At 56.2% G+C, this 57,671-nt stretch carries 49 protein-coding genes (2 of these 49 cut by a window edge); 11 read left to right on the forward strand and 38 right to left on the reverse strand.

Translation table 11 applies throughout. The annotated features are described in order from the left end of the window. The 6 genes from KW829_RS05525 to KW829_RS05550 form a co-directional block, all read right to left on the reverse strand. A protein-coding gene (locus KW829_RS05525; protein WP_010433895.1) for an ABC transporter permease crosses the window boundary here: on the reverse strand, positions 1 to 658 show its 5' portion. 371 nt of this gene lie to the left of the window's left edge; the window shows 658 of its 1,029 coding nt (coding positions 1-658); its start codon is at positions 656 to 658; its stop codon lies off the left edge, out of view. Between the two features lie 11 nt (positions 659 to 669). Then, positions 670 to 2,217, reverse strand: coding sequence for a sugar ABC transporter ATP-binding protein (locus tag KW829_RS05530; protein ID WP_010433898.1), 1,548 nt, complete (start codon positions 2,215 to 2,217; stop codon positions 670 to 672). Between the two features lie 48 nt (positions 2,218 to 2,265). Then, positions 2,266 to 3,195: a sugar ABC transporter substrate-binding protein gene (locus KW829_RS05535; protein WP_023333011.1), complete on the reverse strand. Its 930-nt coding sequence runs from the start codon at positions 3,193 to 3,195 to the stop codon at positions 2,266 to 2,268. Positions 3,196 to 3,226: 31 nt separating this feature from the next. Then, positions 3,227 to 4,213 carry an inositol 2-dehydrogenase gene (gene iolG / locus KW829_RS05540; protein WP_218307762.1) on the reverse strand — a complete coding sequence of 329 codons (987 nt, stop codon included), beginning with the start codon at positions 4,211 to 4,213 and terminating at the stop codon, positions 3,227 to 3,229. A gap of 302 nt (positions 4,214 to 4,515) precedes the next feature. Continuing rightward, a complete protein-coding gene (gene iolD, locus KW829_RS05545; protein ID WP_218307763.1) occupies positions 4,516 to 6,441 on the reverse strand; it encodes a 3D-(3,5/4)-trihydroxycyclohexane-1,2-dione acylhydrolase (decyclizing) in 1,926 nt (641 codons plus the stop codon). Positions 6,442 to 6,452: 11 nt separating this feature from the next. Further along, positions 6,453 to 7,958 carry a CoA-acylating methylmalonate-semialdehyde dehydrogenase gene (locus tag KW829_RS05550; protein ID WP_218307764.1) on the reverse strand — a complete coding sequence of 502 codons (1,506 nt, stop codon included), beginning with the start codon at positions 7,956 to 7,958 and terminating at the stop codon, positions 6,453 to 6,455. Positions 7,959 to 8,249: 291 nt separating this feature from the next. On the opposite strand from KW829_RS05550, the gene KW829_RS05555 reads away from it, so the two are divergent. Then, the gene (locus KW829_RS05555; RefSeq protein ID WP_218307765.1) at positions 8,250 to 9,077 is read left to right on the forward strand and encodes a MurR/RpiR family transcriptional regulator; all 828 of its coding nucleotides are present in this window, start codon (positions 8,250 to 8,252) and stop codon (positions 9,075 to 9,077) included. A gap of 182 nt (positions 9,078 to 9,259) precedes the next feature. On the opposite strand, the gene KW829_RS05560 is transcribed toward KW829_RS05555, so the two are convergent. The 4 genes from KW829_RS05560 to guaB all read right to left on the reverse strand — a co-directional run bounded on the left by KW829_RS05560 (position 9,260) and on the right by guaB (position 15,615). Beyond that, positions 9,260 to 10,369: a hypothetical protein gene (locus KW829_RS05560; RefSeq protein ID WP_218307766.1), complete on the reverse strand. Its 1,110-nt coding sequence runs from the start codon at positions 10,367 to 10,369 to the stop codon at positions 9,260 to 9,262. Further along, positions 10,362 to 12,320, reverse strand: coding sequence for an AAA family ATPase (locus tag KW829_RS05565; protein WP_218307767.1), 1,959 nt, complete (start codon positions 12,318 to 12,320; stop codon positions 10,362 to 10,364). The genes KW829_RS05560 and KW829_RS05565 overlap by 8 nt, the downstream gene beginning before the upstream one ends. Before the next feature lie 183 nt (positions 12,321 to 12,503). Beyond that, positions 12,504 to 14,081, reverse strand: coding sequence for a glutamine-hydrolyzing GMP synthase (gene guaA, locus KW829_RS05570; RefSeq protein WP_218307768.1), 1,578 nt, complete (start codon positions 14,079 to 14,081; stop codon positions 12,504 to 12,506). 67 nt (positions 14,082 to 14,148) lie between these two features. Further along, complete coding sequence (guaB, locus tag KW829_RS05575) at positions 14,149 to 15,615, reverse strand: IMP dehydrogenase (RefSeq protein WP_010433923.1); 1,467 nt, start codon at positions 15,613 to 15,615, stop codon at positions 14,149 to 14,151. Between the two features lie 159 nt (positions 15,616 to 15,774). Here guaB and xseA point away from each other — a divergent pair, with 159 nt between their 5' ends. From xseA to KW829_RS05590, 3 genes are read left to right on the forward strand one after another with little or no spacing between them, the layout of a single operon-like run. After that, positions 15,775 to 17,148, forward strand: coding sequence for an exodeoxyribonuclease VII large subunit (gene xseA, locus KW829_RS05580; protein WP_218307769.1), 1,374 nt, complete (start codon positions 15,775 to 15,777; stop codon positions 17,146 to 17,148). A gap of 58 nt (positions 17,149 to 17,206) precedes the next feature. Beyond that, positions 17,207 to 18,226 (forward strand): M4 family metallopeptidase, encoded by a 1,020-nt coding sequence (locus tag KW829_RS05585; RefSeq protein WP_089597816.1) that lies wholly within the window; start codon positions 17,207 to 17,209, stop codon positions 18,224 to 18,226. Further along, complete coding sequence (locus tag KW829_RS05590) at positions 18,227 to 18,577, forward strand: protealysin inhibitor emfourin (RefSeq protein ID WP_006811517.1); 351 nt, start codon at positions 18,227 to 18,229, stop codon at positions 18,575 to 18,577. Here the strand turns inward: KW829_RS05590 and KW829_RS05595 are convergent. From KW829_RS05595 to KW829_RS05655, 13 genes are all read right to left on the reverse strand, one after another. Then, entirely contained in the window at positions 18,574 to 18,795 is a 222-nt protein-coding gene (locus tag KW829_RS05595; RefSeq protein WP_218307770.1) for a zinc ribbon domain-containing protein, read from the reverse strand. The genes KW829_RS05590 and KW829_RS05595 overlap by 4 nt on opposite strands. Before the next feature lie 50 nt (positions 18,796 to 18,845). Then, positions 18,846 to 19,880, reverse strand: a complete 1,035-nt coding sequence (locus KW829_RS05600) for an oxidoreductase (protein WP_218307771.1) — start codon at positions 19,878 to 19,880, stop codon at positions 18,846 to 18,848. A 58-nt stretch (positions 19,881 to 19,938) separates the two neighbouring features. Then, positions 19,939 to 21,483, reverse strand: coding sequence for a peptide MFS transporter (locus KW829_RS05605; protein ID WP_089597813.1), 1,545 nt, complete (start codon positions 21,481 to 21,483; stop codon positions 19,939 to 19,941). A 298-nt stretch (positions 21,484 to 21,781) separates the two neighbouring features. After that, on the reverse strand, positions 21,782 to 23,254 hold the full coding sequence (der, locus tag KW829_RS05610; RefSeq protein ID WP_108416722.1) for a ribosome biogenesis GTPase Der: 1,473 nt from the start codon (positions 23,252 to 23,254) through the stop codon (positions 21,782 to 21,784). A 112-nt stretch (positions 23,255 to 23,366) separates the two neighbouring features. After that, a complete protein-coding gene (bamB, locus tag KW829_RS05615; protein WP_010433943.1) occupies positions 23,367 to 24,545 on the reverse strand; it encodes an outer membrane protein assembly factor BamB in 1,179 nt (392 codons plus the stop codon). 10 nt (positions 24,546 to 24,555) lie between these two features. After that, positions 24,556 to 25,176 (reverse strand): YfgM family protein, encoded by a 621-nt coding sequence (locus KW829_RS05620; protein ID WP_042718337.1) that lies wholly within the window; start codon positions 25,174 to 25,176, stop codon positions 24,556 to 24,558. A gap of 13 nt (positions 25,177 to 25,189) precedes the next feature. Further along, a complete protein-coding gene (gene hisS / locus KW829_RS05625; RefSeq protein WP_089597811.1) occupies positions 25,190 to 26,464 on the reverse strand; it encodes a histidine--tRNA ligase in 1,275 nt (424 codons plus the stop codon). 80 nt (positions 26,465 to 26,544) lie between these two features. Then, the gene (ispG, locus tag KW829_RS05630) at positions 26,545 to 27,663 is read right to left on the reverse strand and encodes a flavodoxin-dependent (E)-4-hydroxy-3-methylbut-2-enyl-diphosphate synthase (RefSeq protein WP_008502138.1); all 1,119 of its coding nucleotides are present in this window, start codon (positions 27,661 to 27,663) and stop codon (positions 26,545 to 26,547) included. A 26-nt stretch (positions 27,664 to 27,689) separates the two neighbouring features. Beyond that, complete coding sequence (gene rodZ / locus KW829_RS05635) at positions 27,690 to 28,679, reverse strand: cytoskeleton protein RodZ (RefSeq protein ID WP_218307772.1); 990 nt, start codon at positions 28,677 to 28,679, stop codon at positions 27,690 to 27,692. A gap of 293 nt (positions 28,680 to 28,972) precedes the next feature. Further along, a complete protein-coding gene (locus KW829_RS05640) occupies positions 28,973 to 30,139 on the reverse strand; it encodes a bifunctional tRNA (adenosine(37)-C2)-methyltransferase TrmG/ribosomal RNA large subunit methyltransferase RlmN (protein ID WP_089597809.1) in 1,167 nt (388 codons plus the stop codon). Between the two features lie 147 nt (positions 30,140 to 30,286). Beyond that, positions 30,287 to 30,718: a nucleoside-diphosphate kinase gene (gene ndk / locus KW829_RS05645; RefSeq protein WP_010433958.1), complete on the reverse strand. Its 432-nt coding sequence runs from the start codon at positions 30,716 to 30,718 to the stop codon at positions 30,287 to 30,289. 156 nt (positions 30,719 to 30,874) lie between these two features. Next, positions 30,875 to 33,199: a peptidoglycan glycosyltransferase PbpC gene (gene pbpC, locus KW829_RS05650; RefSeq protein ID WP_218307773.1), complete on the reverse strand. Its 2,325-nt coding sequence runs from the start codon at positions 33,197 to 33,199 to the stop codon at positions 30,875 to 30,877. 1 nt (position 33,200) lies between these two features. Beyond that, complete coding sequence (locus KW829_RS05655; protein ID WP_218307774.1) at positions 33,201 to 38,153, reverse strand: alpha-2-macroglobulin; 4,953 nt, start codon at positions 38,151 to 38,153, stop codon at positions 33,201 to 33,203. Positions 38,154 to 38,439: 286 nt separating this feature from the next. On the opposite strand from KW829_RS05655, the gene KW829_RS05660 reads away from it, so the two are divergent. The 4 genes from KW829_RS05660 (at position 38,440) to KW829_RS05675 (ending at position 43,070) form a co-directional block, all read left to right on the forward strand. Continuing rightward, a complete protein-coding gene (locus tag KW829_RS05660; RefSeq protein ID WP_218307775.1) occupies positions 38,440 to 39,984 on the forward strand; it encodes a PTS transporter subunit EIIC in 1,545 nt (514 codons plus the stop codon). 12 nt (positions 39,985 to 39,996) lie between these two features. Next, positions 39,997 to 41,364, forward strand: coding sequence for a 6-phospho-alpha-glucosidase (locus KW829_RS05665; RefSeq protein WP_218307776.1), 1,368 nt, complete (start codon positions 39,997 to 39,999; stop codon positions 41,362 to 41,364). A gap of 90 nt (positions 41,365 to 41,454) precedes the next feature. Beyond that, positions 41,455 to 42,300 (forward strand): 3-mercaptopyruvate sulfurtransferase, encoded by an 846-nt coding sequence (gene sseA / locus KW829_RS05670; RefSeq protein ID WP_059312119.1) that lies wholly within the window; start codon positions 41,455 to 41,457, stop codon positions 42,298 to 42,300. Continuing rightward, positions 42,300 to 43,070, forward strand: a complete 771-nt coding sequence (locus KW829_RS05675) for a MurR/RpiR family transcriptional regulator (RefSeq protein ID WP_218307777.1) — start codon at positions 42,300 to 42,302, stop codon at positions 43,068 to 43,070. The genes sseA and KW829_RS05675 overlap by 1 nt, the downstream gene beginning before the upstream one ends. Positions 43,071 to 43,087: 17 nt before the next feature. On the opposite strand, the gene sseB is transcribed toward KW829_RS05675, so the two are convergent. The 11 genes from sseB to trmJ all read right to left on the reverse strand — a co-directional run bounded on the left by sseB (position 43,088) and on the right by trmJ (position 51,838). Then, positions 43,088 to 43,864: an enhanced serine sensitivity protein SseB gene (gene sseB / locus KW829_RS05680; protein ID WP_042718123.1), complete on the reverse strand. Its 777-nt coding sequence runs from the start codon at positions 43,862 to 43,864 to the stop codon at positions 43,088 to 43,090. A gap of 111 nt (positions 43,865 to 43,975) precedes the next feature. Beyond that, positions 43,976 to 45,262 (reverse strand): aminopeptidase PepB, encoded by a 1,287-nt coding sequence (pepB, locus tag KW829_RS05685; protein WP_003860647.1) that lies wholly within the window; start codon positions 45,260 to 45,262, stop codon positions 43,976 to 43,978. A 60-nt stretch (positions 45,263 to 45,322) separates the two neighbouring features. After that, a complete protein-coding gene (gene iscX / locus KW829_RS05690) occupies positions 45,323 to 45,523 on the reverse strand; it encodes a Fe-S cluster assembly protein IscX (RefSeq protein ID WP_003860650.1) in 201 nt (66 codons plus the stop codon). A 1-nt stretch (position 45,524) separates the two neighbouring features. Then, the gene (fdx, locus tag KW829_RS05695) at positions 45,525 to 45,860 is read right to left on the reverse strand and encodes an ISC system 2Fe-2S type ferredoxin (RefSeq protein WP_003860652.1); all 336 of its coding nucleotides are present in this window, start codon (positions 45,858 to 45,860) and stop codon (positions 45,525 to 45,527) included. A gap of 1 nt (position 45,861) precedes the next feature. Further along, entirely contained in the window at positions 45,862 to 47,712 is a 1,851-nt protein-coding gene (gene hscA / locus KW829_RS05700; protein ID WP_218307778.1) for a Fe-S protein assembly chaperone HscA, read from the reverse strand. 14 nt (positions 47,713 to 47,726) lie between these two features. Continuing rightward, on the reverse strand, positions 47,727 to 48,242 hold the full coding sequence (gene hscB / locus KW829_RS05705) for a co-chaperone HscB (RefSeq protein WP_218307779.1): 516 nt from the start codon (positions 48,240 to 48,242) through the stop codon (positions 47,727 to 47,729). 79 nt (positions 48,243 to 48,321) lie between these two features. Next, positions 48,322 to 48,645: an iron-sulfur cluster assembly protein IscA gene (iscA, locus tag KW829_RS05710; protein WP_003860659.1), complete on the reverse strand. Its 324-nt coding sequence runs from the start codon at positions 48,643 to 48,645 to the stop codon at positions 48,322 to 48,324. A gap of 13 nt (positions 48,646 to 48,658) precedes the next feature. Next, positions 48,659 to 49,045: a Fe-S cluster assembly scaffold IscU gene (iscU, locus tag KW829_RS05715; RefSeq protein WP_003860661.1), complete on the reverse strand. Its 387-nt coding sequence runs from the start codon at positions 49,043 to 49,045 to the stop codon at positions 48,659 to 48,661. 24 nt (positions 49,046 to 49,069) lie between these two features. Next, positions 49,070 to 50,284 carry a cysteine desulfurase gene (gene iscS, locus KW829_RS05720; RefSeq protein ID WP_020883022.1) on the reverse strand — a complete coding sequence of 405 codons (1,215 nt, stop codon included), beginning with the start codon at positions 50,282 to 50,284 and terminating at the stop codon, positions 49,070 to 49,072. A gap of 117 nt (positions 50,285 to 50,401) precedes the next feature. Beyond that, positions 50,402 to 50,893 carry a Fe-S cluster assembly transcriptional regulator IscR gene (iscR, locus tag KW829_RS05725; RefSeq protein ID WP_089597799.1) on the reverse strand — a complete coding sequence of 164 codons (492 nt, stop codon included), beginning with the start codon at positions 50,891 to 50,893 and terminating at the stop codon, positions 50,402 to 50,404. A gap of 216 nt (positions 50,894 to 51,109) precedes the next feature. After that, on the reverse strand, positions 51,110 to 51,838 hold the full coding sequence (trmJ, locus tag KW829_RS05730; RefSeq protein ID WP_010434012.1) for a tRNA (cytosine(32)/uridine(32)-2'-O)-methyltransferase TrmJ: 729 nt from the start codon (positions 51,836 to 51,838) through the stop codon (positions 51,110 to 51,112). 131 nt (positions 51,839 to 51,969) lie between these two features. Here trmJ and suhB point away from each other — a divergent pair, with 131 nt between their 5' ends. After that, on the forward strand, positions 51,970 to 52,773 hold the full coding sequence (suhB, locus tag KW829_RS05735; RefSeq protein WP_010434013.1) for an inositol-1-monophosphatase: 804 nt from the start codon (positions 51,970 to 51,972) through the stop codon (positions 52,771 to 52,773). 40 nt (positions 52,774 to 52,813) lie between these two features. Here the strand turns inward: suhB and KW829_RS05740 are convergent, their stop codons facing one another. Continuing rightward, positions 52,814 to 53,794, reverse strand: coding sequence for a nickel/cobalt transporter (locus KW829_RS05740; RefSeq protein ID WP_218307780.1), 981 nt, complete (start codon positions 53,792 to 53,794; stop codon positions 52,814 to 52,816). Next, a complete protein-coding gene (locus tag KW829_RS05745; protein ID WP_089597798.1) occupies positions 53,785 to 54,423 on the reverse strand; it encodes a DUF1007 family protein in 639 nt (212 codons plus the stop codon). Before KW829_RS05745 ends, KW829_RS05740 begins: the two co-directional genes overlap by 10 nt. Before the next feature lie 125 nt (positions 54,424 to 54,548). Here KW829_RS05745 and csiE point away from each other — a divergent pair, with 125 nt between their 5' ends. Further along, positions 54,549 to 55,826, forward strand: coding sequence for a stationary phase inducible protein CsiE (csiE, locus tag KW829_RS05750; protein ID WP_218307781.1), 1,278 nt, complete (start codon positions 54,549 to 54,551; stop codon positions 55,824 to 55,826). Here the strand turns inward: csiE and KW829_RS05755 are convergent, their stop codons facing one another. After that, positions 55,827 to 56,966: a 3-phenylpropionate MFS transporter gene (locus KW829_RS05755; RefSeq protein ID WP_218307782.1), complete on the reverse strand. Its 1,140-nt coding sequence runs from the start codon at positions 56,964 to 56,966 to the stop codon at positions 55,827 to 55,829. Between the two features lie 172 nt (positions 56,967 to 57,138). Between KW829_RS05755 and KW829_RS05760 the strand changes: the two genes are divergently transcribed. Continuing rightward, the gene (locus tag KW829_RS05760; RefSeq protein WP_032653045.1) at positions 57,139 to 57,561 is read left to right on the forward strand and encodes a DoxX family protein; all 423 of its coding nucleotides are present in this window, start codon (positions 57,139 to 57,141) and stop codon (positions 57,559 to 57,561) included. A 54-nt stretch (positions 57,562 to 57,615) separates the two neighbouring features. Here the strand turns inward: KW829_RS05760 and glyA are convergent, their stop codons facing one another. After that, positions 57,616 to 57,671: the final stretch of a serine hydroxymethyltransferase gene (gene glyA / locus KW829_RS05765; RefSeq protein ID WP_046888197.1), read on the reverse strand. 1,198 nt of this gene lie beyond the right edge of the window; 56 of the gene's 1,254 nt are visible here — the last part of the coding sequence; its start codon lies beyond the right edge, outside the window; the stop codon is at positions 57,616 to 57,618.

Below are 57,671 nucleotides of genomic sequence, written 5' to 3' on the forward strand. Positions count from 1 at the left end.
TGCCGCCGATGGCGTAGACGAAGCGGCCCCAGCGTGTTTTATGCAGCGCCAGATAACCGCCAATGGCGACGATGGCGAAGATCCAGATCGGAATAGAGATGCCGAGCAGCTCCCCGCGTCCCCACCAGCGGTAGCCAGGGTCGAAACCGGCGATCGGCGCACCGTCGTTAATCACCAGCGTCAGGCCGCGCCAGATGGTCATCCCACCAAGGGTGACGATAAACGGCGGCAGGCGCAGGCGGGTGACGCCCAGGCCGTGCAGGAAGCCAATCGCCGTGCCCATGGCCAGACAAATCCCCAGCCCGATTAGCCAGCTCATGCCGCCCCAGGCGTTCGGGTCGACGGTGGTGAAGTTGTCGCCCTTAATCACGTACGCCGCGGTCATGGCGCACACCGCCAGAATGGAGCCCACGGAGAGGTCGATCCCGGCGGTCAGAATAACGAAGGTCATCCCCACGGCCATGATCCCGTAGATGGACACTTCGGTCAGGATGTTGAAAATATTGCGTTCAGAGAAAAAGTTGCTGTTCTGCGACTGGAAGAAGATCAGCAGCAGGATCATGAAAATCAGCACCCCGAATCGCTCGAAGAAGGCGATGGGATCGATGCGTCCGGCGCGTTTGACCGGGGCCTGCGTTTTAGAAATCATCTGCGTCATGAGAAACTCCGTTATGCCGCGTTCAGGGCGTTGTGGTTGATGGCCATCATCGTCATCAGCCGTTCTTCGTTAGCGTCGTCACCGTGGATCACGCCGGTCACCCGGCCTTCGCTGAGGGTGATGATCCGGTCAGACACCGCCATCACTTCAGGCAGATCGGAGGAGATCACGATCACCGCTACGCCCTTTTTCGCCATGTCAAACAGCACCTGGTGCACTTCCGATTTGGTCCCCACGTCGATGCCGCGCGTCGGCTCATCGACGATCAGCACCCGTGGATTGAGCGCCATACAGCGCGCGAGGATCACTTTTTGCTGGTTGCCGCCGGAGAGCTTGCGCACCTCCTGCGCGCTGTTGACCATTTTGATCTGCAGCGCCTGGCGGTAGGACTCAATCAGATCGTCCTCTTTGCGGGTGTTCACAAACCAGCGCCACTGCAGCAGCGAGGAGAGGCAGGAGAGCGACAGGTTGTCGCGAATCGACAGCCCCAGCACCGCCCCCTCTTTTTTACGATCTTCCGGCACCAGCGCCACACCGTGGTCGAGGGCATACAGCGGATCGCGCGGCTGGTACGGCACGCCGTCCAGCTCAAAGCTCCCCGAGGTAAACGCATCAGCGCCAAACAGGCAGCGGGCCACTTCGGTACGTCCCGCGCCCACCAGCCCGGCAATGCCCAGGACCTCCCCGGCGTGGACGTGGAAACTGATGTCGTGCAGGGCGATGCCGTGCGGATCCAGCGGCGGCTTTTCGCGACTCAGTCCCTTCACCGCCAGGCGGACGGGTTTGTCTTCATGATGCGTTTCGCTGGCGGGACGACGGTTAAAGGCCACGTCGCGTCCGACCATCAGGCGGATCAGCTGTTCTACGTTGGTCTCCGCCACCGCGCCGGTGCCGGTGAAACGGCCGTCCTGGAAAACGGTGAAGCGATCGCAGAGCTGGAAAACTTCGTGCAGACGGTGGGTAACGTAAATAATGCTCACGCCGCGGTTTTTAAGCTCCCGCACCACGCGGTGCAGGCTTTCCACCTCGCTGTCGCTCAGCGCGGCGGACGGTTCGTCCATAATGATTAACCGGGCGTTGAGGGTCAGCGCCCGGGCGATCTCCACCATCTGCTGCTGGGCGACGCTCAGGCGGGCGACAGGCGTGGTCGGCGCAACGTTCAGCTGCAGGTAATCGAGGATGACCTGCGCCTCCTGGTTTACCGCCTTTTCGTCGACGATCAGGTTACGTTTACGCGGCTCGCGCCCGAGAAACATGTTTTCCGCGACGGTCATGTTGGGCAGAAGGTTGAATTCCTGATAGATGGTAATAATGCCCTTGTTCTGGCGCTCCACCGGGGAGTCGTCCACCGGCAGCGTTTCGCCGTTGAACCAGATATCCCCGCGCGTTTGCGGCTGCGCGCCCGCGAGCGCCTTCAGCAGCGTAGATTTCCCCGCCCCGTTTTCCCCCAGCAGGGCGTGAATTTCTCCGCTGCCGACGGTCAGCTGAGCGCTGCTCAGCGCCCAGACGCCGGAAAAGCTTTTTGCCAGGTCGGTCACTTTCAGTAAGGGTTGCGACATCAGTCTGCTCCTCCTCATGATGAGCCGCCAAAGGCGGCTCGGGACATATTAGTTACCGGCCTCACCGATACGCTCAGCCTGCTGCAGGTTCTCTTTGGTGATAAGCGTTGGCGGATAGTCGGCCCCGGTGATGGCTTTTTTCTCGCGCACGTTGGCCACCAGCTGGCTCATCGCCGTCTGCACCGCAAAGCCCGGGCGCTGATCCGCCGTTACCGCCAGCCAGCCGTCGCGCACGCGGGCCAACGCTTCCGGCACCGCATCGAAGCCGGTCACGAGGATCTCGCCCGGCTTCACGCCCTGGCTCTGCAGCGCTTCAATCGCGCCCAGCGCCATATCGTCGTTGGCGGAGAGGATCACCTGCGGGCGCTTCGGCAGCGAAGGCAGCACGCTTTCAACAATGCGCATCCCTTCCGAACGCATCCAGTTCCCGGTCTGATCGGCGACGATCTTGTACTTATCCCCGCCCGCCTTCAGGCTGTCGCGGATCCCTTTGGTGCGTTCAATATTGGAGGAAGAACCCGGCTGGCCGGTGAGGAGAATGATGTCCGCGCCGTTGGGGAATTTGGTTTTAACGAAGTCGCCAACCGCCTGGCCGCCCTTGTAGTTGTTGGCGCCGAAGTGCGGCACTTTCTTCTGGCTATCGACGGAGCGGTCGAGGGTGACGATCGGCAGTTTCGCATCCTGAATTTCATCCACCGCGCTGGAGACCGCGTTCACGTCGTTCGGGGAGACGATAAAGCCCTGCGCCCCGCGGGTGATGGCGTTTTCCAGGTCAGCCACCTGCTTCGGTGAACTGCCCTGCCCGTCCAGCACCTGAAGCTTCACGCCCATCTCTTTTGCGGCTTTCACCGCCGTGCGCTGCATGTGAACTTCAAACGGCATGGCCAGGTTTGGCGTACTGAAAACAATTTGCTCGTTTTCGGCGAGGGCGGCCCCGGACGTCATGGCGATGAGGGCGGCTACGATCAGTTTTTTCATTATTATGTCTCTCTGTGTAGGGTTGTTGTGTTTAGAGGACGATCTCGCGCTGGCTGCGCAGCGACTCCAGCGCTTTATCCGCGAGGTACAGCGCACGTTCACCATCATCGCCGCTGCAGTCAGGCACCGCTTCGCCGCGCAGGACCGCAACAAAGTGTTCCCATTCCGCGGCGTAAGCGGATTTGTAGCGCTGCAGGAAGAAGTGTTCCGGCAGCGCGCTGGTGCAGCCCTGTTTGCCGTAGTGCTGCACCTGGTTTTCAAGAATGTTGCCCGCGCACAGCAGCCCTTCGGAGCCGTGCAGCTCCAGGCGCTGGTCGTAGCCGTAAGATGAACGGCGGCTGTTAACGATGGTCGCCATCGCGCCGGAGGCATATTTCAGAACGATAAACGCGGTATCGATATCCCCCGCCTCGCCAATCGCCGGATCCACCAGATTACTGCCCTGGGCATACACCGACACCGGCTCTTCGCCCATGATGAAGCGTGCCATGTCAAAGTCATGAATGGTCATATCGCGGAACATGCCGCCGGAAACGCGCACGTACTCAGCAGGCGGCGGGGACGGGTCGCGGGAGATGATCAGCAGCGATTCCGGCTTGCCGATGCGCCCGGCCTGCGCGTCGGTTTTCACGCGGCGGAACTGCGGGTCAAAGCGGCGGTTAAAGCCAATGAAAAGCGGCACGTCGTACTCTTTAACCACTTTCAGGCAGTCGCGCACGCGGGCGAGGTCGAGGTGTACCGGCTTTTCACAGAAGATGGCCTTGCCGTGGCGGGCGGACATTTCAATGAGGTCCGCGTGGGTATCGGTCGCGGAGGCGATCAGCACGGCGTGAACGTTAGGGTCGGTCATCGCCTCATCCAGGCACTGCTGGCGGGCCTGATACTGCGCGGCGAGACGGGTGGCAAATTCCTGATTGGGGTCAACCACGGACCAGAGCGTGGTCGCGCCGTGGCTGGCGATGTTAGCTGCATGTACCTGGCCAATTCGGCCAGCGCCCAGTAAAGCAATGTTAAACATAACGGCTCCCGGTGTTGGTGAATGCTGTGAACTAACGACCCTATAAATAAAACATTTATTTCATTTTTATAAATAGTGAAAATTATGTTTTTGAGTGTGGGTTAACACTTTTGAGATGAATGAGATAAATTTTGTTATCAATCTCACAACATTGCGGGAGATGTGCCCCTCACCCTAACCCTCTCCCCAAAGGGGAGAGGGGACGGTACGGCGCGGTCTTTTCTCCCTCTCCCCTTTGGGGAGAGGGCTGGGGTGAGGGGAAAAATAAAAATGAAATGAAAATTTCGTTACGGCAGGAAAACTCAATACTGGCGGGCTTTTTTCACCTGCGCCTGGGTTTGCTCAGCGGCCTCACGCACGGCAGACGACGCCGCCACCTGCGCATCACCGGTTCGCCACCAGGAGGCGTAATCGTGGGTCATGGTCTTCGGCAGCACCTTGATGTCCAGCAGCGTCGGGCCCGGATGCGCGCGTGACGCCTCCAGCGCCGCCAGCAGGCTTTGCTCATCGTTCACCCGCCACGCGCGGCAGCCGTAGCTTTCCGCGTTTTGCGCAAAGTCGACCTTCACCAGCGGCCCGTCAAGCCGCCCGGTTTCCGGGTTGCGCCGACGGTTTTCCGTGCCAAAGCTGCCCATGCCGTGCCCCATCTGCAGGTTGTTAATGCAGCCGAAGCTTGCGTTATCAAACAGCAGAACGGTGACCTTAATCCCCTCCTGCACCGCGGTTTGCAGCTCGGAGTGCAGCATCATGTAGGAGCCATCCCCCACCATGGCGTACACCGGCAGTCCGGGTCGGGCGAGCTTCGCGCCGATGGCCGCCGCAATCTCGTAGCCCATGCAGGAGTAGCCGTACTCCAGGTGATAGCTGTCCGGCGTTTTGACCTGCCAGAGGCGCTGTAAATCCCCTGGCAGCGAACCGGCCGCGCCCACCACGATGGCGTTATCTTCAACATGCTGGTTGATCAGCCCCAGTACCCGCGTCTGGGTCAGGCGGGTGTTGAGCGTCTCGCCGTATTCCGCTAACTGCGCATCCAGATGCCCCGCCACTTCGGGCGCGTCGTCAGGACGCCACTGGCGATCCCACAGGCGACGGCACTCGTCGCGCCAGGCGGATTTCGCATTAGCGACCGCCTCTCCCCAGCCGCTGCGATACTCCTTGAGCAAGTGGGTCAATGCCTGGAGCCCGGTTTGGGCATCGGCAATTAGAGCTGTGGCGTCCAGCTTCAGGGCGTCGAACTCGGCCACGTTCAGCAGCAGGAATTCGACGTCCGGGTGGGAAAAGAGCGCCTTGGAGCCGGTGGTAAAGTCGGTCAGGCGCGTGCCGACGCCAATCACTAAATCCGCCTGTGGCGCGAGCTGGTTGGCGGCCATTCCCCCCGTCACCCCTACGCCGCCCAGGTTAAGTGGGTGGTCACTTACCAGCGCCCCCTTTCCGGCCTGGGTTTCTGCAAACGGCAGCCGCAGCGTCTCGACGAATTCGCGAAACGCCTCATGCGCGCCGGAATAGCGCACGCCGCCGCCGCACACCACCAGTGGACGACGCTTGCGGGCGATTAGCGCCCGCGCCTGCGCCAGACGCTGCGGGTCAGGCGGACGGCGCTCGATGTGGTGCACGCGACGCGCGAAGAAGCTCAGCGGGTAGTCCCAGGCTTCCCCCTGCACGTCCTGCGGCAGGCAGATGGTCACCGCGCCGGTATTGGCGGGGTCAGTAAGCGTTCGCATCGCGCTTAGCATGGCGCTCATCAGTTGCTCGGGGCGGTTGATGCGGTCCCAGTAGCGGGAGACCGGACGGAAGCAGTCGTTGGTGCTGATGCTGAGGTCGTGATACTGCTCGATCTGCTGCAGCACCGGGTCCGGCTGGCGGCTGGCGTAGATATCGCCCGGCAACAGCAGCAGCGGGATGCGGTTCGCCGTGGCGGTGGCCGCGGCGGTCACCATATTGGCGGCACCCGGCCCGACGGAGGAGGTGACGGCAAAAATGCGCTGACGGCGGTGCTGTTTGGCGAATCCCGTCGCCATATGGGCAATACCCTCCTCGTTGCAGCCCTGCATCACCTGCAGATGGCCCGGATCCTGCTCCAGCGCCTGGCCGATACCCAGCACGTTGCCGTGCCCAAAGATGGTGGCGACGCCCTCCACGAAGGGCGTTTCGTTGCCATCTACGCTGACGTACTGTTGATTCAGGAACCGGACCAGCGCCTGGGCCATGGTCATACGTTCGGTTTGCATAAAACCTCCTGTCAGCCCAGCGTCGGCATGGAGAACGCAGCGCCTGTCTCCTGCTGCATTTCCGGCCAGCGCGCGGTGATGGTTTTCATTCGGGTGTAGAAGCGCACGCCGTCGTTGCCGTGGACGTTGAGCGCGCCAAAGATAGAACGCTTCCAGCCGCCGAAGCTGTGGAATGCCATCGGCACCGGGATCGGCACGTTGACCCCCACCATGCCCGCCTGCACTTCTTCACAGAAGCGGCGCGCGCAGCCGCCGTCGCGGGTGAAGATCGCCGAGCCATTACCATATTCATGGCGGTTAATCATATCCACCGCGCTGGCGTAATCTGCTACGCGCACCACAGAAAGCACCGGGCCGAAAATTTCTTCTTTATAGATGGTCATCTCCGGGGTGACGTTATCGAACAGCGTCGGCCCGACGAAGTAGCCCTGCTCGTGCCCCTTCACGCTGAAGCCGCGACCGTCCACGCGAAGTTTCGCCCCTTGCGCTTCCCCACTGTCGATATAGCCCAGCACCTTATTGCGGTGTGCGGAAGAGATGAGCGGTCCCATTTCGTTTTCCGGCGACTGGTCCAGACCCGGCCCGACGCGCAGCGCGGCAATCTGTTTCTCCAGCCGGGCGCAGAGGTCATCGGCGGTGTTATCCCCCACCGCCAGCACCACCGAGAGCGCCATGCAGCGCTCGCCCGCCGCGCCGTAGGCCGCGCCCATGATGGCGTTGGTCGCCATTTCCATGTCGGCATCCGGCATTAAAATACAGTGGTTTTTCGCGCCGCCCAGCGCCTGACAGCGCTTACCGTGGGCGGAAGCGGTCTGGTAAATGTATTCCGCAATCGGCGTTGAGCCGACAAAGCTCACCGCCTGCACGCGCGGGTCGGTCAGGAGCACGTCAACGGACTCTTTATCGCCCTGCACCACGTTGAACACGCCGTCGGGCAGGCCAGCCTCTTTCAGCAGCTGCGCCAGCGCCAGCGCCAGCGAAGGATCTTTTTCCGACGGTTTCAGCACGAAGGTGTTGCCGGTAGCCAACGCAATCGGGAACATCCACATCGGCACCATCGCCGGGAAGTTAAACGGCGTGATCCCGACGCAAACCCCAATCGGCTGCATCAGCGAGTGGCTGTCGACGCCGGTACCGACGTTCGCCGAGTGTTCGCCCTTTTGCAGATGCGGGATGCCGCAGGCAAACTCCACCACTTCCAGGCCGCGGGTCAGTTCGCCCACCGCGTCGGAGAAGACTTTGCCGTGCTCTTCGCTGATGATGCGGGCCAGTCGCTCCATGTTCTCTTCCAGCAGCGCCTTGAAGCGGAACATCACGCGCGCGCGCTTAAGCGGAGCATGGCGCGCCCACGCCGGAAACGCCTGCTGCGCGGCGGCAATGGCCTGTTCGGTTTCCTGCGCCGTACTCATCACCACCTGGCGGATCTGCTCGCCGGTGGCCGGGTTGAAGATCGCCTGAACGCGCTGGCCTGAACCGGTTACACATTCGCCGTGAATAAAATTCGCTACCGTCTCCATCCTTAACCTCTCGCTGTTGATACGTGACTGTGACTGAACACTGTGTACAGAACACTATATATGAAACAAATATTCCATTTTAAGTTGAAATAAAATAAATGATGATTATTGTGATCAAGGATGGATTTTTATGTTAACAGCCAACAACACTGACACCGCGTGCGCTATTAAGGAATTTCGGGCGAGGAAATGACTGAAGTTTCTGTTTCATTTTTGCTGCCAGATGGATGGCCGACATTTAAAAGACGCGGTTTTGCGTTTAGAATCATAAGACTGTATTTGGGGGATAAGATGACGACAGCAACCAGCCTGAACGAACTGCAGCAGCAAATCCGCGATCGCTACGATAGCCTGAGCAAGAGGCTGCAGCAGGTCTCCCGCTACGTGCTGGATAACACCAACAGCGTGGCCTTTGATACGGTTGCCGTCATTGCCGAGCGCGCCGACGTGCCGCCCTCGACGCTGATCCGCTTTGCCAACGCCTTTAACTTCACCGGCTTCAACGAAATGAAACAGCTGTTTCGCATGAACCTGGTAGAAGAGACAGCCAGCTACAGCGACCGCGCCCGGCTGTTCCGCGAAATGGAGAGCGAGGCCGTGCCGGAGACACCGCTCGATATCCTGCAGGAATTCGCCCGTTCAAACGCGCAGGCGCTGCAGCAGCTGGCCGCCCGCGCCGAACCGGAAATGCTGGAGCGCGCGGTACAACTGCTGGCCGACGCCGATACCATCTACATTGCCGGACTGCGCCGCTCCTTTAGCGTTGCGGCCTACCTCACCTACGCCCTGAGCCACCTCGAGTGCCGCCCTATCCTGCTCGACGGCATGGGCGGCATGCTGCGCGAGCAGATCAGCCGTATTAAGGCGCGGGACATTGTGGTGTCGATCAGCTTCTCGCCGTACGCGGAAGAAACGGTGATGGTCAGCGAAACCGCCGCCAGCGTCGGCGCGCGGCAGATTGTGATTACGGACAGCCAGATAAGCCCGCTGGCGACGTTTAGCGATCTTTGCTTTGTAGTGAAAGAGGCGCAGGTGGATGCGTTCCGGTCTCAGTCGGCAACACTGTGCCTGGTGCAGTCGCTGGTGGTGGCGCTGGCGTATCGGCTGGGGGGAAAATAATTATGATGAATATTAAGAATATGTTTATGATTTGTTATAGCGTAATGAAAAATAAAAATTAATATTTTTGACTATTTATTCCATAAAACATTTGCAATAATGTTTATATAGAGTGATAGCAGCATAATATTATCACTCTATATCCAAAAAAAATCACATCTAAATAATATCCGAGAGAATAATTATAAAATTATTAGGCCATCAATTATTTCATTAATATCGCTGTATTCATCCTCATTATAATTATTACCCCCAAACTCTTTTAATTCTTTTATAAGAACGTTAAAATCTTCATTATTTGTCAAGACTCCTAAAGATACCGCATTGAATCTCGCTAATAATTGGGCCCTCAGAAAATTCGGTAATCGACGACCTATAACGCGGGCAAAACCAATTAACTCACCTTGTTGCTCATCAAAATAATTAGCACAGATAATTGCATGATGTGCCCAAATGTTAATATTCCTATTATTTGAATGAATGTCTGCCAAAATATTCCTTTGAAGATTAACCAAACCTTGCATGATATCATGCCTTTTAGAGCATAATTCAATACGATTTAACCCCAAAAGATTAATACTGATATTCGCCAATAACTTCTTATATCTGCTCAACTTTTTTTTTGCAGATACCTTAATATAGAAAGAACCTTCTATATTTATTTTTTGCTTATAACTGAACAACGTCATAGGGTCATCAATATACGGATTATAGAGCAATGGTTTTTCATCCTTAATATTCATAATCGCCCCCTTCCCTATTCTTGGATCAACACGCACTCCTTCTTTTTTAATGAATTTTACCGGAAAAAAATTTTTCTTACCAAACGGCATATTATACACTAATTTTTTCCCAACAACAACAACCCCTCCATTAATCCCCTTATTACAAACTGAGCAGGATGGTAAAAGATTCCTATAATCATTACCATGGTAAAAATAACCACACTCAACCACACCAATATTACTTGGAGCAACAGAATAATTAGATTTTTTATTTAAAATAAATTCACTATCTCGTATATCAACTCTTTTTTTAGGTCTATAGTGCTCAATTTCTAATTGACTTACACCAGTCACTCTAACTCCACAATAGGCACACCGACCCTTTGTCAAACCTCTGAGATTTTTTTTATTAGATTGATTTTCATATCCTGAAAAATCAAAAGAAAAAGTTGCTAACGATGCTCTTTGTCGAAATATTTGAATATTTTTTATTAATACCCCCCTGTATTCAATAGTAGATGAATCCATGTTCTTTGGAATTGGATTTAGATAGTTAATTTTAATCATCTTTATCCACCTTAACTAATAAATTGGTGATTTCGTCAAAGTTAGGATTTTTATATTTTGATAAGTAGGCATCCACAGCAGAATAAGCTATTAAATCTCTATAAGTCTTACCAAAATACCCTAACTTTCCAAGTTGCTTTCTTAGTTTCCGGACTTCATCTTTATTGTCATGATTTAACGCTTGATAATAGTTTGATATAACATCATTAGCATGTTCATAACATAATGACATTAGACCAAATATTGGACTTGACAAAATTTGCTCAGTCGTAAGTTCGCTATGGTCGGGAAGATTTTTTCTTATTGTAACATCATCACCAAGAGGGTCTCTTTCTAAAAGAACTACAACATCTCCTTTTTCTGAGGAACTAAGAACCATTGGATCATGAGTAGTAAATACAAATAAAACCTCAGGAAAACTATTTTTTAGAGTAGCTATGATATTTTTTTTAAATTTTGGATGTAAATGAAGCTCTACCTCATCAATTAATACAACAGTAGAACTTAATAAGTGATATATTTCAGATATATTTACTCTTTGATACAGCTTAGAGAAATGATTTAAAATTAATCCAAATATTGACAATATAGAGTTATAGCCACTACTTAATTCATTGAGATACCTCGTTCCTGTTCTATTTTTAATTAATATATTCTTATTTTTATACTCAAGTGTAGTTCCATTTGAGAACTCCAGCAGTTTCATAATATGCTTTAAAGTCCAATCGACGATCGCATAATCCTGATCATTGATATTTAAAAATTCAGTTAAATATTTTGCACCTTTGCTTGAACTCCGAGAATCGTTAATATCAATCAAATGACAATGTTCTTTAGATTTACGACTTCTATTTCTATTGTGTTGATGAAAAAAAACAGGATCGTTAATAAATTTTATTTTATAACCAACATCCTGTTGTTGATGATAGTTATTTGATAAACTCATTGCATTTTTTTTATAATTATCTTTCAATCCTCTTTTCAGCAACTCAAGCAAGGTTGTTTTGCCAACACCATTTTCACCAACAATTATTATTGATGATTTGCCATTAAAATCAAGTCGTTGAATGCCAAGAAAATTTCTAACACCATAAAACTCAATAAATTCAAGTCCCGAAAATCTATTAAACACCTTTCGCTGACTGTTATTTAAAAGATTAAAAGTATCCTTTCTAAAGAGTATTTTTGAATCCAAAATCTCAGGGTAAATTTCGTATTTTTTATGTATAATTGGTAAAACCAACCTCATTAAATATACGCGATCATTATTAAATGAATTGCTGAATATGAATGCTATATCCACGGGGTGATTTATATCAAAATTTTCTACTATCTGATTTTTATCAAAGTTTGATAATGGTTTGGATGTAGCTAAAGCTATTATAGATTGATTCCTAACAATTTCGTCGCGCCTTCTCTCTACCAATTTAATTCTGTTTAATGCAAACAAATCAATTGTACGTTCGGCACGAACAGTTTTAGGCATCAAATACCCTGAACGTGAATATTCGAAATGGAGATGTACAGGTTCCAACGTGGGCAATAGAATTTCTGGTTGGAACGAAAGTATACGATTTAAATTGGAAGGCCTAATATTTTCAAACCTTTTTATATATTTTACATTCCCCTGCCCATAATTACTTTTACATTGATGACATAAAACAATAGAGCATCTTATGTCATTAAACATCCACAGATTATGCCCTGAACCATCATGCAAGAATGCTGGAACAATATCAGCATCGCTCTCACCGCAGTAAAAACAAGGGGTTAAGATTCCGCTAATTGAATGTTTAAAAAGCGCAACGGAGTACTCTTGAGCATTTCGAAAATTACTTTGATTTCGAACATTGTGAAAATATTTGTTCTCATTGTGAGATAATGACAAGATCTCATTTTGCTCTGGCTCGCGGAATCTTTCACTAAGGATATCAAGTTTGATAGGCAACATAGACGCTTAATCGACCATATATAAAAAGCATTTGAATGCTATATTAAGTACTTAAGTAAGTGTCATATGTCAATAGTAATTTATAAAAATATGATTTAAGTTATTAACTGTATAAATGAAATTAATTTAGAGTAAAAAAAACCCGCAATTATGCGGGTTTGTATTTTATATAGAAATGCAGGATCATTCCCACTCAATCGTAGCCGGTGGCTTACCGCTGATGTCATACACCACGCGGGAAATACCGTTTACTTCGTTGATGATGCGGTTAGACACGCGGCCTAAGAAGTCATACGGCAGGTGCGCCCAGTGCGCGGTCATGAAGTCGATGGTTTCCACCGCACGCAGGGAAACAACCCAGTCGTACTTGCGGCCATCGCCCATTACGCCAACGGAGCGAACCGGCAGGAACACGGTGAACGCCTGGCTCACTTTGTTGTACAGGTCAGCTTTGTGCAGCTCTTCGATGAAGATAGCGTCCGCACGACGCAGCAGGTCGCAGTACTCTTTCTTCACTTCGCCCAGCACGCGCACGCCCAGACCCGGGCCCGGGAACGGGTGACGGTAGAGCATGTCGTACGGCAGACCCAGTTCCAGACCGATCTTACGCACTTCGTCTTTAAACAGCTCGCGCAGCGGTTCAACCAGACCCATCTTCATCTCTTTCGGCAGGCCGCCCACGTTGTGGTGAGATTTGATGACATGTGCTTTACCGGTTGCGGAGGCCGCAGACTCGATCACGTCCGGGTAGATGGTGCCCTGCGCCAGCCACTTCACGTCTTCCAGCTTCAGCGCTTCTTCGTCGAAGACTTCAACGAACACGCGGCCGATGATCTTACGTTTCGCTTCCGGATCGTTCTCGCCTTTCAGCGCGTCCAGGAAGCGCTGCTCGCCTTCCACGTGAACGATGTTCAGACCGAAGTGGTCGCCGAACATGTCCATAACCTGCTGAGCTTCGTTCAGACGCAGCAGGCCGTTGTCCACGAACACGCAGGTCAGGTTTTTGCCGATGGCGCGGTGCAGCAGCATTGCGGTTACGGAGGAGTCCACGCCGCCGGAAAGGCCGAGGATCACTTTGTCATCGCCAACCTGCTGGCGGATACGCTCAACGGCGTCGTCGATGATTTTAGCCGGGGTCCACAGGGCTTCACACTGGCAGATGTCACGCACGAAGCGCTCCAGCATGCGCATACCCTGACGGGTGTGGGTCACTTCCGGGTGGAACTGCACGCCGTAGAAGCGTTTTTCTTCGTTCGCCATGATGGCGAATGGGCAGCTTTCGGTGCTGGCAACGGTCACGAAGTCAGGCGGGATAGCGGTGACTTTGTCGCCGTGGCTCATCCACACGTCCAGCAGCGGCTTGCCGTCTGCGGTCAGGGAGTCTTCGATACCGCGCACCAGCGCACTGTCGGTGACCACTTCTACCTGCGCATAGCCGAACTCGCGCTCGTTAGAGCCTTCTACGTGGCCGCCCAGCTGCATTGCCATGGTCTGCATGCCGTAGCAAACGCCGAATACCGGCACGCCAGCTTCGAACACGTACTGCGGCGCGCGCGGGCTGTTCTCTTCGGTAGTGCTTTCCGGGCCGCCGGACAGGATGATGCCGCTTGGATTGAATTCGCGAATCTGTGCTTCCGTGACATCCCACGCCCACAGCTCACAGTAAACGCCCAGTTCACGTACGCGACGCGCCACCAGCTGAGTGTACTGAGAACCGAAGTCCAGGATGAGAATGCGATGTTTATGAATGTTTTCCGTCATTGACGCTAATTCCGAGGCAAGTGAAACAAAAACAGAGCGCCCGGCAGAAGCCGGGCGCGGAAACTTATCAGGAGCCCAGACGGTAGTTCGGGGACTCTTTGGTGATCGTCACGTCGTGAACGTGGCTCTCCTGGATACCCGCACCGCTGATGCGTACGAATTCCGCTTTGGTACGCAGCAGGTCAATGGTACCACAGCCTGTCAGACCCATACAGGAGCGCAGGCCGCCCATCTGCTGGTGAATGATCTCTTTCAGACGGCCTTTATAGGCAACGCGACCTTCGATACCTTCCGGCACCAGTTTGTCAGCGGCGTTATCGGTCTGGAAGTAACGGTCAGAGGAACCTTTGGACATCGCGCCCAGGGAGCCCATGCCGCGGTAAGATTTGTAAGAACGGCCCTGGAAGAGTTCGATTTCGCCCGGGGATTCTTCGGTACCGGCCAGCATGGAGCCCACCATCACGGCAGCGGCGCCCGCGGCGATCGCTTTAGCGATGTCGCCAGAGAAGCGGATACCGCCGTCAGCGATAACCGGAATACCGGTGCCTTCCAGCGCTTCAACCGCGTCAGACACGGCGGTGATCTGCGGAACGCCCACGCCGGTCACGATACGCGTAGTACAGATGGAGCCAGGACCGATACCCACTTTCACCGCGCTGCAGCCAGCGTCAGCCAGCGCGCGAGCGCCTGCGCCAGTGGCCACGTTACCGCCGATGATCTGCAGGTCAGGGTATTTGGCACGGGTATCACGAATACGTTGCAGCACGCCTTCAGAGTGGCCATGAGAGGAGTCAATCAGCAGAACGTCAACGCCCGCAGCAACCAGCGCGTCAACGCGCTCTTCGTTACCGGCACCTGCGCCAACCGCAGCGCCGACGCGCAGACGGCCATGCTCGTCTTTACAGGCGTTAGGCTTACGTTCTGCTTTCTGGAAATCTTTAACGGTGATCATGCCGCGCAGGTGGAAGCTGCTGTCGACAACCAGTGCTTTTTCAACGCGTTTTTCGTGCATTTTTGCCAGCACCACGTCGCGAGTTTCACCTTCGCGAACGGTAACCAGACGCTCTTTCGGCGTCATGTACACGCTAACAGGCTGGTTCAGGTCAGTCACGAAACGCACGTCACGACCGGTGATGATACCGACCAGCTCGTTCTCTTCGGTCACAACCGGGTAACCGGCGAAGCCGTTACGTTCGGTCAGGGCCTTCACTTCGTGCAGGGTGGTGGTTGGCAGAACGGTCTGTGGGTCAGACACGATGCCGGATTCATGTTTCTTCACGCGGCGAACTTCTTCCGCCTGACGTTCGATTGACATGTTTTTGTGAATAAAGCCAATGCCACCTTCCTGTGCCAGGGCGATAGCCAGGCGCGCTTCAGTCACGGTGTCCATTGCCGCAGAGAGCATAGGAATGTTCAGGCGAATGGTTTTCGTCAACTGCGTGCTGAGATCGGCAGTATTCGGCAGAACGGTGGAATGAGCGGGAACGAGGAGGACGTCGTCAAACGTCAGTGCTTCTTTAGCGATACGTAGCATGGGCAATATCTCTGACCTGGGTGGTTAAATATTGCCGTGGCATTATACAGAGCGTAACCGATTGCATCTACACTTTTTTGAAAAAAATGCTTGCGATCGCCCCTCAGCAGGTTACTATCGACTGAATAACTTGCTGATTTAGAATTTGATCCCGCTCACATGTTATCCTCTCAATCCCCCTCAATTTATACTGTCAGCCGCCTTAATCAGACGGTGCGTTTGCTGCTTGAGCAGGAAATGGGGCAGGTCTGGATCAGCGGTGAGATCTCTAACTTCACGCAGCCCTCCTCCGGACACTGGTACTTTACCTTAAAAGACGACACCGCCCAGGTGCGCTGCGCGATGTTCCGCAACAGCAACCGCCGCGTGACGTTCCGCCCTCAGCACGGCCAGCAGGTTCTGGTTCGCGCCAATATCACACTGTATGAACCGCGCGGTGATTATCAGATTATCGTCGAGAGCATGCAGCCTGCGGGCGAAGGTCTGCTGCAGCAGAAGTACGAACAGCTTAAAGCCAAACTCTCTGAGGAAGGTTTGTTCGACCAGCAGTTCAAAAAACCGCTGCCCTCACCTGCCCACTGTGTTGGGGTCATTACTTCGAAAACCGGTGCGGCATTGCACGATATTTTGCACGTGCTGAAGCGTCGCGACCCTTCCCTGCCCGTCATCATCTACCCGACCGCCGTTCAGGGTGACGATGCGCCAGGCCAGATTGTACGCGCCATTGAGCTGGCAAACGCCCGTCAGGAGTGCGACGTGCTCATCGTCGGGCGCGGCGGCGGCTCGCTGGAAGACCTGTGGAGCTTCAACGACGAGCGCGTGGCGCGGGCAATCTTTGCAAGTCAGATCCCTGTGGTGAGCGCCGTCGGCCACGAAACGGACGTCACGATTGCGGATTTTGTCGCGGATTTGCGCGCGCCTACGCCGTCCGCGGCGGCGGAAGTGGTCAGCCGCAACCAGCTGGAACTGCTGCGTCAGATTCAGAACGGCCAGCAGCGACTGGAGATGGCGATGGACTACTTCCTTGCCAACCGTACTCGCCGCTTTACCCAGCTTCTTCATCGTCTTCAGCAGCAGCACCCGCAGCTGCGTCTGGCGCGTCAGCAGACCGTGCTTGAGCGCCTGCGCCAGCGCATGAACTTCGCGCTGGATAGCCAGCTTAAGCGCGCCGTATCACGCCAGCAGCGCGTGACGCAGCGCCTGAACCAGCAGAACCCGCAGCCGAAAATTTATCGCGCGCAAACACGGATCCAGCAGCTGGAGTATCGTCTTGCGGAGACTGTTCGGGCGCGCCTGAGCACCACCCGCGAGCGTTTTGGCAATGCGGTGACCCATCTTGAAGCCGTCAGCCCGCTCTCCACGCTGGCGCGCGGGTATAGCGTGACAACGGCGACGGACGGCAAAGTGCTGAAGCAAACCAAACAGGTGAATACCGGTGATGTGCTGACGACGCGTCTTTCCGACGGCTGGGTAGAAAGCGAAGTGAAATCAATTAAACCGGTGAAAAAGACGCGTCAGCGTAAAACCGGATAATTCTTCGCCGGTTACTTACTATACTGCTGCTATTCCCTTTTTTAATAAGGAGAGCAGCATGCCCCATCTTCACAGCGTAATTCCCCCCTATATCCTTCGTCGTATTATCGAAAGCGGTTCCGAGCCGCAGCAGCGCTATGCCCGCCAGACGTTAACCCACGTCCAGACGCTGATGGCCCACATGCCGGGAAAACCCGCCGCGCCGCACGTGAATAAAGCCGGACAGCTGGAGCGCGATATTTACGACGCGAAGCAGACCCAGGAGTTGCCGGGTACGCAGGTGCGTTACGAAGGCCAGCCTTCAAACGGCGATGTGGCGGTGGACGAAGCCTATGATTATTTGGGTATTACTCATGATTTCTTCTGGAAAGAATATCAGCGTGATTCGCTCGATAATAAAGGGCTTATTTTGACCGGCACCGTACATTACGGCCGGGAATATCAGAACGCCTTCTGGAACGGTCAGCAGATGGTATTCGGCGACGGGGACGGGGAAATATTTAACCGCTTTACTATCGCCATCGACGTGGTGGCGCACGAGCTGAGCCACGGTGTGACCGAGACCGAAGCCGGGCTTATCTATTTTGAACAGTCGGGCGCGCTGAACGAGTCTCTGTCGGACGTGTTTGGCTCGCTGGTCAAACAGTACCATCTGAAGCAAACCGCTGATAACGCTGACTGGCTGATTGGTGAAGGGCTGCTGGCGAAAGGGATCAACGGCAAAGGGCTGCGCTCAATGTCTGAACCCGGCACCGCCTATGACGATCCGCTGCTCGGCAAAGACCCGCAGCCTGCGCACATGAAAGATTTCATTAAAACGCGCGAGGATAACGGCGGCGTGCACCTGAACTCCGGCATCCCCAACCGGGCATTTTATCTGGCTGCGACGGCGATCGGCGGCTACGCCTGGGAAAAAGCGGGATATGCCTGGTACGACACGGTTTGCGATCGCAATCTGGCGCAGGATGCGGATTTTGAGGCCTTCGCAAAACTGACGATCGCCCACGGAGAAAAACGCTCCGGCGGCGACGTTGGGGCGGCCATTAAACAAGCCTGGGAACAGGTGGGAGTGTTGTAAATGCAGGTTCCGGAACTGACGGATGACGCCGTGGTTGAGCTGGCCCGGGAAGGCGGCGTCGCTTTTATTCCCAAGCTGAGCGGGCAGCGCACCATCGCGCTCTCCTCGCTCAATGAGGCCCAGCGCCAGCGCCTGGTGAGCATCCTTGAACAGGCCTTTCCGCGCGGCCAGCCGCCAGGGCAAGCCTCTTCACCCGGCAGCGGCGACCAGCGCTATTTCCGCATCCAGATTATCTGGACCGGGCAAAATCAGGCGCACTACGCCGATATCATCGTGCTGGTGCCCGAGCAGGAAGCGCCCGAGTCGCTGGTCGAGCTGTGGCAGAAAGGCGAAGGCTGCGTGTGCGATTAACCTTCGGCCCGAACAAACTCCACGCGTTTTTTAGAGATAAGACCGTGGCCGTTCTGGCAGAAATAGTCCACCGCCCCGCAGGCTTTTAAAACCTGGAGTGGCTGATGGCACTCCGGGCAGCGGGCTTCAAGCGCAATATCCTTATTACAGCTGTCGCAGTGCGCCACCCCGTTCTGGGGCTCCAGCGGTGCCTGGCAATTCGGGCAGATAATCGTCATGGTGACTCCTTCAAAGCGTTGAGGTCTGCGATAATTTTACCACGTCGCGGTCAGTGCGGGCCACGCAGTTGCTGCTGTAACGTCAGCAGCAGCGTCACTTCCTCGATCCTGCGGCGCGTCGTGCGGCTCACCTCATGCGGATCCCGTTCAAACAGGCTGTTGGCGCCCAGAATATGCTCTGCAAGACAGTGCTCGTAGATCGTGCCGGGAATGTTCCAGCGTTGACGCGTGTCGCTATTTAGCAGCTCCAGCACATCTTCAGCGCCATGCCGGTCGTAACTGATGCTCCGCCCGTCGCGCAACCAGAGCCGTAAGCCTTTTTGCCCGCCCGCGGGTCCCGCATATTTGTTAAGCCAGATATCCACCGGCACGCCGCTGATTTTCCCCTGAAGATGCGCTTCGCCTTCCGCCGTGGTCAGGTCGCCTTTCGCGATATCGCGCCCCAGGCGGTCTTTAGCCGTGACCACCTGCAACGTCATCTCATCATTCCCGCCCAGATAGCGCACCGTTTCGCGCAGCATCGCCAGCACGTGCGTACCGATATCCAGAATCACGCCATCAGGGTGGCGAAGCGTTCGGGTATCCGGCTCGCCAGTGGCAAAGTTAAGCGCGATGGGCTCCCCTGCGGCGTTATATCCGCTCGGCTCCTGCAAAAAACCGTCGATTTTGATGATGTCAGAGACATTGCCAACCAGCGACCGCTTCACCGTTTCGATGCGCGCCATCCAGTGATCGAGCGCCAGCACGCGGGAGGCGGCGTCGGGGCTCGCCAGCAGCGCGTTGAGTTTTTCTGTTTGGGGAAGCGTGGCGACAATCGGTTTTTCAACCACGATGCGAGAAACCGATGAGGCGAGAGCGTGTTCAAGCACCTCAAGATGGTGCAGCGACGACGTGGTAATAAACAGGGTATCAAGCGGCTGGGAGAGAAGTTCAGACAGCGCGAAGCAGCGCGTTACACCCTCCGGCTGTTTTACGGGCTGGATATCAAAGCCTAAACAGTGAGGGGGAGTATCAAAAAGTTTTCGTATCGCGGGCAGGTAAGCTGTTTCAACGACTGCGCCAAGTCCAACAAACCCTAACAGCATGCTCTTACCTCGTTGAGTGAATTGCCGGGGCATAACGCCGCCCCGGCAAGATCGAGGTTTAAGAGGCGTTAGCTGCCGGTTTAGTCTGCGCATTTTCCAGCATGCGGCGCACCGGAACAATGAGGACGATCAGTACCGCGGCACAAATCAGCAGCGCGACGGAGCAGCGCGCAAAGAGATCCGGCAGCATATCCAACTGGTCGGCCTTCACGTGGCCGCCAATCAGGCCTGCAGCCAGGTTACCCAGCGCACTGGCGCAGAACCACAACCCCATCATCTGGCCGCGCATTCTTTCCGGCGCAAGCAGCGTCATGGTCGCCAGACCAATCGGGCTCAGGCACAGCTCGCCAAGGGTGAGCATCAGAATGCTGCCCACCAGCCAGAACGGCGACACGCCCGCCCCACCGTTGCTCAGCACGTTCTGTGCCGCCAGCATCATCAGGCCAAAGCCTGCCGCCGCGCACAGAATACCAATAACAAACTTGGTGATGCTGCTCGGGCGAATGTTCATGCTCGCGAGCTTCGGCCATGCCCAGCTGAACACCGGGGCCAGTAGGATAATAAACAGGGCGTTGATCGACTGGAACCACACCGCCGGAATTTCAAAATCACCGATCATGCGGTTAGTGTAGTCGTTGGCAAACAGGTTGAACGACGTTGGCTTTTGCTCAAACGCAGACCAGAAGAACGCGGCGGAGACCAGCAGGATAAAGCAGACCAGCAGCCTGGCGCGCTCTTTGCGATTCAGACCCGCGAAAAGGAACAGGTAGATAAAGTACAGCGCAACGGACGCTGCAATCACGTAGACCAGCACGCTGGCAACAGCCACCGGGTTAATCACAATCACGCCCTGAGCAATCAGCGTCACGATAACTGCCACGCCGACGGCCAGCGCCAGCAGCCATGCGCCCACGCCGTTACGCTTCACCACCGGGCTGTTCCAGGTGGAGTCGAGACCGACTTCGCTGTCATAGCGTTTCATTGCCGGAACGGCAAACACGCGGAAGATAATCAGCGCCACCAGCATCCCGATACCGCCGATACCAAAGCCCCAGTGCCAGCCGTGAGTTTTAATCAGCCAGCCGGAAATTAGCGGTGCGATAAACGAGCCCATGTTGATGCCCATATAAAACAGCGAGAAACCGCCGTCACGACGCGCATCGCCTTTTTTATACAGGGTGCCGACCATCACCGAAATACAGGTCTTGAACAGGCCAGAACCGAGCACAATGAACATCAGGCCGATAAAGAACAGGTTGTCGCCCATGATTGCAGAGAGCGCAATCGACAGGTGACCGAGCGCAATCAGGATCGAACCGTACCAGACGGCTCTCTGCTGACCGAGCCAGTTATCGGCCAGCCAACCGCCCGGCAGCGCGGCCAGGTACATGGTACCGGCAAAGATACCGACAATCGCCGAGGCGTTTTCACGCGCCAGCCCCATGCCGCCGTCATAAACGGTCGCAGCCATAAACAGGATCAGTAGCGGGCGAATGCCGTAAAACGAGAAACGTTCCCACATCTCGGTGAAGAACAGTGAACCGAGTGGATACGGATGGCCGAAGAACGTTCGGCTCTCTTTTGGATTAACAGAGGATTGCATAATTCTCCCGAAAGGTATGTGTCGTGCTTGTAAACACCAGCAAGTACGCCGGCCAGTTACGTATCTGACCGATTTTTTACATGCGGCGAAAAGTTAGTTAACCATTTGATAACCAGTCGCTAGTTTTGTCTAGTACCGGACCCAGGACTTTAAGACGAAAATTCGATGATTGTCTACTTTTCTGGATTTAAAGATGGTTGGGAATGAATAGTGATTGACTTCACACAGAGAAAACCGGCGGTATGATTGGGCAAAAAAAACCCGCGATATACGCGGGTTTTCAGGAGAACGGCAAAGATTATTTGCTTTTCTTAATGTGCTTAATCAAACGCTTACGCTTACGCATCTGGTTTGGCGTCAGGGTATTACGCTTGTTGGCGAACGGGTTTTCCCCTTCCTTGAACTGGATACGGATAGGCGTACCCATCACGTCCAGCGATTTGCGGAAGTAGTTCATCAGATAGCGTTTGTAGGAATCCGGCAGGTCTTTCACCTGGTTGCCGTGGATCACCACGATTGGCGGGTTATAACCACCGGCGTGAGCATATTTCAGCTTAACGCGACGACCGCGCACCAGCGGCGGCTGATGGTCTTCCGCAGCCATATTCATGATGCGCGTCAGCATCGCGGTGCTCTGACGACGGGTGGAGCTGTCGTAGGCTTCACGCACGGATTCGAACAGGTTACCCACGCCGCTGCCGTGCAGCGCAGAAATAAAGTGCACGCGCGCAAAGTCGATAAAGCCCAAACGGAAGTCGAGGGTCTCTTTCACCTGCTCGCGCACTTCGTTGCTCAGGCCATCCCACTTGTTGACCACGATCACCAGTGAGCGCCCACTATTGAGGATAAAGCCGAGCAGAGAGAGATCCTGATCGGAGATACCTTCACGCGCGTCGATGACCAGCAGCACCACGTTGGCGTCTTCAATCGCCTGCAGCGTTTTGATAACGGAGAATTTTTCCACCACATCGGTGATTTTCCCACGCTTACGCACGCCCGCGGTATCGATGAGGACAAACTCACGTTCATCGCGCTGCATCGGGATGTAGATACTGTCACGTGTGGTGCCCGGCATGTCGTAAACGACGACGCGCTCTTCACCCAGAATACGGTTAGTGAGCGTAGACTTACCTACGTTTGGACGACCGACGATGGCCAGCTTGATCGGCAGGTCCTGCGGGTTGAAGGTGTCTTCAGGCTCTTCTTCGCCCTCTTCACTCTCTTCGAACTGCGCCCAATACTCAGCGTCTTCGTCCACTTCTTCCGGCGGGTTCACTTCGTCAACCCACGGCAGCAGCACGGTTTCCAGCAGGCTGGTGACGCCACGGCCATGCGATGCCGCAATCGGGTAGATTTCACCCAGGCCCAGAGACCAGAAATCCGCGACGGCCTGATCGGCATCGATACCGTCAGTTTTGTTCGCCACCAGGAAAGTCGGCTTTTCGCGTGAACGCAGGTGTTTGGCAATAGCGGAGTCTGCGGGCATCAGGCCAGCGCGCGCATCCACCATAAACAGCACCACGTCTGCTTCTTCAATCGCCAGCAGAGACTGTTCCGCCATGCGGGTTTCAACGCCGTCTTCTGTGCCGTCGATACCGCCGGTATCGATACAGATGAACTCGCGTCCTTCCACCTCTGCACGACCGTACTTACGGTCACGCGTCAGCCCCGGGAAATCCGCAACCAGCGCATCACGGGTGCGTGTTAAACGGTTAAAAAGAGTGGATTTTCCAACGTTAGGGCGCCCGACAAGCGCGACCACAGGTACCATGTTTGAAGCCTCATAAAATTCAAATAAACGTCGCTTTTGCGGCGTTTTTAAAAATGTCAAAACGGCTCCTGAGTGAACAGGAGCCGTTTAGTATACTACAACCGCCGGGTAATTAACGCGTGATCGCGTACAGCGTGCCGTCTTTTGCCTGAATCAGCAGTTTACCGTCAGCGACTACCGGATCGGTCAGGAAACCAGAACCGTCAACTTTTTGCTGTGCAACAAAGCGACCGTTTTCTGGATCGATCCAGTGCATATACCCTTCGCTGTCACCGACCACCAGGCTGCCGTTGTACAGGGCTGGCGCGGTCAGCAGGCGGTGCAGCAGATCGCTCTGCGTCCACAGCGTTACGCCGCCTTCAGTGCTCAGCGCCAGCAGGCGATCGTTCTGGTCAACCATATAGATGCGGTTACCGTCAACGATGAAGTCATTCACGGAGCCCAGTTCACGTTTCCACATGATCTGGCCGCTGCGCAGATCCAGCGCGGTCAGGTTGCCATTATACGCCAGCGTATAAACAACACCGTCAACAATGACCGGGGTGGTGTCCACGTCGCTCAGACGGTCGATTTCCGTTGAACCGGTCGCCTGGGAGATACGCTGCTGCCAAATCATCTGGCCCTGCTGCATCAGCACCGCGCTCACACGACCGTTATCACCGCCAACAATCGCAGCACCGAAAGCCGTTGCCGGGGCGGATTCGCCACGCAGAGACAGCGCTGGCATATCCAGGTTAACGGTCCATTTCACCAGGCCGTCCGCTTCGTTCAGCGCCTGCAGTTGGCCGTTACTGGTATGGATCAGCACCAGACCATCACTCACCACAGGACGAGACAGAGACTCACCGGCAACGGTCGTTTGCCATGCAACAGAACCGTCACTGGTGTTCAGCGCATAAACCTGCGCTTTTTCGCTTCCCACGTAAACGTGACCGCCTGCGACGGTCAGGCCGCCGGAAAGCAGCGCAGGTTTACGGGAGAACCAACCGTCTTTTTCCGCCAGGTTAACGGACCATACTTCTTTCCCGTCATCGGCGTTCACCGCTTTCACGGTACCTTTGCGGTCAGCAGCATAGACAACGCTGTCCGCATACGCAGGATGCAGGTTGGAGTAGAAATCGCCAATCCCACTGCCCACGGAGACATCCCACGCGGTGGAAGGGGTAAACTGGTTTTCAACCGTTGGCAGCGGGGACATTTTTACAACATCTTCTTCGCCACTGAACAGTGAACAACCACTCAATAACGTAACAGAAAGCAGTCCTGGCAGAAGTAATTTACGCAATTGCATCGGGTCCCTCTCAGACGGACAAATTATTTATTTTCATCTGCATCATTTCGCTCAGCGCAGGTGAAGCTTTGCTATCTACGCCAGCTTGCCACGCTTTACGCGCGCCCGCTTTGTCACCTTTGCTCAGCAGTGCTTCACCGCGCAAATCAGCAACGATGGCAGCAAAACCGTCGCCTTTGATGGTATCGAGCGTTTTCAGCGCGTCATCGACTTTTTTCTGCTGAACCTGGATACGTGCCAGACGCAGGTTGATCACTGCTTTCAGGTTTTCATCGCTTGCAGCAGCAAGACCCTGTGACAGTTGTGCAGCGGCTTTATCCAGTTCGTTTTTATCAACGTACTGCTGAGCCACTTCCAGCGCGGCCAGCGCGCCGTAGGTGTTTTTGTTGTCAGCCGCAAATTTCTCCGCTGCCGTCAGCGTTTGCGGCTGGTCGGCACGAATGGCGCTAACGGTGTTTTCGTAGCTCAAAGACGAACCGCGAGCGGCATCAGCCTGATGGTTGTTCCAGTAGCGCCAGCCTACCAGCGCACCTACACCCAAAATAACCCCAACAACCAATGCTTTGCCGTTTTCAGCAAAGAAGCGTTTAATCGCGTCGACCTGGTCGTGTTCGTTCTCGTACATTTCCACGCAGTCTTTCTCCTTAGCCCAATAGAGTGCGCAAGTGCGCCGCAACGCCGTCCTGCGTTACCGTTGTTTGCTCACCAGAGCGCAGGTCTTTCACTACCACTTCGCCGTTAGCCACTTCGGACTCGCCCAGCACCAGTGCAATACTTGCGCCCCACTTATCGGCACGAGCAAACTGTTTTTTGAAGTTGCCGCCGCCATGGTTGGTCATCAGCTTAACGCCCGGCAGCGCATCGCGCACGCGTTCGGCAAGCTGCATCGCCGCAGACTGCGTATCCGCACCTGAGGCCACCAGGTATATATCGACAACGGAATCTGCTTTAAATTCCGGATTAACTGCCTGAACCAGCAAAACAAGTCGCTCAAGACCCATTGCGAAGCCAACAGCAGGCGCCGCACGGCCACCCAGTTGCTCAACCAGGCCATCATAACGGCCGCCCGCACATACGGTGCCCTGCGAACCAAGGCTGGTCGTTACCCACTCAAACACGGTGCGGTTATAGTAGTCCAGACCGCGCACCAGGCGCTGGTTCACGGTATAGGCAATGCCTGCCGCTTCAAGCAGCTTGCACAGGCCCGCGAAGTGTTCGCGAGATTCTTCATCCAGGTAGTCACCCAGCGCAGGCGCATCGTTCAGCAGTGCCTGAACGTCTGCGTTTTTGGAATCCAGAACGCGCAGCGGGTTGCTGTACATGCGACGTTTGCAGTCTTCGTCCAGCTTTTCTTTATGCTGTTCCAGGAACGCCACCAGCGCATCGCGGTAGTTAGCACGAGCTTCCAGGGAACCGATAGAGTTCAGCTCAAGGGAAACGTGATCGGCGATACCGAGGGCGCGCCACCAGCGGGCGGTCAGCATAATCAGTTCGGCGTCAATATCCGGGCCCTGCAGACCAAAGACTTCCACACCCAGCTGATTAAACTGGCGATAACGACCTTTCTGCGGACGTTCGTGGCGGAACATCGGGCCGATATACCACAGGCGCTGCTCCTGATTGTACAGAAGACCATGTTCGATGCCGGCGCGTACGCAGCCCGCCGTACCTTCCGGACGCAGGGTCAGACTGTCGCCGTTGCGGTCCTCAAAGGTATACATCTCTTTTTCAACCACGTCGGTGACTTCGCCGATCGCGCGTTTGAATAACGGGGTCTGCTCTACAATCGGCAAACGGATTTCGCTGTAACCGTAGCTGCCGAGCACCTGTTTCAGTGTGCCTTCAATGCGCTGCCAGATGGCGGTTTCGCCAGGCAGATAATCGTTCATGCCGCGGATGGCTTGAATGTTTTTTGCCACGTTTATTCTCTTTCTATATACAAAAAAAACCCAAAGAATGGGTTCAATCATACATGGGAAGCGGCACGCTTCCCATCACGTTATTTTTCAACCTGCTGAACGTTGATGCGCTGCGTCTCGTCCATCATTGCGGCTTTGGCACGAATGCGTGCTTCGAGCTGGTCGATCATGTCACTATTATCCAGACGATCTTTACGAACGCCATCTTCATAGAGACCACTTTTCTTGTTACCGCCGGTCACGCCCAGTGTTGACACCAGCGCTTCACCCGGACCGTTCACCACGCAGCCGATGATGGAGACGTCCATCGGGGTAATGATGTCTTCCAGGCGCTGCTCCAGCGCATTCACCGTACCAATCACGTCGAACTCCTGACGTGAGCAGGTTGGGCAGGCAATGAAGTTGATCCCACGGGCGCGGATGCGCAGTGACTTCAGGATATCGAAACCGACTTTGATCTCTTCCACCGGATCGGCCGCCAGCGAGACGCGCAGCGTATCGCCGATCCCTTCAGAAAGCAGCAGGCCCAGACCGATCGCAGACTTCACAGAACCGCTACGCAGGCCGCCCGCTTCGGTGATCCCGAGGTGCAGAGGCTGGTCAATCTGCTTTGCCAGCAGGCGATAAGACTCTACAGCAAGGAACACGTCGGACGCTTTCACGCTAACTTTGAACTGATCGAAGTTGAGACGATCCAGATGATCGACGTGACGCATAGCGGATTCGAGCAGCGCCTGCGGCGTTGGCTCACCGTATTTTTCCTGCAGGTCTTTTTCCAGAGAACCGGCATTCACACCGATACGGATAGGAATATTTTTATCGCGGGCGCAGTCCACTACCATGCGGATGCGCTCTTCGTTACCGATGTTACCTGGGTTAATACGCAGGCAGTCGACGCCATATTCAGCGACTTTCAGTGCAATGCGGTAGTCGAAGTGAATATCAGCCACCAGCGGAACGCTGACCTGCTGCTTGATGAGTTTGAACGCTTCGGCGGCATCCATCGTCGGGACGGAGACGCGAACAATGTCCGCGCCTACGCGTTCTAATGCTTTGATCTGATTGACCGTTGCTTCCACATCCGTGGTGCGCGTATTGGTCATCGACTGGACGGCGATGGGTGCCCCGTCCCCGATTGGCACATTCCCAACGTAAATCCGTTTCGATTTTCTACGTTGAATCGGAGCCTGGTTATGCATGAAAAATCTCCCGCGTTGCCCGTCTGTTACTGTGCTGCTGATTGTTCGGCATTAACGGTAAGACGCGCAACCTGGTTAGTTCTGATAAAGCGGCTCAGGTCGACAGGTTTTCCTTGATACTGGATCTGTACCGCTGCCGGAGCGCCGATTTTAAGTTTGTAAGGTGCCTGACCCGTTAGGTTTAACGTGCCATCTTTACGCTGCAGGCCGCTGAACAGCTTTTTGCCTGTTGCGTCAGTCACTTCCAGCCAGCAATCCGCGGTGAAGTTCATCACCAGCGCGTTAGGATCAACTGCTGGTGTCGCCGTGGCTGCCGGGTCGGTAGGCAGTGGTGCCGCAGCAGCATTATCCGCTGGCGCCGTCGCCGCAGGGGCAGTATCCACATTGGCCGAAACAACCGCGTTCTGATCCTGCGCCTGCGTTGCTGGTGCAGCGTCAGGCGTGGTGGCCGGAGCCTGAGCGGCATCGGTCGCAGCTGTTTGCGGCTCGCTGGACGGTGCCGCGCTGTCCGTGTTCAACGGCACGCTCTGTGCGTTGTCATTACCGGATTGATTAAGCTCGGCAGAAGACTGATCGGCCATCGTAGTGATCTCTTCCTGCTGCGCCTTGTGGTTTTGCCACCACCAAGCACCCGTCAGGCCAATCACCACAAACAGCACCAGCCAGGTAAAGCTCATCAGCCAGCCGTCACGTTTTTTACGGCGTTTCCCCAGGGAGAAGGTCTGCATCGGCGCAACTTTTGCTGCACGGACCGGTGCCTGCTTCTCCATCATTGGCAGTAATTCTTCTTCGGGGATATGCACCAGTTTTGCGTAAGAGCGGATATAGCCGCGCAAAAATGTTGAAGCCAGATCGGCAGGCGCCTTATCTTCTTCAATATCGCGAACCGTGGAAACCTTCAGGCACAAGCGTTCTGCAACGGCTTGCTGGCTGAGTCCGAGTTGTTCACGGGCGTTGCGAAGACGAACGCCAGTGGAGAGTGCTTCATTTTGGTCGTGAGTGGCTTCAGTATTCATTCGCTACAACTACTGGTACGTGAAAAAAAAGGGTTCAGGTGCCGGTGAGTCACAATGCCACCCGCACCGCGAAACTTCTGGTCAGTTAACCTTGAACAGACAGTATAAGACTGTCAGCCGGTAGATGACAGTGCAGCTCTGCCCGCCTGGCTAAACTGTTGTTACGTCGTTACATACTGCCCGAAAGTCATATGAAACGCACCGTAATTATTAATCAAACATCACGAATCTGACTGATTATTCAGTAAGATTATGCTTCACGGCGCAGATCATGCGCCGTGGCTGCATAATAATCAAACAGCTTTGACCGCGATTGTCTCACCCTGCATGCGTTTACGCAGCGTACGTTTGGTACGGTCAATCACATCACCCGCCAGCTGTCCGCACGCGGCATCGATATCATCACCACGCGTTTTACGCACGATAGTGGTGAATCCATACTCCATCAGCACTTTCGAGAAACGATCGATACGGCTGTTCGAGCTACGGCCATAAGGCGCGCCCGGGAACGGGTTCCATGGGATCAGGTTAATCTTGCACGGCGTATCTTTCAGCAATTCTGCCAACTCATGCGCATGCTCGGTACCGTCGTTGACGTGATCAAGCATCACGTACTCGATGGTGACACGGCCCTGGTTGGCATTGGATTTCTCCAGGTAGCGGCGCACGCCAGCCAGGAAGGTTTCGATATTGTACTTTTTGTTGATCGGCACAATTTCGTCACGGATCGCATCGTTTGGCGCGTGCAGGGAGATCGCCAGCGCAACGTCAATCATGTCGCCCAGCTTGTCCAGCGCAGGTACAACGCCTGAAGTAGACAGCGTGACGCGGCGTTTAGACAGACCAAAACCGAAGTCGTCGAGCATGATTTCCATCGCCGGAACCACGTTGGTCAGGTTCAGCAGCGGCTCTCCCATCCCCATCATCACCACGTTGGTGATTGGGCGGGTACCGGTCACTTTCGCTGCACCCACGATTTTTGCCGCACGCCACACCTGGCCGATAATTTCAGACACGCGCAGGTTACGGTTAAAGCCTTGCTGCGCGGTAGAGCAGAATTTGCACTCCAGCGCGCATCCTACCTGAGAAGAGACGCACAGCGTGGCGCGGTCATCTTCCGGAATATAGACAGTCTCAACGCGCTGATCGCCGACGGCAATCGCCCATTTGATGGTGCCATCAGACGAGCGCTGCTCTTCCACTACTTCCGGTGCGCGGATTTCAGCCACTTCTTTGAGCTTGTTGCGCAGGACCTTGTTGATGTCTGTCATGTCATCAAAGTTGTCGCTGCAATAGTGGTACATCCATTTCATCACCTGGTCGGCACGAAACGGTTTCTCACCCATATCTTTGAAGAACTCGCGCATCTGCTGACGGTTCAGATCCAGCAGGTTGATTTTTCCATTTTTATTTGGAACCGCAGGAATGGCGACTTCGGAGGTATTCACTAATTCAGACATAATTTTATCCGGCCTCGTTGTTACACGTTATGGCCCATGGAGGGTTGAAAAGAAACGCCCCGGAAAGCAGTCTGCTCGTCCGGGGCGTTGCATTGTACAAAGTCTGACGCAGGGATGCCACGTTTGCACGCGGCATTTACGAAAATATTAACGAGTGCGAGCGCACACTTCGCCTTCTGCGAAGAAGAATGCGATTTCACGCGCGGCAGATTCAACGGAATCTGAACCGTGGGTGCCGTTCTCGGTGAAGCTGTCTGCGTAATCAGCGCGCAGCGTACCCGCCAGCGCGTTGTCCGGGTTGGTTGCACCCAGCAGATCGCGGTGACGCTGAACTGCGTTTTCGCCTTCCAGTACGGATACCACGATTGGGCCGGAGGTCATGAACTCTACCAGGCCGTCAAAGAATGGGCGACCTTCGTGCTCAGCGTAGAAACCGCGAGCCTGTTCAACGGTCAGGTGCAGCATTTTGGTGCCAACGATCTTAAACCCTGCTGATTCAAAGCGAGCGAAGATGCTGCCAATAACGTTTTTTGCCACCGCGTTTGGCTTGATGATGGAAAAAGTACGTTCAATAGCCATGATAACCTCTGTCAATGTTCTGTTGTTTTGCATACCTGAGTATGGTGTGGCGCGGATTATAATGAGCAATAGCGCCATTGCCTATGGATTCAGGTAACATTTTTTTAAAATAAGACGAGTTTTAGCAACAGCTCACATCTGAAAGCTGTTTTCAGATCACTGCAACGTAAAATTCACCGTCGCGACCTGCCCGCTCTCATCCATAACGAGTAACTGATAATCGCCCGATTTATCAAGCTGTAATGTGTAAACTCTTCCCTTCACACTCAGCGGTTCACCGTTCAAAAACCACCAGCGCTCACCACTGTTGCCGGTCGCCTGAAGCGGCAGTGAAACGCGGGATTCGCCCGGCAGGCGTTTAATGACGGCCCCTTCGCGCACGCCTGTCAGGATGAGTGGCGCTGGTGCGTCCTGCGACAGCGGAGGACAGGTTGTTGATGACGGAGGGACCCGTACCGCGCGACGCTCGGTTGCTGGCAGCCACGGCTCCAGCGGCAGCGGCCAGACATCCAAGACTTTTTCAGTTGCATCAGGGCAATCTGCTGCAACACGTCTACCCGTTTTATCCAGCCAGACCGGGAAGCGAATGCCGCGTATGCCTTCCTGTTCGGGCAGGAGCAGCGTGGGCGGTTCACTCCCTTCCAGCAGCCAGGTCGAAAGACGACGCCGGCAGTTTTCACTGCCTTCTGGCAGCGACTGACCGCCCGGCCAGCAGATCACCCCGCGCCCCACGCTTGCCGGGCGAGGGTCACGCGGCAGACGGGCTTCGTCTACCGTTGAGCGTGACTGAAGCAGGTTATTCACCTGGTTTAATAGCGGAACCGCGCTGGCAAAACCAAACTGCCCCGCCACCGGCGTACCGTCCGGCCGTCCGGTCCAGATGCCAATCACGTAACGGGCATTCAGGCCGATAGCCCAGGCATCACGGTAGCCGTAGCTGGTGCCGGTTTTCCACGCCAGCGGCGCGATTTGCGGTAACGCATTATCCGGCAGCGGCTGCGCCTCGTTCGCCAGAATACGGCGAATGATCCACGCCGAACCTTGTGACAACAGCGGACGTTCAGTTAGCGGATCGCCCGGCTGTAACCGCAGCCTTCCCGCTTTACCGTGTCGGGCAAAGGCGCTGTAGGCTGCGGCGATATCGGCCAGTCGCGCGCCTGCACCGCCGAGGATCAGGGAGAGATTCGGCTGAGCTCCCGCGGGCAGGATCAGCGGTAACCCCGCGTTACTGAGCATCCCGGCAAAACGTTTTGGCCCGTAGGCTTCCAGCACCTGTACCGCGGGCAGGTTGAGAGAGCGCACCAGCGCTTCACTCATGCTGACCGGTCCGTGAAACCCACTGTCAAAATTCCCTGGCCGATAATCACCGGTTTTTCTGGGAACGTCCTGGAGCAGAGAGGCGGGATGGATCAGGCCATCGTCCAGCGCCATACCGTAGATAAAGGGCTTTAACACCGATCCCGGGGATCGGATCGCATTGACCATATCCACATGGCTGAAACGACTGTCATCGTTAATATCCACCGATCCGACCCAGCCCCGCACCTTCATATCCGTATGATCCACGACGATCATCGCCAGCGAACTGCGCGCAGGAAGTCGGGACTTCCAGTTCATCGCCAGCTCTTCCAGCTGCCGCTGTAGTCCGGCATCCATCGTGGTGACAATTTTAGTGTCGCGGCTTTTGCCAAGCATCATGCGTGCAAAGAGCGGTGCCAGCTGCGGCATCTGTCGGGGTGCCAGCCATACCGATTCTTCCCGCGATTCCTTGACCTGCTTCGCAGACCAGACGCCCTGCGCGACCATACGGTCGAGCACTTTATTTCGCGCCGCTTCAGCCCGTTCAGGCCAGCGGTCCGGACGTAATCGACTCGGTGCCTGCGGCAGCACCGCCAGCAGCGCTGCTTCGGAATAGCTGAGCTGCGATGGTGGTTTTCCCAGATAGGTCCAGCTTGCAGCCCCTACGCCCTGCAGCGTACCGCCAAAGGGGGCGCGGTTGAGATAGAGCGTGAGAATGTCGCGCTTGGAAAGATGCCACTCCAGCTGCATCGCCCGCCAGAGCTGACGAATTTTACCGCCAAAGGTGCGCGGATGCGGATCCAGCAGGCGTGCTACCTGCATGGTGAGCGTACTGCCGCCAGAGACGACTTTGCCAGAACTGAGATCCTGCCAGGCGGCACGCAGGACAGAGAGCGGGTTTACGCCAGGGTGATCCCAGAACCAGCGATCTTCATACTGGATCAGCGCCTCAAGATAACGGGGAGAGACCTCTTCAATCGTAACCGGGTAGCGCCAGATCCCGTCGCTGTCCGCAAAGCGCCACAGCGGCGTGCCCTTCTCATCCACCACCACCCGGGCGGGGTTAACCTCTTTCAGAGGCAACGGCCACAGGCGGTCGGCGGCGATAATCAGCCCCCATAAAACGAGAAGCGCTCCCGCCAGCCAAAGCCAGCGGGAGCGTGTCAGACGAGCTATCTGCATATTACGGAACAACAATCAGCGGGCCGCTGGCCGCACCCGTTGCCCGCCACTGCGGAACGTACATAGACTCCACCATCGGCACCGGCACCTGGTAGGTACCCGGCGTCACGGCACGCGCCAGATAGACCAGCGTGACCGGCTGACCTTCATTTACCGGCACGGCAGCCACAAAGCGGTCATCGCGGAATTCCATATGCTGAATATCCGCCTGCTGCATCTGGCTGAGCAGGTTCTGGACCTCACTGCCGCTGTCCTGCAGGCTGGCACTGCTGTTCGCCAGGTTTTGGTTTTCCAGCTCCAGACCTGCCGGGAGCAGATCGACCACCAGCGCATCCGGCACGTTCTGGCTGGCCTTCACTTCCAGCCACACCAGCACCAGCTCACCGCTCTTCAGTGAAGAGAGTGACTTGCTGCTGCCGTCGGTTGCCAGGATATGGCGTTCAACCTGCAGCACGTTAGACGTTGGCTGGGGCGCATATTCCGGGTAACCGGTGCTGTCGAGGCGCACCCACAGCGGCTCTGTACCGGTGTTCGTCACCTGCAGCGCGCCAAGCTGGTCGCCGTTCACGTTTTGCACCTGCGATTTATCGCCGCTCAGCGCTTGTTCTGAAAGACTGGTCGTTGCCTGCCACGCACCAGACAAGGTTTGCAGCGAACGTCCTGCCAGGAACAGCGCATTGCTCTCCTGCGTTGACAGCCAGCGCTGGCTGAACGCTTCTTCAGATAAGGTATTGAGCAGAGTGTTTTGTGCTTCCGGCAGCAATTTGTACTCTTCCAGCAGGGAGAGCATCAGCGCGTTATCACGCAGCTGGCTGCCGTAATCGGCCATCCAGTTTTTGCTGTCGTTGCGCGGTGTTTTGAGCGCCAGACCCAGCGCTTGCTGGCTGCGTGGGGCGTCGCCCATCAGTTTGAGCGCCATGCCCAGCTGCATCAACGGCAGCCCGGAAGCCGCCTGACCGTGGCGATCCCAGATTTCGCGCAGCGCGCCGAGCGGTGCTTTTTGCTGACGCGCCAGTACCAGCGAAGCATAGGCCTGCACGGCGAACTTGCTGGCCTGAGTATCGTCGCTATAGCGAATGGACATCATGCCCGGATCCTGCAGATAACGCAGCAGGCGGCTATTGGCGTTATTCACTGCATCGGCAGATACGCTGTAACCCTGCTCGCCCGCACGCACCAGGAAGTCGGTCACGTAGGCCGTCAGCCAGTACTCTTCCGGACCATTTTTATCCCACAGGGCGAAACCACCGTCGTCACGCTGCATTTGCAGCAGACGGGAGATACCAATATCGATCGCTGCACGGCGTTTATCGTCCGTATCACCCTTAATGCCAAGCGCCGACAGCTGTGCCGCGTTGGTGTAGAGCGACGGGAACAGGCCACTGGTGGTCTGTTCCAGGCATCCGTACGGGTAGGCCTGAAGTTCGCGAATGTAGCGCGCCAGGTTCAATGGCGGTTTGCCGCTCAGCAGCAGTTGCCCCTGCAGCGTTGCAGGCGAGAAACCGTTGCTATGTTGCGCCGGTGCAATCCAGGACTCATCTGGGTTCAACATCGCGCCAGTGTTTACCGTCTGCGCCGGGAATGCAGGACGCACGCCGATTTTCCAGCTCTTCTGCTGCGGTGCGAAAGTTTCTCCCGGAAGCTGCAGACCGGTCACCTGAGCCGTCACTTCACCGTCACCATAGCCCTCCAGCGCACGCACCGGAATAAACATCGTACTGCGCGCCCCCGGAGGCAGTTGAACCGGCTGCGGCTGCGAGCCTTCCAGCGACACTTTACCCGTTGTGGTTAAGGCCACGTTCAGCGTTTGCGGTTGGTCGGTCAGGTTAGTCAGATCCAGCGTCAGCCGTGAGGTATCACCGCTTGCCAGGAAGCGTGGCGTGTTCAGCTCGGTAATCACCGGCGCGGCGACAACCACCTTACTTTCACTGCTGCCGAAATCGTCTTCCGTCCAGGCTTGCGCCATCAGGCGCAGCTCACCGTTGAAGTCCCCAATCGGCAGCGTAACTGTGCCTTCCCCGTTGGCATCCAGCGTGACCGGCTGTGCCTGCTGGGCAATAATGGTGACGTGGTTCACCGGCGGTTTGCCGCCGCGCTTGAGTTCATCTCCATCGCCACCGAAGCGCAGCGCGGCCATACGTCCCTGCCCTTCAATGACCTGGCCGTAGATATCGTAGATATCCGCGCCGTAGCGCTTCTGGCCGAAGAAAGCCTGCCACGGATCGGGCGTAACGTAATCGGTGATGTTCAACACGCCGCTATCCACCGCCGAGACCAGGACGTTCACTTTCTGCGGCACACCCCCCTCTTTCACGCTGGCTTTCACTTTCACAGAGAGCGTCTGGTTCGGACGCATTTTCTGCGGAGTATCCAGCGCAATATTCAGACGGCGATTTTCGTCACCCATCGGCAGATGCAGCAGACCAACCGCGCGTTTCGGCGTGGCGGATTTGGATTTATCGCCAGGACGAACCACCAGCGTGCTGAGGTAGAGATCGTGACGTTTCCAGGCTTTATCTACCGGAATGGAGAGATCCAGCCCGTTTGCCGGTACGTCGATCTCTTTCCACCACAGCGGTCCTTCGCTGGACTCGATCATCGCATAGCCTTTGCCCGCAGCCGGTGCTGCAATGTGCAGGTTGATGGTATCGCCTGGCTGGTAGGCTGGCTTATCCAATTTTAGCGTCACGCGATCAGGGCGTGCCGCACCGGTGCCGTCGCTGTTATCCTGCCAGCTATACCCTGCCCAGAAACGCACGCTGCTGACCATCTCATCAGGCGCTTTAACTTCCAGACGGTATGAGCCCCACTCCACCGGGAAGGTGACTTTACCCGTCTCATCGGCCTTGAGCGTCAGCTCCTGCTCACCTTCGACCAGGTCTTTCTGATCAAACTGGGATTGCCAGCCATCACTCTCCGACCAGTTCCAGTAATAGTCCCGGCGTTCGCGGATCAGGCGAACCTGTAACCCGGAAACCGCTTTTTTCGTACCGCTGGCGTCGGCATAAACGATGTCGAAGCTGGCGTTGCCGTTTTCATCCACAATCGGCTGGTTGACGGTGGTGTCGGTGCGGTAGTCGTAAACGGCCTTGCTGGCGAACTGCGGACGAATCCCCGGAAGTTCAGCCGCAGGCCAGATAGCCTGTTCAGCACGACGCGTTACCGGACGGCCGCCGGACTCCAGCAGGCTGGCCTGCAGGATCAGCTGCAGCGGAGAGTGTACCTCTTTCCACTGGCTTTCGGTGCTGACCTGTCCACGCCCCTGATCGTCGAGCGTAAGCTGTACTTCATCCAGGCTGCGGCTCAGGTTTTCCTCGGCGATATCGCCAAACTGGAAGCCCGGCAGCGCAGCCACCGCCTCACGCAGCGGACGCAGGTACAGCTGGCCCTGCAGCGAATTGCCATTAGCTGGCGCGCCGTACAGGTAGTACCCCACCACGTTAAAGTCGACATTATCCTGCTGTGATACCGGGCCTTTTTGCCCGGTCAGGTTGAGCGCCATACGCTCCGGCATGAAGTCTTCAACGTTGAAGTCCCACAGCCGCTGCAGGTTGTCGCCGGTATTAGCGCGAATATGCCACATACCGGTCTGCGCCCCGCTGTCCAGCGGATAGTTAAAACGATAGAGTCCGTTTTCTGGCTTGACGACAATCGTACGCGCGACCTGTCCATCCGGACGCAGCACGTCAAGCTTCACAGGCTGATCGGGAAGCGGTTTTCCGTCGCTGTCGCGCAGCAGGCCGTTAAGGATCACCGTTTCGCCCGGGCGATATAGATCGCGTGGGCCAAACATAAAGAATTGCTTGCTGTAGCCAGGGCTCCCTGCGATGTCGAACTCCGCCAGGTCGAGCGCAGGCAGCTTGAGGTCAAGCAGCGTGGTCTGGCCGTCTTTGCTGGCCAGGATCAGCGCGGCTTCTTTATCGGTTTCAAGCTTCGCATGACCGTCGGCATCGCTGTTCGCCTCGGCAAGCGTCTGGCCTTTGTCATTCAGCAGCGTAACGGTCACGCCGGCCTGCGCCGCACCGTTTTCCAGGCTCTGAGTGAAGATGTCCAGGCGGTTGTGATAGCGGTGAGCGGACAAGCCGATATCGCTCAGGGTAAAGAGCGTTGCGGCGTTGCTGTAGTTGTAGTGCCCTGCCTGGTTCATGACCGCGATATAAACGCCAGACTGCTGGAGTGGTTTAATATCCTTCAGGGGCAACAGCAATTTTTCGCGCGTATTGCGCGCCGGATTAAGGTCGAATCGACCGGTGTAAACCAGCTCCGCCATCTTCAGCAGGTTATCGGATTCCCAGTTGGTTAGAGAATTGCGGTATTCCCACTGGCTGACAAAGGAAGCTAACGACTCCGGCTTCACGCGGTAGAAATTCACGTCCACGTTGTTAACGTTGAGCGCCATCACCGGCAGGCCTTCCACCACCTTGCCCGGCAGCAGTGAGCCGCGGCTGGCAAAACCGACCGTGGGTTCGACATCCCGGGTGGTTAAGGCTTTTTCATAATCGATGCCAAAGGTCGCTTTATTCAGCGCCTGCAGGTCGCGTTCAACGGTGACGACAAGGCTGCGGTTAGGCTCCAGATGGCGCAGTCGAAGCTCTTTCAGGTTAGGCGCAAGTTCCCACGCCCCGTCAACCTTGCCGCTTTTCTTATCCACGACATGCACTGTTTTCGCAAAATCCTGATCGGGATTCAGCGGAACAGAAAAGGTCAGCACCAGCGTGGCGGCACCGTCGAGCTGAACCTCAGAGGTATCCAGCAACGTCAGCGCTTTTCCCTGACTCTGGGCGGCGAGTTTAGCCAGCGTTTCAGCATTGGGCTTTTCCGCAGCTTTCGGTGTTGAGGCGGTGGATGCCGCGGGAGCCGCAGCCTGAGATTTATCGTCGCTGTTATCACAGCCGACAAGCGTAAACGTGGTAAGCAGCGCAAGAGAGAGCGCGGCTAAGCGAAACGGTTTCATCCTTTGTCCCTGGCCCATGGAGCCTGTTGGTCGTCGTCCGGATAAGTATTATCCGCAAGTTTCATTAATTCAAAAAGTCCAATTTTAGGATCTTGAAAGCGCCTCGCAGAATGGCATCACGCCGCTACGCCGTGATGGAACCGCGATCACAGCACATAACGTCACATGTTACCTTTCACGTCATTTGTTTTTAAAACAAGAAGATAGCTGGATAAGCGTGCCTGAAGACTGCTAGTTTTATGACCATGACGCACCCCGAGTGCGCGGTTCAATAAGAGAGAAAGCCATGAAACGAGCCGTGAACGCCCTACAAAATTTCGGAAAATCATTGTACGGACCGGTACTTATCTTACCGATTGTCGGTCTTTTTATCGCCTTTGGTAACGTGCTGGGTAACGGCAATCTTGCCGAGTACCTGCCGTTTCTTGGCCATCCTCTGATTCAGAATATCGGCCAGCTCATCGCGAAATCTGCCGTATCGGTACTGGTTAACCTGGCGCTGGTGTTTGCCGTCGGTATCCCGATTGGTCTGGCGACGCGCGATAAAGGCTATGCCGCGCTGATTGGGCTGGTGACCTTTGTGGTATTCATCAACGCCATGAACGTCACGCTGCAACTACAGGGCGCGCTTGCGCCTGCCGCGCAGATGAAAGCGGCTGGACAGACCATGGTGCTGGGCGTGCAGGTGCTGGAGATGGGCGTGTTCGCCGGGATCCTGACCGGCGCGCTCTCCGGGTATCTCTACAACAAATACTCCGGCGTGCAGTTTAACGGCGCGATGGCGATTTACTCCGGCCACTGTTTTGTCGCTATCGTCATGCTCCCCGTCTCCATGCTGCTCGGCGTGGTGATGAGTGAATTGTGGCCGTTTGCCCAGCACGGCATTAGCGCCCTGGCGCTGGCCATCAAAGGCTCCGGGCCGTTTGGCGTAGCAATCTACGGTTTCCTTGAACGCATTCTGGTCCCCACCGGCCTGCATCATCTGGTTTATACGCCGTTCCTCTATACCGAGCTGGGCGGCACGCAGGAGGTATGCGGCGCAACCTATCAGGGCGCGCGCAATATCTACTTCGCCGAGATGGCCTGCCCGAACGTGAAACAGCTCAGCAGCACCGTGGTGTGGGATGCGCGCGGCATCAGCAAAATGTTCGGCCTGCCTGCCGCCGCGCTGGCGATGTACATGACCGCGAAGCCGGAGCGTAAAGCCATTGCGAAAGCCATTTTGATCCCGGCGGCGCTGACTTCGCTGCTGGTCGGCGTGACCGAGCCGATTGAATTCTCCTTCCTGTTTGTCGCCCCGCTGCTCTTCGTGGTGCACGCGGTGCTGACCGGCATCGGCATGATGCTGTTCTCGCTGCTGGGCGTTCACGCCATCGGCGCCAATGGGATTATCGACTTCATCCTTTACAACCTGCCGCTCGGCACCGAGAAGTCCAACTGGCCGATGTACCTCCTGGTCGGGCTGATCATGTTCGCCCTCTACTTTGTGGTGTTCCGCTTCCTGATCCTGCGCTTCAACATGAAGACGCCCGGCCGTGAGGATGACGATAAGGAGACGCGTCTGTACAGCAAGCAGGAGTATCAGGCCAAAGGCAATAACGACGGGCTGGGCGAGTCCATCGTGGTGGGGCTGGGCGGCCGGGAAAACATTGAAGTGGTGGATAACTGCTACACCCGCTTACGGGTCACGGTGAAGGATGTCGCCATCGTCGACGAGCCGCGCCTGAAGGCGACTGGCGCGAAAGGGATTATCAAACAAGGTAACAACGTTCAGGTGGTCTACGGGCTGCACGTCAAAAAAATGCGAGAAGCCGTTGAGACGTTTCTCTGAAAGGAGCTAAAGATGTTTACACCCCCATTTATCCTGTCGATTGCCGGCGGCGGTAGCACCTACACGCCGGGTATTGTGAAAAGCCTGATGGTGCGCCTGCAGGATTTCCCGCTGGCCGAAATTCGCCTTTACGATATCGACGAGGCGCGTCAGAACACCATTGCGCCCGTCGTAGAGAAGGTCATTCGCGACCACAGCCAGAGCATCAAATTTACCGTCACAAGTGACCCGGAAGTGGCCTTCAGCGGCGCACATTTTGTCTTCGCCCAGATGCGCGTCGGCCAGTACAAGATGCGCGAGCAGGATGAAAAGATCCCGCTGCGTCACGGCGTGGTCGGGCAGGAGACCTGCGGACCCGGCGGGCTGGCGTACGGGCTGCGCACGATCCTGCCGATGGTCGAGCTTATCGATCTGGTCGATCGCTACGCGCACGAGAAAGCCTGGATCGTGAACTACTCCAACCCGGCGGCGATCGTCGCGGAGGGCGTGCGTCGCCTGCGGCCAAATGCGCGGGTGCTGAACATCTGCGATATGCCGGTGGCTGCCATGCGTAATATGGGGGCGATTCTGGGCGTCGATCGCCGCAAGCTCGAAGTCGACTACTTCGGTCTGAACCACTTCGGCTGGTTTACCCGCGTGCTGGTGGACGGCGAGGACATGCTGCCGGAGCTGCGCAAACATATCGCGAAGTTTGGCCTGCTGACGGAAGATGCGGCCAAAACCGACCCGCAGCATTCGGATCCTTCGTGGGTAAAAACCTGGCGCAACATTAAGCCGATCATGGACAACTTCCCGGAGTATCTGCCGAACCCGTATCTGCAGTACTACCTGATGCCGAACCAGATTGTAGAGCATCAGAACCCGGACTATACCCGCGCCAATGAAGTGATGGACGGGCGCGAGAAAAAACTGTTCGCCGCAGCCGAAGAGTATAAGCGCACCGGGATCCTGCCGGATGCCTTCCACGTGGGCGTCCACGGCGAGTTTATCGTCGATGTCGCCTGCTCGCTGGCCTTTAACCTGCGGAGCCGCCATCTGGTGATGGTGGAAAACCGCGGTGCGATTACCAACCTGCCTTACGATGCCGTGGTGGAAGTGCCCGCTTATATCACCTCCGAAGGCCCGGAACCGATTCGCGTCGGTCAGGTGCCGCTGTTCCATCAGACCCTTTTGCAACAGCAGCTCGCCTCGGAACAGCTGCTGGTGGAGGCGACCATCGAGGGCAGCTATGAGAAAGCGCTGCAGGCGTTCACCCTCAACCGCACCGTGCCGACCATGGAGCACGCGAAAGCGATTCTGGATGAGATGATTGAAGCCAACCGCGACTACTGGCCTGCACTGCAAAAAGCCTGGCAGGACGGCGAAAAGGTGAAAAAATAGGGGCTTGCTCGCGAGTTGAACGTGGTTTGCTTGTCGGTGTCAGAAAAAACACCGACAATCCTTTTTTACGGAAAAGAATGGAGGCAACTCATGTCCACCTCATATTTCGTCGCCGCCGACTGGCTGATTGAGCACGGCGACGATCCGGAAGTTCAAATTATTGACGCGCGTATGGCTCCGCCAGGGCAAGAGCATCGCGACGTGCCCGGTGAATACCGTGCCGGACATCTGCCTGGCGCGGTATTTTTTGATATCGAAGCCCTCTCCGACCACACCTCTCCCCTGCCGCACATGCTGCCGCGCCCGGAAGCATTTTCCGTGGCGATGCGCGAGCTGGGCGTCAGCAAAGACAAACACCTCGTTGTTTACGATGAGGGTAACCTCTTCTCCGCCCCTCGGGCGTGGTGGATGCTGAAAAACTTCGGCGTGGAAAAAGTGTCGATTCTGGCGGGCGGGCTTGCGGGCTGGAAGCGCGACGAGCTGCCGCTTCAGCAGGGCGACGTGACGCTGCCGGAAGGCGAATTCGATGCCACGTTCGACGCGCACGTGGTGAAACGCCTGACCGACGTGCTGGTCGTGAGCCATGAAAAAACGGCGCAAATCGTCGATGCCCGTCCTGCTCCACGCTTTAATGCCGAAGCGGATGAACCGCGTCCGGGGCTGAAGCGCGGCCATATTCCGGGCGCGCTGAACGTGCCGTGGGGCGATCTGGTATTTGAGGGCGAGCTGAAAACCACCGACGAGCTGCGCGCCATTTTTGACCGTGCAGGCGTGGATTTACATCGTCCGATTATTGCCAGCTGTGGCTCCGGCGTAACGGCCTGCGTAGTGATCCTGGCACTCGCCACGCTCGGCGCGAACGACGTCACGCTTTACGACGGTGCCTGGAGCGAATGGGGTGCGCGAGACGATCTGCCTGTCGAACCCGCGAAATAATGGATAACCGCCTGGCCACGCTGTTAACGCGCGGGGCATCGCTGACCCGGGCGGAGTATCGCGTCCTCGCCCACCTCACGGAGCATCCGCTGCTGGTGGGCAACATCACGGTGCGCGAGCTGGCGCAGGCGACGTTTGTTTCGACCGCCACCATCATGCGGCTGAGCCAAAAGCTGGGGTTCAGCGGCTTTAGCGAGTTTATCTGGCACTGCAAGCAGTTGCTTTCCGACACGCCGCATATTGCCGCTCAGGCGCCCTCCCTTCCAGAACTCCCGGCGCTGTTTAATCAGTTTATCGCCAACTATCAGCACACCTTCCGGTGGGTCACGCAGGAGAAGCGCCAGCAGTTTGCCGACCTGCTGCGCCAGAAAGAGAGCTTCTTTCTCTACGGCGCCGGTTTTTCTTATCTGTTTGCGGAGTACCTGACCAAGAAGCTGCAGGTGCTGGGCAAAACGGCGTTTATCTCCGGGCCGGGAGACAGCCGAAATATTTTTCTCAGCAATGCCGCACGCTATCAGGTTTTTATTGCCGTCTCGCGCAGCGGCGAAACGGAGCAGGTGCTGGATAAAGCGCGGATTGCCAAAAACGTCGGCATGACAATCGTTGCCTTTACCCGCGCCTCGGCCAATACGCTGGCGGGGATGGCGGACGTGCACTTTGCCCTGTATGACGAAGCGGTACACTACGCCGCCGAAGCCGCGGGGGTGACGTCGTTTGAGTCAAATCTGGTGCTGCTGATGGATTTACTGCTGCTGGAAGCAACGGGGTGATATTCACCCCGCCGTAATCAGATGATGCGGTTAGTTTTGAGATCGCGCAGGAAGCCGCCCCAGCGGCGCTCGTAAAACGGGGTGATGTGCTCGGTAATAAAGTGGCTGATGCCCTTCTCACCGTTCTTCACCTGGCAGATATCGATCGGCTCATCGCCCGGCAGCGTGTCGGTCGCCACGCTTCCCGCCGCCTGAATGATATCCTCGATATCGCCGTCCGCCTCAATACCAATCAGCAGTACCGGATGCTCGTCCGCGCGCTCTTTAATAGAGCAGAGGAACGCGCGCCTGACGGGCTTGAGCGTTTTGAACAGCGTGGTCAGAGAGTCAATCATCTGCGCGGGCGGTTCAGCCACTTCAGACAGCAGCAGCGTTTCGCCCCCTTCCAGCACTTCCTGAGTGCTGAGCGGGTTACCTTCTTCGCCCATCAGGTGGCTGATTTCACGCGGCGTGAACTCTTTACCGGTCGGCAATTTAGCGTTGAGGAACAGCGTCTGCCCCAGCGTCATTTCAAACAGGGTACGTACAGGCATCACTACGAACGCCTGTTCTTCTTCTACCGCTTTCTGCAGCGCTTCCAGTGAGGTAAAGAACGGGATCACCGAGGTGCCGTCGTCTTTTTCCCAGTGCAGCAGATCCAGCGCGCTGTCTTCTACGACCTGCTCACCTTCCGCCGCGGTGCCCGGCACCCAGACGGTGGATTCCAGCAGCGTGCGGAAAAATGCCGGACGGTGGGCGGGCTCGGTCGCCGCCTGCTCCAGCAGGGTTTCTAATTCGTTTTTGGTTTCTGACATAACAATTCCAGATGATGCATATCCCCCTAACCCCAGCCCTCTCCCTCAAGGGAGAGGGAGCAAACCATCCCCTCTCCCCGTGGGAGAGGGTTAGGGTGAGGGCAATGACGATTACTCAGCCGTCAGCAGGTTCGCTACGGTACGCACGCCCAGACCGGTCGCGCCCGCAGACCACTGCTCAACCGCCGCTTTACGGTACGTCGCGGAGCAGTCAATGTGCAGCCAGCCCTCGTGGTAGTTCTCAACGAAGTGGGACAGGAAGCCTGCTGCGGTGCTTGCACCCGCCGGGTACGCCGCGCTCGCGGTGTTGTTCAGCTCGGCAAAGTTGGACGGCAGCTGGCTGCGGTGGAACTCAGCCAGCGGCAGGCGCCAGAACGGCTCGTTCTCTGCGGCAGCGCTTGCCAGCAGGCGCGCGGCCAGCTTGTCGTCAAAGCTGAACAGCGCATGGTAGTCGTTGCCCAAGGCGGTTTTTGCCGCGCCGGTCAGGGTCGCCATGTCGATAATCAGCTCTGGCTTCTGCGCAGAAGCGTCGATCAGGCCATCGGCCAGCACCAGGCGGCCTTCGGCGTCGGTGTTCATCACCTCAACGTTTTTGCCGTTGCGGTAGCGAATGATGTCGCCCAGCTTGAAGGCGTTACCGCTGACCATGTTGTCCGCGCAGCACAGGTAGAGCTTCACGCGCTTGTTCAGGCCACGGGTGATAGCGAACGCCAGCGCGCCGGTAATGGTCGCCGCGCCGCCCATGTCGGACTTCATGGAGTCCATGAACGCGCTCTGCTTGAGGCTGTAGCCGCCGGTGTCGAAGGTAATGCCTTTCCCGACCAGGCAGGCAAAGACCGGCGCTTCTTTATCGCCGGTTGGGTTGTAATCCAGCGCCAGCAATACAGGAGGACGCTCGGAACCGCGCCCCACGGTGTGGATACCCATATAGTTCTGCTCGCGCAGATCTTCACCTTTGGTGATGCGGTAGGACATTTTCTCACCCGCCACGCCGCACAGCAGGTCAACCGCGCGCTGCGCCAGCTGCTCAGGACCTAACTCTTCCGCCGGAGCGTTGATGGTGTCGCGCACCCAGTCGATAATGTTCAGGCGGCTTTCCAGCTCTTTCTGACCGGCTTCATCAAGGTTAGCCCACTCGATTTTGCGGGTGCCTTTCGGGCCTTTGTAGCCTGCCCAGAATGCCCAGCTACGGTCGGTGTCCCAGCCTTCGCCTTCCAGAGAGACGTGTTTAATCCCCAGGCCGTCAATTTTACGCGCGGCGCGCTGGATCAGGCCCAAATCATCGTTGCCCGTCAGGTGCAGGGTAATGCCGTCGTTGTTAATGCTGTAGGTGGCTTTCTCGCCCCAGCGCGCGTCAGCAGGCTGATTCGAGAGCGTAATCTTCATCGCTTCGGTCATTTTATTTTTCCTTATTAGCAACTAGCAAACGGGCCGCCTGAAGGCAGCCCGTTATGTTTTTTATTCTGCTTCATCTAACCAGACTAACAGAATCGCCTCCAGAATTTTTTCATTGGATGCGTTTGGATCATCGTCGAAATCCTCTAAATCGCAGATCCACTGGTGCATGTCGGTGAATCGTACGGTCTTCGGATCGAGATCCGGGTTCGCGTCGTAGAGCGCTTCGCCGATTTCACGGCTGTCTGTCCACTTCAGTCCCATATCAATGCTCGCGTGCGTGGTTGATGGTGTAGCGTGGGAATTCCACGACCAGATCTTCATCGGTCACCGCGGCCTGGCAGCTCAGGCGGCTGTCTGGCTCCAGACCCCATGCTTTATCCAGCATGTCGTCTTCGTCTTCGGTGCTCTCGGCGAGAGAGTCGAAACCTTCACGCACGATGCAGTGGCAGGTGGTGCAGGCACAGGATTTTTCACAGGCGTGTTCCACTTCGATACCTGCACGCAGGGCAACATCGAGAATGGTTTCACCGGTCTTCGCTTCCAGAACAGCGCCATCCGGACAGAGGTCCGCATGAGGCAAAATTACAATCTTTGGCATATTAAACCTCGTCCACGGACTGGCCTTTCAGCGCGACGCGGACAGATTTGTCCATGCGGCGAGCAGCAAAGTCCTGGGTTTGTTTATCAACGTTTTTAATGGCTTCTTCTATTGCGTCAGCGTCATTGCCTTCGGCCACTGCGCTCAAGCGCGCGGCAGCGTCGTCAATCACCTGACGCTCAGCGGCGCTTAACAGCGCGGCATCGGCAGCGAGCGCGCCGTTAAGGCTTTCCAGCACGCGTGCGGCTTCAACTTTTTGTTCAGCCAGCATACGCGCCTTCACATCCTGCTCGGCGTAGCTCATTGAGTCCTGAATCATGGAGGCGATTTCGCCATCGGTCAGGCCGTAGGACGGCTTCACCTGGATGGACGATTCCACGCCGGTGGATTTTTCCATCGCCGTGACGCTCAGCAGGCCGTCCGCATCCACCTGGAAAGTGACGCGAATATGCGCCCCGCCCGCAGGCAGCGCCGGGATGCCGCGCAGCGCAAAGCGCGCCAGTGAACGGCAGTCCTGCACCAGCTCGCGTTCGCCCTGCATCACGTGGATGGACATCGCGGTCTGGCCGTCTTTGAAGGTGGTAAACTCCTGCGCGCGCGCCACCGGGATGGTGGTATTACGCGGGATCACTTTCTCCACCAGGCCGCCCATGGTTTCTAACCCCAGCGACAGCGGGATGACGTCCAGCAGCAGCATTTCGCTGTCCGGCTTGTTGCCGACCAGAATATCGGCCTGGATTGCGGCACCCACGGCAACCACTTTGTCCGGGTCGATGGAGGTCAGCGGCGTGCGGCCAAAGAATTCGCCCACGCGCTCGCGCACCAGCGGCACGCGCGTAGAACCGCCCACCATGACCACTTCCAGCACCTCGTTCGCCTCAACGCCTGCATCCTTCAATGCGCGACGGCAGGCCAGCAGGGTGCGTTTCACCAGCGGGGCAATCAGATCGCTGAACTGGTCGCGGGTGATGTCCCCCTGCCAGCCCGCAACGTTAACAGATACCGTCTGCGCATCGCTCAGGGCGATTTTGGCGTCGATAGCTGCATCCAGTAGTTCACGCTGTACGCGCGCATCGCTGCGATCGCTGATGCCCGCCTGCTCGCGGATGTAATCCGCCAGCAGATGGTCGAAGTCATCGCCGCCCAGCGCGGAATCCCCGCCGGTCGCCAGCACTTCAAACACCCCGCGGCTTAAGCGCAGGATCGAGATATCAAAGGTACCGCCGCCGAGATCGTAAACCGCAATGACCCCTTCCTGACCGGAATCGAGGCCGTAGGCAATCGCCGCCGCCGTCGGTTCGTTCAGCAGTCGCAGCACGTGCAGGCCCGCCAGACGCGCGGCGTCTTTGGTGCCCTGGCGCTGTGCGTCGTCAAAATAGGCCGGAACGGTAATGACTACGCCGTCCAGATCGCCGCCGAGCGTTGCGGTCGCACGCGCCGCCAGCGCTTTGAGGATGTCAGCAGACACGCGGATCGGGTTCAGCAGACCGGCCGCGGTTGCAATCATCGGCAGGCCGTTTTCACTGGCCTGGAGCTGGTAAGGGAGATGCGGATAGCGGGTCTGGATATCGGCCAGCGAGCGGCCCATCATGCGCTTGACGGAGCTGATGGTGTTGGCCGGATCGCGCGCGGCGTTGGCGCGGGCGTCATAGCCAACCGCGTGACCCTGCTGCTGGTAGTGGACCACGGAAGGCAGCAGATGGCGGCCCTGCTCGTCAGCCAGCGTTTCCGCCTGGCCGCTGCGCACGGTCGCCACGAGGGAATTGGTGGTGCCAAGATCAATACCCACCGCCAGACGACGCTGGTGCGGTGCGGCACTTAAGCCAGGCTCACTAATTTGTAATAAGGCCATAATTGCTTCCGAAATTAAAAATCGAGCAGCTTTTCTTCGAGTTGTTCAGCACTGCTTCGCAGTTTATCGAGAAAACGGAGTTTGCGCACAGTGTCTGCCGCCACGTCCCAGGTCTCGTTGTTCAGTTGCTCCACCATCTGCTGATGACGGGTATCGAACATGCCCTTCACGCGCGTGATAAAGCTTTCCAGACGCGCTTCGTCTTTGGCCTGTTCAATCTCATCGAGCTCTTCGCGAAGCTCCAGCTGTTCCATCAGAAATACCGTGTCGCGCACGGTGTGCTGCTCGCTCGCGAGATCAAAGCCGTGGAGCGAAAGCAGATATTCTGCACGCGCCAGCGGATGGCGCAGCGTCTGCCAGGCCTGGTTGATGGTCGCAGAGTGCGATACCGCAGCCAGTTGCTCTGACTGCGTGCCACTGGCGAATTTATCCGGATGATACTGACGCTGCAGATCCTGAAAACGGATCGTCAGCGCCTGGAGATCAATCGGGTATTGAGCGGGTAGTCCGAAGAGAGTGAAGTAATCCATAACAATCTCAGGGGTAGCCTGTTAGAACAAACCCCACGCGCAGCAGGTAAGCCACGGTGGGGTTTCGGATGACGCGCGGTTAAACGTGGAAGCTTTCGCCGCAACCACACTCGTCTTTGACGTTCGGGTTCGTGAATTTGAACCCTTCGTTCAGGCCTTCTTTAACGAAGTCCAGCTGAGTGCCGTTGAGGAATTGCAGGCTTTTGCCATCGACCACCACCTTCACGCCTTTGTCTTCAAACACGGTGTCGTCAGACGCCGGCTCATCAACAAACTCCAGTACGTAAGCCATACCAGAACAGCCGGAGGTACGTACGCCCAGTCGCAGGCCAAAGCCTTTACCACGGTTCGCCAGAAAAGAGCTTACTCGCGCGGCAGCGCTGTCGCTAAGGGTAATCGACATACTCAAACCTCAATTATTTTGCTTCACGTTTGCTTTTATAGTCCGCAATGGCGGCTTTGATCGCGTCTTCTGCCAGAATTGAACAGTGAATTTTCACCGGTGGCAGTTCGAGTTCTTCAGCAATATCGGTGTTCTTGATTGCCTGTGCTTCGTCCAGAGACTTGCCCTTCACCCATTCGGTCACCAGGGAGCTGGATGCGATAGCAGAACCGCAGCCGTAGGTCTTGAAGCGCGCGTCTTCAATGATACCTTCATTGTTGACTTTAATCTGCAACTTCATCACGTCGCCACACGCCGGTGCGCCAACCATACCGCTACCGACAGATTCGTCGCTGTTGTCAAATGAGCCAACGTTGCGCGGGTTCTCGTAATGATCGATGACTTTTTCGCTGTATGCCATGATTGAATTCTCCTTATGTACCGATTAGTGATGTGACCATTCAATGCTGTTCAGATCCACGCCCTGCTTGAACATTTCCCACAGTGGAGAAAGGTCGCGCAGACGGCCGATGGAGTTGCGAACCAGCTTGATGGTGTAGTCAATCTCTTCTTCGGTAGTGAAACGACCTAAAGAGAAACGGATAGAGCTGTGTGCCAGCTCGTCAGTCATGCCCAGCGCGCGCAGCACGTAGGATGGCTCAAGGCTTGCAGACGTACAGGCAGAACCGGAAGAAACGGCCAGGTCTTTCAGCGCCATGATCAGCGATTCGCCTTCAACATAGTTGAAGCTGACGTTGAGGATGTTCGGTGCGCCCTGCTCGAGATCGCCGTTCAGATACACTTCTTCCATATCCTTCACGCCGTCCCACAGACGGTTACGCAGCGTGCGCAGGCGCGCCATCTCGGTTTCCATCTCTTCTTTCGCGATGCGGTACGCTTCGCCCATGCCCACGATCTGGTGAACAGGCAGCGTACCGGAACGCATGCCGCGCTCGTGACCGCCACCGTGCATCTGTGCTTCGATGCGGATACGCGGTTTACGACGAACGTACAGCGCGCCGATCCCTTTCGGGCCATAGATTTTGTGACCGGAGAAGGACATCAGGTCGACTTTCAGCTGGCTCAGGTCGATAGGCAGTTTGCCCACGCTCTGGGTCGCGTCTACGTGGTAGATGATACCGCGCGCGCGGCACATTTCACCGATGGTCGCGATGTCCTGAACGACGCCGATTTCGTTGTTAACGTGCATGATGGAAACCAGAATGGTGTCATCACGCATGGCCGCTTCGAGCTCTTTCAGGTCGATGATCCCGTTGCTCTGCGGCGCCAGGTAAGTCACGTCGAACCCTTCACGCTCCAGCTGACGGCAGGTGTCCAGCACGGCTTTGTGTTCGGTTTTGCTGGTGATGATGTGCTTGCCTTTTTTCTGATAAAAGTTGGCTGCACCTTTGATCGCCAGGTTGTCGGATTCGGTCGCACCGGAGGTGAAAACAATTTCACGCGGGTCGGCACCGACCAGGTCAGCAATCTGATTACGGGCGATATCAACCGCCTCTTCAGCATGCCAGCCAAAACGGTGTGAACGGGAAGCTGGGTTACCAAAGTTTCCGTCCAGGGTCAGACACTGCATCATTTTCTCGGCAACACGCGGGTCCACCGGCGTGGTTGCGGAGTAGTCGAGATAAATCGGTAATTTCATTGCTCTTTAAACTCCGTACATCGCTTCAATGCAAGGAATCAGGCAACCGGCTGGATGTACGACCGAGTACACGGGGCGTGACCGCCCCGGCCTGATTCTGAAATACTTATCTTTTTATTACGCGCGCAGTTTGACGTCGATAGCGTCTTGCGCGCGGGTGCTGCGTTGTGATTCATGGCTTTGCTGACGACCCGATACGTCCAGAACTTCCTGGTTATTCACCAGTTCACCCAGGGTGATGTTGTTCAGGAAGCCGGTCAGACGGTCGCTCAGATCGCGCCACAGCGCGTGGGTCAGGCACTTATCGCCGCCCTGGCAGCCGCCTTTACCCTGGCAACGGGTCGCGTCAACGGATTCGTCAACGGCACTGATCACTTCGCCAACTGCAATACTGCCCGCGTCTTTACCCAGCAGATAGCCGCCGCCTGGGCCACGAACGCTGGAAACCAGTCCATTTTTACGCAGTCTGGAGAACAGCTGTTCCAGATAAGAGAGGGAGATCCCCTGTCGTTCAGAAATATCAGCCAACGGAACCGGGCCCGCTTCGGAGTTGAGCGCAACGTCCAGCATCGCGGTCACGGCATAACGCCCTTTAGATGTCAGTCTCATGTCTTACTTAACCTCAAACTCGCCCCTGCCCGGGGTTTTTTATTGTAAAATGGGGGTATTGCATAGCAGGGCCAAGTCTGACATTCCTGACTAAAATGGTCAACTATTTACTTGACTGTTTTAGTCAGGTATTTAACGTTCTGTGCCTTCATAATATAGGTGCGGCCTGATGCCCTCACCCCAGCCCTCTCCCACGGGGAGAGGGGGAAATCAACACTACTCTTTATTCTTCTGCTCAATCGACGCCAGGATCCCGCGCAGGATGTTCAGCTCCTGGCTTTCCGGACGCGCGCGGGTGAACATACGGCGCAGCTTGTTCATCACCTGTCCCGGGTGACCTTCGCGGATAAAGCCGGTTGAGAGCAGCGTCTGCTCCAGGTGACCGTAGAAGCGCTCAAGGTCGTCCACCAGCGGGTAGGCGCTCTCTTCCTGAGGCTCGGTACGCTCTTTTTCCTGCGTCGCCAGCCACGCCATACGCACTTCATAGGCGATAACCTGCACCGCCATCGCCAGGTTCAGCGAGCTGTATTCCGGGTTCGCCGCGATGGCGACGTGATAGTGGCACTTTTGCAGTTCGTCGTTGGTCAGGCCAACGCGCTCACGGCCAAACACCAGCGCAACCGGGGCCTGTTCCGCTTCTGAGACACTTTTCAGGCCGCATTCGCGCGGGTCCAGCATCGGCCACGGCAGCGTGCGGGAGCGCGCGCTTGTGCCGACAACGAGGCTGCAACCGGCCAGGGCTTCATCAAGGGTATCGACGATCTGGGCGTTGCCGATCACGTCGCTGGCACCGGCCGCCAGGGCGATGGCCTGCGAGTCTGGTTTTACCAGCGGGTTAACCAGCCACAGGTTCGTTAAGCCCATGGTTTTCATAGCGCGGGCAACGGAGCCCATGTTGCCGGTGTGCGATGTTTCGACCAGCACGATTCGAATGTTTTGCAGCATAATTTTAGATGTCTGGATTCTGTGTCTGAAGAATATTCGGGCATATTATCATAAACGGGAGACATAATCCGATCCCGCTGCTATACTCTGCGCCGATTTTCCTGTTCTTTAACATCCAGTGAGAGAGACCGATGCATCCGATGCTGACCATCGCCGTGCGCGCAGCGCGCAAGGCGGGTAATGTAATTGCCAAACACTACGAAACCCCAGACTCCGTAGAAACCAGCCAGAAAGGCAGCAATGATTTCGTGACTAACGTCGATAAAGCCGCAGAAGCGATTATTATCGAAACGATCCGCAAATCTTACCCACAGCACACCATCATCACCGAAGAAAGCGGTGAACATGAAGGTACCGATCAGGATGTTCAATGGGTTATCGATCCACTGGATGGCACCACCAACTTCGTCAAACGCCTGCCACACTTCTCTGTGTCTATCGCAGTACGCATTAAAGGCCGTACTGAAGTCGCCGTTGTTTACGATCCAATGCGTAACGAACTGTTCACCGCTACCCGCGGTCAGGGCGCTCAGCTGAACGGCTACCGCCTGCGCTGCAGCAATGCACGCGATCTGGACGGCACCATTCTGGCGACTGGTTTCCCGTTCAAGGCGAAACAGCACGCGACGACCTATATGAATATCCTGGGCAAACTGTTCACCGAATGCGCAGATTTCCGTCGCACCGGTTCTGCAGCGCTGGATCTGGCCTACGTTGCGACCGGCCGCGTTGACGGTTACTTCGAGCTGTCACTGAAGCCATGGGACTTTGCGGCGGGCGAGCTGATCGCACGTGAAGCAGGCGCGATTGTTTGCGATTTCACCGGCGGCCACAACTACATGACCACCGGCAACATCGTTGCAGGTAACCCACGCGTTGTTAAAGCCATGCTGGCAAATATGCGTGAAGAACTGAGCGATGCGCTGAAGCGCTAGTGCCGAAAATCCCCTCTCCCACAGGGAGAGGGGATCCCAACTAAAACGGCCGCAATCCCCTTCCTGGCGCCACCGCACTCATCCACATCGTCACCGCCGCCACCAGCAGAATCATCCCGCCCGCCAGCGCGAGCGTAGTCCACCCTACCTGTCGCCACAGCACCGGCGTTTTATTGCCGCTGAGTTTAACCGCCAGCTGACGAAAGCTGTGTACCAGCAGCGCTAAAGACGAAATGGTGAGAGACGTTCCTGCCGCCATCGCCAGCGCGGACAGCATTCCCCAGCCAAACACGCCGATTACCTTACTGAACAGCAGCACCATGATCGCCCCCGAGCACGGGCGCATACCCATCGAGAGAACAATCATCAGCCGCGCGCGCCAGTCGTCGCCGTTCTGTAATTGTTCCTCCGTGGGCAGATGCTGATGCCCGCATCCGCAGTTTTCATCATGAACGTGGTGCGGCGTAAAGGTCTTGAATTTCGGCTTTTGCAGCAGCACGCGCAGCTTTTTGAGCGCCCGCCAGCAGAGGATCAGCCCCAGCACGCCCACTAGCGCATAGCTCCCTTTTTCAAGCCAGAAGCTGCTCATGTGTAGCTGACGGGCAGGCAGCTGTAAGAGTGAAAGGACTATCACGACGAGCGCAATCGCCACGCCGCCCTGCAGCAGCGAGGAGGCCAGCGTCAGGCCAATGCTCGATCTCAACTTCGAGGGATGGGTAGCAAGCCAGGTGGTGATGACGATTTTGCCGTGCCCCGGCCCCAGCGCGTGCAGAACACCATAGATAAAGCTAAACGCCAGCAGGGAACCGCCCGCTTTTGTCGGGTTCTCCGCCACAGCCTTCAGCAGCCCGCTCATCTGTTGATTGACTTCACGCTGCCAGATGACGCTTTTCATCATCACCTGCGGCCAGGCCTGCCACAGCCAGAGCGAACCGCAAACGGCGAGCAGGAGAAAAAGCGCAAGTGGCCAGAGATGAAGCCAGCGGCGCGGTTTTTGATGCGAAGAGGAGATCACTGACATTGTAACGTTACCTCCTGCGCAAACTGTTTACCCAGCTCCATGTCCTCCGGTGGCGCATCTTCTTTGTCGAGAGAGACCGCAAAGTTCAGCGTCTCTTCGCTGGGCTTTGGCGTGTGGACGGTAAGCTTGCATTTCTTTTGTAGCGATGCCGGAAGCTGCACGTCGCTGTCCTCGGCGTAGCTCATATCGACATAGTAGGTGGGGTCAAAGGTGGAGAAACGATACTTTTGCCCTGCCAGCGGCTGAGGGTGTGCCAGCGGGAGAATAAACGTCAGCACCGCCTGATGCCCGTCTCGCGTCATACCGTATTCCGTGGGCCGGTTAAGAAATTTGACCTTTTGTCCGTTATGCCAGAACTCGGTGAAATAGTGCTGACCGAGCACGTTGGCCATCACTTCTGCCGCCAGCTTTTTCCAGATCTCATCGCCAGGCTTTGCGTTTCCCGCATCATAGAGCAGATCCGCCGAGGTGATTTCATCCATCGTCCAGCGCATTTTCAGGCCGCTGAGCTGCGTGCCGTCCGTCACAAGCTCGGTTTTCAGGCTGATAAAACTGTGAGGATGTGCGCTGACGGCAAAGGTGATAACCGCCAAAAATAACGCCATCGCGCTGTGTTTAACTATTTGCATCAATTCCTCACGTCAAAAATTCTGTGATGTTCCCCAGCAATCCTGAATGAAAGGCCTGCCGGCGCGCTTTTCAGCGCCCATCCTTTAGCTATTCTTATCAAACATTCACACTGGATACCCGACAGATGATGACGACGCTTGAAATTCCATCTGTGCTTTCCAGTTCGCAGCGCCGCTGCCAGGTGCTTTTGATGCTTTACCTGCCCGATGCTGCCGTCACCGCACAGAACATAATCGCTGCGAATGGCGTGGACGACGCAATGGCACGGCAAGATATAGCCGAGACGCGCGATGAAATCCAGCGCTATCATCGGCTTGATATCGTCACGCACCTCGACGGCAGCTACCGAATTGAAGGTTCGGTCCTGAATCAGCGTTTATGCCTGCTGCACTGGCTGCGCAGGGCACTTCGGCTTTGCCCGCAGTTCGTCTCTCACCAGTTTACTCCCGCGCTTAAAACCGCACTTAAACAGCAGGGCATCGCTCGTCCACTCTATGATGACACCAACCTGCGAGCATTGATCAACTTCTGCTCGCGAAAGCTTCAGCGTCCGTTTGACTGCCGCGACGTACAGTTTTTACAGCTGTTTTTGCAATACTGTCTGATCCAGCATCATCTGGGCAATACGCCGCAGTTTTCCCACGTTCAGCGCAGCTGGACGCAATCGAGAGGGGAATATTTCACCGCGCAGGAAATCGTGCGCCACTGGAAACGGCGTGTTCCGCAGGGAACGCACAGCGATGAACAGCTGTTCCTCGCGCTGCTGTTTATGATGCTGCGCACCCCCGATCCGGTGCTTGACAGACATCAGCAGGATCAACGCCTGCGCCGCACCATAGTGCGGATGATCGCGCGCTTTCGGGCCCAAACCGGGATGAATTTTAGCGATGAACAAGGGCTGACCGATCAGCTTTATATCCATCTTGCTCAGGCGTTAGATCGCTCACTGTTTGAAATCGGCATCGATAACAGCCTGCCGGAAGAGATTCATCGGCTTTATCCGCGGCTGTTACGCACCACCAAAGAGGCGCTGTTTGAGCTGGAAGCAGAGTTCGGGCTGCGTTTCTCCGATGAAGAGATGAGCCTGGTGGCGGTGATTTTTGGTGCCTGGCTGATGCAGGAGACCGATCTGCATGAAAAACAGGTGGTGTTACTGACCGGGGAAGATAAAGCATGTGAAGCGTTGATTGAGCAGCAGCTGCGCGAGCTGACGCTGTTGCCGCTCAATATTCGTTATCTGACTCTGCACGCGTTTCAGAAGGAAGGTGCGCCCCGTGAAGCTGCGCTGGTGATCACCCCTTACCCAACCGCCCTGCCGTTGTTCTCGCCGCCGCTGATCCATGCCGTTGAGACATTGAACGCGCAGCAGCAAGAACATATTCGCGCGATGCTGGAATCCTAGTTACGCCCGTGCCGTCACTTTGGGGCGAACGAGCATTGCGGGTAGTGCAACGAGCGCCATCACCCAGAATACGCCGTGCCCAAGGTGCTGATACAGGAAGCCTGCAAAGACCGTCATCACGGCTATGCTGCCGCCCATTGCCACCGCAGAGTAGACCGCCTGCAGTCGAATCACATCCCCACCCTCTCGCGCAGAGATGTAGCGCATCGCCGCCAGGTGGCACACGGTAAAGGTACCGCAGTGCAGAATTTGCGCCAGAATCAGCCACGGCAGTTCGGTCGTCCAGCCCATAATCCCCCAGCGTGCCACGCCGCACACGGCAGAAAGCAGCAGCAAATCGCGCGCGCCGAAGCGACGGAACAGTTTTTTACTGAGCGCAAAGATGATCACTTCCGCCACGACGCCGAGCGACCACAGGTAGCCTACCGCAGAAGCAGAGTAGCCCGCCCCCTGCCAGTAGATGGCGCTGAACCCATAGTACGCCGCATGCGCCCCCTGAAGGAGGCAAACGCACGCCAGAAAACGCCAGCTTTGTGCCACCAGGCTCCGCCAGGCCGGCCAGCCTGCGCTCTCCTGGTGACGGCTTTCGCCCTGCGGCATTACCGACGGACGCAACAGCATCCCCAGCAGCATGGAGGCAATACCCACGCTCAGTAACGCAAGGATGGCGTGATAGTCGTACAGGCTGACCAGCTTACCCACCAGCGCCGAGCCGATCACGAACGCAATCGATCCCCAGAGACGCACGCGGCCATAGTCCATGGTGATCTGCTTTTGCCAGGTGTTCGCCAGGGCATCCGTCAGCGGCACCAGCGGTGAGAAGAACAGGTTGAAGCCAACCATCACCACCATCAGCCAGGCAAACTGCTGACTCACCCAGAAGCAGGCGACAAAGACCAGAGTGAGCAGCGCAAGTATGCGCACGGCCTTGATCAGTAAGGAGGGATCGCTGACGCGCGGCGCAATCAGCAGACTGCCCAGGAAACGCGCCACCAGTCCTGCGCCAAGCAGAACACCGATGGACTCAGGGATGAGGCCGATTCCCTTGAGCCAGACGCTCCAGAAAGGCAGAAAAATACCGTAGCTAAAGAAGTAGGTGAAGTAGCTGAGCGCCAGCCAGCGCGTGGAATGCAAGACCATGAATCCCTCCCGAAATGGAGGCGATAGTCTGGCGTTTATCCTGCACTTTAGCAAGTCGTTAGCGCGCTATAAATTAACGATAAATTAACATCATGGACGGCCGGTCGGCGTATGGCGAGAGCGGCAAAATTGTATTACGTTTAAAGAACATCGCCTGAAGAGGTCGTTTGCCATGAACAGCTTACGTTATTTCGATTTCGGCTCCTCACGTTCTTTCCTGCTTTTGATTGCCCGTATTGCTATCGTTGTCCTGTTTATTATTTTTGGCTATCCCAAACTCACAGGGTTTAGCGGCACCGTTCAGTATATGACGTCGCTCGGCGCCCCCATGCCTATGCTGGCCGCGATTATTGCGGTGGTGATGGAAGTCCCCGCGGCAATTCTGATCGTGCTGGGCTTTTTCACCCGCCCCATCGCGGTGCTCTTTGTCTTTTATACGCTGGGAACGGCGGTGATAGGCCACCATTACTGGGATATGACCGGTGATGCGGTTGTGCCGAACATGATTAACTTCTATAAGAATGTGAGTATTGCTGGCGCATTTATTTTGCTGGCGATTGTGGGACCGGGGGCCATATCTCTTGACCGACGTTAGCCCATAAAAAAAGGCCGCAAGCGCGGCCTTTTTTATTTCTGCAAAGCAGAGGGATTATGCGTATACCGGGAAGCGTGCGCAGATATCCAGAACTTTACCTTTGACGCGCT

This window comes from Enterobacter sp. ENT02 (assembly GCF_019219165.1).
Taxonomy (GTDB): domain Bacteria; phylum Pseudomonadota; class Gammaproteobacteria; order Enterobacterales; family Enterobacteriaceae; genus Enterobacter; species Enterobacter mori.

Coding starts and splice junctions, on each gene's coding strand:
- KW829_RS05530 (WP_010433898.1), bottom strand. CDS start 2,217: ATGTCGCAACCCTTACTGAAAGTGACCGACCTGGCAAAAAGCTTTTCC.
- KW829_RS05535 (WP_023333011.1), bottom strand. CDS start 3,195: ATGAAAAAACTGATCGTAGCCGCCCTCATCGCCATGACGTCCGGGGCC.
- iolG (WP_218307762.1), bottom strand. CDS start 4,213: ATGTTTAACATTGCTTTACTGGGCGCTGGCCGAATTGGCCAGGTACAT.
- iolD (WP_218307763.1), bottom strand. CDS start 6,441: ATGCAAACCGAACGTATGACCATGGCCCAGGCGCTGGTCCGGTTCCTG.
- KW829_RS05550 (WP_218307764.1), bottom strand. CDS start 7,958: ATGGAGACGGTAGCGAATTTTATTCACGGCGAATGTGTAACCGGTTCA.
- KW829_RS05555 (WP_218307765.1), top strand. CDS start 8,250: ATGACGACAGCAACCAGCCTGAACGAACTGCAGCAGCAAATCCGCGAT.
- KW829_RS05560 (WP_218307766.1), bottom strand. CDS start 10,369: ATGATTAAAATTAACTATCTAAATCCAATTCCAAAGAACATGGATTCA.
- KW829_RS05565 (WP_218307767.1), bottom strand. CDS start 12,320: ATGTTGCCTATCAAACTTGATATCCTTAGTGAAAGATTCCGCGAGCCA.
- guaA (WP_218307768.1), bottom strand. CDS start 14,081: ATGACGGAAAACATTCATAAACATCGCATTCTCATCCTGGACTTCGGT.
- guaB (WP_010433923.1), bottom strand. CDS start 15,615: ATGCTACGTATCGCTAAAGAAGCACTGACGTTTGACGACGTCCTCCTC.
- xseA (WP_218307769.1), top strand. CDS start 15,775: ATGTTATCCTCTCAATCCCCCTCAATTTATACTGTCAGCCGCCTTAAT.
- KW829_RS05585 (WP_089597816.1), top strand. CDS start 17,207: ATGCCCCATCTTCACAGCGTAATTCCCCCCTATATCCTTCGTCGTATT.
- KW829_RS05590 (WP_006811517.1), top strand. CDS start 18,227: ATGCAGGTTCCGGAACTGACGGATGACGCCGTGGTTGAGCTGGCCCGG.
- KW829_RS05595 (WP_218307770.1), bottom strand. CDS start 18,795: ATGACGATTATCTGCCCGAATTGCCAGGCACCGCTGGAGCCCCAGAAC.
- KW829_RS05600 (WP_218307771.1), bottom strand. CDS start 19,880: ATGCTGTTAGGGTTTGTTGGACTTGGCGCAGTCGTTGAAACAGCTTAC.
- KW829_RS05605 (WP_089597813.1), bottom strand. CDS start 21,483: ATGCAATCCTCTGTTAATCCAAAAGAGAGCCGAACGTTCTTCGGCCAT.
- der (WP_108416722.1), bottom strand. CDS start 23,254: ATGGTACCTGTGGTCGCGCTTGTCGGGCGCCCTAACGTTGGAAAATCC.
- bamB (WP_010433943.1), bottom strand. CDS start 24,545: ATGCAATTGCGTAAATTACTTCTGCCAGGACTGCTTTCTGTTACGTTA.
- ispG (WP_008502138.1), bottom strand. CDS start 27,663: ATGCATAACCAGGCTCCGATTCAACGTAGAAAATCGAAACGGATTTAC.
- rodZ (WP_218307772.1), bottom strand. CDS start 28,679: ATGAATACTGAAGCCACTCACGACCAAAATGAAGCACTCTCCACTGGC.
- KW829_RS05640 (WP_089597809.1), bottom strand. CDS start 30,139: ATGTCTGAATTAGTGAATACCTCCGAAGTCGCCATTCCTGCGGTTCCA.
- ndk (WP_010433958.1), bottom strand. CDS start 30,718: ATGGCTATTGAACGTACTTTTTCCATCATCAAGCCAAACGCGGTGGCA.
- pbpC (WP_218307773.1), bottom strand. CDS start 33,199: ATGCAGATAGCTCGTCTGACACGCTCCCGCTGGCTTTGGCTGGCGGGA.
- KW829_RS05655 (WP_218307774.1), bottom strand. CDS start 38,153: ATGAAACCGTTTCGCTTAGCCGCGCTCTCTCTTGCGCTGCTTACCACG.
- KW829_RS05660 (WP_218307775.1), top strand. CDS start 38,440: ATGAAACGAGCCGTGAACGCCCTACAAAATTTCGGAAAATCATTGTAC.
- KW829_RS05665 (WP_218307776.1), top strand. CDS start 39,997: ATGTTTACACCCCCATTTATCCTGTCGATTGCCGGCGGCGGTAGCACC.
- sseA (WP_059312119.1), top strand. CDS start 41,455: ATGTCCACCTCATATTTCGTCGCCGCCGACTGGCTGATTGAGCACGGC.
- KW829_RS05675 (WP_218307777.1), top strand. CDS start 42,300: ATGGATAACCGCCTGGCCACGCTGTTAACGCGCGGGGCATCGCTGACC.
- sseB (WP_042718123.1), bottom strand. CDS start 43,864: ATGTCAGAAACCAAAAACGAATTAGAAACCCTGCTGGAGCAGGCGGCG.
- pepB (WP_003860647.1), bottom strand. CDS start 45,262: ATGACCGAAGCGATGAAGATTACGCTCTCGAATCAGCCTGCTGACGCG.
- iscX (WP_003860650.1), bottom strand. CDS start 45,523: ATGGGACTGAAGTGGACAGACAGCCGTGAAATCGGCGAAGCGCTCTAC.
- fdx (WP_003860652.1), bottom strand. CDS start 45,860: ATGCCAAAGATTGTAATTTTGCCTCATGCGGACCTCTGTCCGGATGGC.
- hscA (WP_218307778.1), bottom strand. CDS start 47,712: ATGGCCTTATTACAAATTAGTGAGCCTGGCTTAAGTGCCGCACCGCAC.
- hscB (WP_218307779.1), bottom strand. CDS start 48,242: ATGGATTACTTCACTCTCTTCGGACTACCCGCTCAATACCCGATTGAT.
- iscA (WP_003860659.1), bottom strand. CDS start 48,645: ATGTCGATTACCCTTAGCGACAGCGCTGCCGCGCGAGTAAGCTCTTTT.
- iscU (WP_003860661.1), bottom strand. CDS start 49,045: ATGGCATACAGCGAAAAAGTCATCGATCATTACGAGAACCCGCGCAAC.
- iscS (WP_020883022.1), bottom strand. CDS start 50,284: ATGAAATTACCGATTTATCTCGACTACTCCGCAACCACGCCGGTGGAC.
- iscR (WP_089597799.1), bottom strand. CDS start 50,893: ATGAGACTGACATCTAAAGGGCGTTATGCCGTGACCGCGATGCTGGAC.
- trmJ (WP_010434012.1), bottom strand. CDS start 51,838: ATGCTGCAAAACATTCGAATCGTGCTGGTCGAAACATCGCACACCGGC.
- suhB (WP_010434013.1), top strand. CDS start 51,970: ATGCATCCGATGCTGACCATCGCCGTGCGCGCAGCGCGCAAGGCGGGT.
- KW829_RS05740 (WP_218307780.1), bottom strand. CDS start 53,794: ATGTCAGTGATCTCCTCTTCGCATCAAAAACCGCGCCGCTGGCTTCAT.
- KW829_RS05745 (WP_089597798.1), bottom strand. CDS start 54,423: ATGCAAATAGTTAAACACAGCGCGATGGCGTTATTTTTGGCGGTTATC.
- csiE (WP_218307781.1), top strand. CDS start 54,549: ATGATGACGACGCTTGAAATTCCATCTGTGCTTTCCAGTTCGCAGCGC.
- KW829_RS05755 (WP_218307782.1), bottom strand. CDS start 56,966: ATGGTCTTGCATTCCACGCGCTGGCTGGCGCTCAGCTACTTCACCTAC.
- KW829_RS05760 (WP_032653045.1), top strand. CDS start 57,139: ATGAACAGCTTACGTTATTTCGATTTCGGCTCCTCACGTTCTTTCCTG.